The organism is Mesorhizobium sp. ArgA1, assembly GCF_053714375.1.
Window position 1 is genome coordinate 1 of record NZ_JBSKBQ010000007.1, and the last position, 56,401, is coordinate 56,401.

A 56,401-nucleotide genomic window follows, 5' to 3' on the forward strand; every position below is an offset into this window, starting at 1 on the left:
AATGCCGGCGCGCGCGGCTATGTGCTGAAAGGCGTCGGTTCGAAGGCGCTGGCCGAAATCCTCAGCAATGTCGCGGCTGGCGAAAGCTATGTCTCGCCGACACTGTCGGCCCGGCTTCTGTCGGACCTGTTGCAGCCGGCAACCCGCAAAACCGACCCCATCCAGCAGCTCACCAGCCGCGAGGACGATATACTGCGACTGGTGGCGGAAGGCTTGAGCAACAAGGAAGTCGCCGCACGGCTTTCACTGCAGGAGAAGACGGTCAAGCATCACATGACGCGGGTTCTGGCCAAGCTCAATGTCCGCAACCGCACCGAGGCGGCGCTGCTGATGCGCGAGGCGCGGGAGCGCACGGATTGACGCGCGGCGCATAGACGACACCCGTCCGGACCTGGCACTGAGACAAACGCATCCGCCCAAAAGCGGCCAGCCCTCACAAACTTTTTAGACGTGCCACATCGGCGGGGGTCGCCGCCCGTTCGACAATGGTGCGGTCGAGCGCATCCTTCATCGTGAACCGGCCATTGTGGATATCTTCCTTCATGCCGTTGGGATGGGTGACCGTGATGCCGGCGGCGTCGACCTCGACCTGGTCGCCGGTTGCTGAATTCACATGGTTGGCCTTGCCGGCCCCGGTATTGCCCTTGCCCTTGCCGTTGCCACCACTGTTGCCGTTACCGTTTCCACCGGCGTTGCCGTTGCCACCGCCGTTTCCGTTGCCACCGCCATTGCCACCCCCGTTACCGCCGCCGCCGCCATTGCCGCCGCCGCCATTGCCGCCACTGCCGCCATCCTTGGCGTAGGCGCTGCTGGCGGCAATCTTGGCGGCGCCGTCAAAGCCGAAGTGATAGGGCACAAGCACCAGGGCGAGCGTCGTGGACGCCCGCAAGGCAAGCCAGGAGAGTTGGCGCAAGCGCGTAATCTGTTCTACCCCTGATCGTCAGCGAGGACCGATTCGATCCGTCAAACGGATGGCGTTACCAGAACAGCATTCACAAATCGACGCTCTTGCGAAAGCGGCTTACGACCCCTGTCTCAGTCAATACAGACCTTTTTTGTAAAATTGTGAGACTTAAGTCCGATATCTTGCAACCACTGGCTGCGTCAGGTCTGTTTGAGCAGCCCGACCAGCCAAGCCGGGCCCACATCAACGCGCGCCCAAGAACAACGCTTTCTCGATGAAGGTGGATTTGCGGGTTAGCGCATCGACGGCAAGAAAAACCGGGACGGGGTGACGGTACCGCAAAGGTTGACAGTGTCGATCTGTCAGGCATTATCGCGTCATCCTGGAGGATGCACTATGAAGAAAACCTATTTGAAGCCGGTGCTGGTCAAAAAAGGTACACTCTCGAGGGTTACGGCTGTCACCAACGGCGCCGGTTCCGGGCCTACCACATAATAGTTGGATCGTCCGGATGCCACTTGGCCGAAGGGCAGGTTTTCAGGGCAGAAAATTGGAGATGGGAAATATGAAGAAGACCTATTCAAAGCCAGTGCTGGTCAAGAAGGGCAAGCTCTCGCAGGTTACGGCGAACGGTGCTTCCAACCCTATCCCGCAATAACCTTTTCATCCCGACTGATCGAGGCCATGCTGACAGAGCAGGGCCTGATCGTTTCTAGAGTGGTCTTTTCCTGAACGCAGGTCTCGGGACCATTCAGCGCGCCACCACCAGATCTTCAAGCACGAGCTGCCAGTAGTGGCGTGTGGAAAAACGCACGCGTGTCACCGCCGCCAGCATCGGCGCGTAGTGCACAGGTGCCAGCGCCGACAGGGTGACGGTGTCGCTGGCGACCAGCCGGTCGCCGAGCCAACTCTCGATCAGGGCGGTTTCGCCTTCGGACTTCAACCACGCCGCGGTCAACATCACGGAGTGGAAGCCGAACGGGCGGTCGCTCGAGAATTCGGCCGGATGTCCACTGCTCGTATAGCAGACATGGTCCCCCGAGATGTTGCCGTTGACATAGCCTTCGCTGCCGTCGATGTGATCGCGCGCCATCGCGTTCAAATTGAACCAGGTGAACCCGGCATAGCCGGACGGCACCTTGCGCAAGCCGCGCCCGGTGACATCGTCGAAACCGATAGTCTGCAAGGACGCGGCACCGTCGATGGCGGCATTTTCGGGCGACAGCAGGCCGACCTCCGTCGGGTAGGCCGACAAGGCCAGCCGGCGCGCCACACCATCGCCGGTGATTTCGACCGCGTCGACGTCATCGGGCAGATCGACGCGAAAGCCGGCGCCATTGCCAAGCGAATGCACGGCCACCACCTGTCCGTTCCGTGTCACCGAGACGCTCGCCGAGATATTGTCGGCAACGCGGCCGCTGAGCTGCCGCGCAGGAAACAGGCCAACCGGCTGCAGCATCGCCTCCGTAACCAGCCCTGTTGGCGAACCCGGCAGCGACTGGACGTGCTGCGACTGGACCTCGTTGGCGCTGCTCGAACGCCAGCCGGGCGGCACCGAAACCGTGAACCGGTAGTTTCCCGGCACATGGATGGGTGCGGCCCGGCGTTTCGTCGACGTCTTGAAATTGGCAAAGCCAGCGCGATTGCTCCGCGCCGCTGCCACGAGACGGCCCTCGCCGTCATGCAGCCTGACCATGATGCCGGCCATCGGCCGGTCGCCCAGCCCATAGCGGCCGTCGCGATCGGCGTCGAAATAGACAAAGGATGAATAGTTGAGTTGGCCGCGGCTGTCCGACCAGTCCCGCCGCACGGCATAGTCGTTTGCCGGATTCTCACGCAGGCGCGCCTTGCGACGAGAGCGCAACTGCCGCCAGGCGAGCATCGCAACGACAAGGGCAAGCCCCAGCAAGATTGCCGCTTTGACCAAAGAAGATTCAAGCACCGCCGTCAGCCTTCGCCACGCCCATGGGATCTCCGCGATGAGCCATATACCGATGCCGCGGCATTCAGAGCAACCGGACACCGGAGCCGGCGAACCCTGCGTGTGATCTCACATCCGCATTTCAGCCCAGAAGCTGCGCTGCTCCGGGGTCTGTTTGAGACTGCCGTGACATTGGTGGATGTCCAGCCCGGCGCTGGTGTTGGCCTCGACGATGACGATGCCGGTTGGCATCAGGGCGACATCCCATCCAACGAGGCCGGGATAGGGCAACAGACTCGCAAGATGAAGCATCACCGATTTGACGGCCTGCCAGTCGGGCACGACAGCACCGCGAATCTGGACACCGCTTTCGGGGTGCGTTTCCCGGAATTCACGCCTCTTGAGTTCAGCATTGTAGAACAGCCCGGCGGCCAGGACGCCAGTGTCGATATCCACCTTGGCGGCGATGCCGCCTTTGCCCGATTGCCAATTGTCGGTGGGATAGGTTGCAGGCCGGCCCATTTTCATCGTCGCTGCGAGAAAGGCCGGCCGGTGGTCTGAAAAATGCGTGCCGGTCAGTACGCGCAGCGTGTTCAACGTCGCGGGAAAGAAGGCTTCGCTCCAGGGGCCTTGCCGGATGATGTCGGAGACGATGTAGCCGGTGGACGAAGCGCTGGAAAAGCTATCCAGCAAATACCGCGCCTCGATGCGATTGCCATTTACGAGGATGCCGTCGGGCAATTGCCCCAGCCTCTTGGCGCCTTTGCCCTTGCCCTCGCCGGCGGGCTTCAGGAACAGTTCGCCTTTTTCGGCGAGCAGCGGAAGCAGCGCACCCAGTTCGCGGATCTTGCCATCGCCAGCCAGGCTTATGAGCTTTTGGCCTGCAACATAGTGGGTGGCCGGCGGCGCCACGGATGGCATGACGCAATCGAGCCAGAGTTTCTGATCCAGTTTGTTGTGCAGTGCTTGCTCAAGGCGGAGATTGTAGGTCGCCTTGCGCCGCCGTTCCAAGGTGAAGTTGAAATAATCATGCTCCCGATAGGCCCTGTCCCCCAGCATCACCAGGCCCTTTGAGGGATGCCCCTTGAGCAGGCTGCGAAGCCGCCAACCGAGGGTCGGAGCTGAACTGGAAAACTCCGTCTCGAGAAAGGATTTGTAGAACAACCAGCGCCGCGCAATCGACATGCCCTCTCCCCTGCCCGGGCACCAGGGTATAACATTTCGAAAGACAGTTCACGCCGACCGGCACCTATTCCGGCGACGGCACAGGCGGCTTCGTCGTCAGCGCGGCGCCGAAGGCGGCGACAACCACGGCGGCGATGCCCGTGCATTGCAGCGGGCTCAGGATCTCGTGCAGGAACAGGAAGCCGGCCAGCGCGCCCAGCGCCGGCTCCAGGCAGGTCAGCGTGCCGTAGAGCCTGGCCGGCATCCGGGTCAGCGCCACCATCTCCAGCCAGAACGGCAAGGCGCTGGAGAACAGCCCGACCATCAGCGCGCTGACCAGGATCGCCGGTGCGAGGAGGCCGGAACCCGCCTCGGCGATGCCGAACGGCAGGGCGACAGCAGCGGCGATGATCAGCCCGTAAGCGGTTGTCCGGCTGCCGAGCTCGGCGCCCGCTTTTTGCGCAAAGACGATGTAGAGCGCCCAGCAGCCGCCCGCGGCAAGCGCCAGCATCACGCCGATCGGGTCGAGCGCACGACCGGAATGGATGAAGGGCGACAACAGCACGATGCCGGCGACGGCCAGCGCCACCCAGACAAAGTCGCTGGCGCGCCGCGACGACAGCGTTGCCACCAAAAGCGGACCGGAGAATTCGAGCGCCACCGCGACGCCGAGCGGGATTCTGGCAAGGGCGGCATAAAACAGAAGGTTCAGCGCCGCGAGGTTCACGCCATAGGCGATGAGCCAGGGCAGTACGGCGCGCGACGGCCACACCCGCCAGGGTCTCAGCACCGCCGCCAGCATCAGCGCCCCGACGACCAGCCGGAGCGCCGTGGTGCCATTGGCGCCGATCAGCGGGAACAGGCCTTTTGCGAAGGTGGCGCCGATCTGGATCGACACCATGGCGCCAAGCAGCGCACCAATGGGCAAGGCTTTCGCTTCGGCTCGGGCAATTGGCGTCGACGTCAATTCTGTCTCCTCCCTCCGCACAGCCGCGACCAGCCGCCGCCGCAGCGCAGGCCCGGGATAAGGGCAACGGGCGGGTCTGTCGTGTGGCACGGCTGGGCTGTTGATGGGGCAAGGGAGAGCGACGCTATTTCCTCGCCCCCATGAAATGGGGGAGAGGTGGCGCGGCGAAGCCGCGACGGAGCGGGGAATGGCGCGGCCTTCAACGAGAGAGAGATCATTGACGTCGCAGCCCCCTCTCCGACCGCTTCGCGGCCACCTCTCCCCCACTTCCGTGGGGGCGAGGAACCAAGATCACCAAGGCCTACGCCAACCCATACACCAGGCTCACCCGCCCATCCGACAGCGGCTCGACCTTGCGCAGTTCCAGCCTGTGCCGGGTGTGCACTGTGCCGAACAGCGCCTTGCCGTCGCCGGCAAGCATTGGATAGACGATCAGCCGCATTTCATCGACCAGCCCGGCCTCGATCAGGCTGGCGGTGATACGGGCGCCGCCCATGAGGTAGATGTCCTTGCCGGGCTCGCGCTTCAACGCCGCGATCTCGTCGAGGCTGCGCAGGAAGCGCGTTGACGACCAGGCTGCCGAATTCATGCTGTTCGACAGAACATAATGCGGGGTCTTGGCGGCGAAGCGCGCCCATTCGAGTTCGGCCGGGTCGACCAGCTTGCCGGTCATCGGCAGCGGCTGGTCGGGCTCGTTTTGCTGGATCGCGCTCCAGTAGCGTTCGTAGCCGGCATACATGACACCGCCGAGCACGCAGGCATCGATCTCAGGCATCAGCCCATATTCCTCCGACCAGTTGTCGACCCAGTCGGCGAAGCCTTCGGGTCCTTCCATCTTGCCGTCGATGGAGATCTTCATTCCGGTGATCAATTTACGCATGACTTCCTCCTTCAGGCTTGCGGCATGCAAGCACGTTGCTTCGTTTCATTTCTGATGGCGCGCCGCGGTGACTGGCGAAGGCGCGTGTTTCGCCGGCCCTTGCGCCGGCATCCGGCGCAAGGGATCGATGGTGCCCCGCCCGGTTGGACCGGGCGATGCGTCAGGTCAGGGCGTGCGTTAGGTCAGGCCGGCAGGCGCTGGTCGTATTCCGTCATCAGACGGCTCCAGCCGTCCCAGAACGGTTCCGGCTTTTCGCCCGCCACGCGGGCGGCCAGGATGTCGAGATGTATGTGCCAGCCGGCGGCATGCATCATCAAGCTCGAGCGATCGGCCAGGCGGCGGTGGACCAAGGTAAGCAGGACGTCGTCGCCGCGCTGCGCCAATTCGAACGTGACATTGCCGCTGCCGTTCCAGGTGATGGTGAGCTTGCGCGGCGGATCGCATTCGACGATCTGGTTCTGCATCCGCTGCTCGCCACCACTGAAGGCGGCCGGCCTCTGACCGGGCGGGTCGGTCAGTTCGTCGTTGCGCCAGACAAGTTCAAAGGAAGAGCCTTCGTCCATATCCATGTCGCCGGCTGCCAGCCACTGGCGGCGCAGATCGCTCTGCGTCAGATATTCCCAGACGCGTTCCATGGTTCCGGGCAAAAGCCGTTCGATCCTCAAGGTGGCCGGCTGGATCAGCTGGGCGTAGCCGTCGAAGCTGTTCATCTGGTTCATTGGTCGTCTCCCTCGGATGATGTTGGCCTGGGTGATGTTGGCCTGGATGGTTCCGGCCTGGATGGTTCCGACTTCGATGGATTTGCCGGTTCCGGCGTTGACTGCGTTGTCGACGTTTTGCGCCCCGCCTCCTCGCGCAAAAGCTGTTCGAGAACATCGAGGCGGCTGTTCCAGAAACGCGAGTATTGGCCGAGCCACTGATAGGCGGTGGCCAGCGGGCGGGCCTCGAGCCGGCAGACATGGGTGCGGCCGCGCACTTCGCGACGGATCAGCCCGGCATGCTCCAGCGCCTTGATGTGCTTGGAGGCTGCAGCCAGCGACATGGCAAAGGGCTGGGCCAGTTCGCTCACCGTGCGCTCGCCGCCGGCGAGGTCGTTAAGCATGTGCCGGCGCGTGGTATCGCTAAGGGCGTGAAAAACCTGGTCCATCTGGGGCGCCTCTAATTCAACCATGTAGTTGAATATAGCGGCACGCTTTTGGATAGTCAACCGTTTGGTTTAATGTTTTTCGAGATAAGGCCGCCCCCTACCTCCCCCTTGTTGGGAGGTCGGACCGCAGGTCCGGGTGGGGATGCTTGGCGCCAGCTTCGCAAGATGTTCCTCGCCCCACGATAGTGGGGAGAGGTGGGGCGCGGCGAAGCCGCGACGGAGAGGGGAGTAGCTCAGCCTTGAAAATGATTCAGAGGGAACCCGCCAGCGTCGCAGGCCCCCTCTCCGACCGCTTCGCGGCCACCTCTCCCCCGCCTTGCGGGGGCGAGGAAACCCAAGTCCTGTTAACTCACCCCGCCATCGCCAGCGGCATGGGGCTCTTGTTGGGGATCTGGATGTCGATTTCCAGCGTCGACATGGTCTCGCCGCGGTCCATCGAGACCTGGAGATAGTCCTGGTCGATCTGCACGTGCTTGGCGATCACGGCCATGATCTCCTCGCGCAGGATGGAGACGAGGTCGGGCTGGCTGCGGTTGCGGCGCTCATAGGCGAGCAGCACTTGCAGCCGTTCGCGCGCCACCGGCGCGCTAGTGCGCCGCTTGAAGATGTCGAGCAGGTTCATGCCGCCCTCCTTCCCAGCAGACGGTCGAGGAAGCCCTTGCGCTCGAAGGGCACGATGACCGGCAGCTGTTCTCCCTCGAGCCGCTTTGCGGCATCGATGTAAGCCTTGGCGGCGGCATTGAGCGGCTCCGACAGCGTCACCGGCGAACCGAGGTTGGAGGCGCGCAGCACGTCCTGGCTCTCGGGGATGATGCCGAGCAGGGGCGTCGACAGAATTTCCAGCACGTCGTCGATCGACAGCATTTCGCCGCGCGCCGCGCGCGCCGCATCGTAGCGCGTGACCAGCACATGCTTGGCGATCTGCTCACCCTGTTCGGCGCGCAAGGTGCGGGCGTCCAGCAGGCCGATGATGCGATCGGAATCGCGCACCGACGACACTTCCGGATTGGTGACGATGACGGCCTCGTCGGCAAAGCGCATGGCGAGCTGGGCGCCGCGCTCGATGCCGGCCGGGCTGTCGCAGAAGACATAGTCGAAGACCGAGCGCAGCTTGCCGATGACCTCGGCCACGCCCTCCTCGGTCAGCGCATCCTTGTCGCGCGTCTGCGAGGCCGGCAGCAGGAACAGCGTCTCGACCCGCTTGTCGCGGATCAGCGCCTGCGACAGTTTTGCCGAGCCCTGGATGACGTTGACGAGGTCGAACACGACGCGGCGTTCGGCGCCCATGATCAAATCGAGGTTTCGCAGGCCGACATCGAAATCCACCAGCGCCACCTTCTTGCCGGTCTTGGCGACCGCCGCCCCCAGAGCCGCGGTCGAGGTCGTCTTGCCGACGCCCCCCTTGCCCGAGGTGACCACCACTACCTTGCCCATCAAAAAAGCCTCCATTGTTGTTCGTTATGTCGCTGACCGGGCGCGAGCCGCACCCGGCGCATTAGCTGAAAGGGGCGATGCGCAGCATGCCGTTGTCGAGAAATGCCTGCACAGGCTTGCCCCGGACTGACGGGTCCATCTCCTCGGCCGTGCAATACCAGCCGTCCACCGACAGAAGCTCGGCCTCGTTCCTGCGGCAAAAGACGCGGGCGGCCGTGTTGCCTTGAGCGCCCGCCGAAGCGCGGCCGCGCAGCGTGCCATAGACATGGATCGAGCCGGTGGCGACGATCTCGGAACCGGAAGCGACCGAGCCAAGCACGATGACATCGCCATGCGGATGGAAGATGAGCTGGCCCGAGCGGATCGGCGAGCGGATCATCAACGTGCCGGCGTCCGGGACCTTGGCGTCGGGCGGCAGCGGCCTGGCATCGCCCGCCGGCTTCAAATCGTTTGCCTTCACATCCGCCTTCAAATCACCTGCCGGCTTCATATCACTCGCCGCCGTAGCGTCCTCCGCCCTGCCCGCCTTGCGGCTCGGCTGCAGCAACCCATCTGACGTCGCCTCCTTGGCGCCGACAAGCACCGGCGGCAGGTGCGCGCCAAGTTCGGCGCCGCCATCGAGCTCAATGGCATAGACGCGGATGCCACGCTGGCCGAGCACGCCGATCAGCGCTTCAATGGCGACGACATCGGGCTTCAGCACGTTGAGATCCAGCACCACCGGACGGCCGGCGAAATAGCCCGGCGAATTGCCGATCCAGCGATCGAGGCTCTCCAGCCACACATCCAAAGGCGCCTCCGGCGTCAGCGTGAAAGCGACGAAGGAGCGGGCGCGAAAGCGAATGGATTTGGCCTCGAGGGGAGCGGCAAAGGTCACGGCGGGCGATTCCTTACTGAGAGGTAAACGCTAGGCCAGGCATGGTTAATGAAAGGTTAACGGGAGGGGGAGCCCGCGTGAAATTGGAAGGTTGGCTAGACGCCAGTTTCGGACGCCAACCGGCGACACATTGTACGTCTTGATATGGCCGAATGCGCACCGGCAGCTTCTGGAGCTTCAAGAGCGGACATGCAGGTCGGCACGGGCATCGTCGTGACCTGACCCGAAGCGGACCTGAAGAGGGCTAGGCTGCGAAGCGATACCCTTCTATCATGGTGCAACCCGGTCCGGAGCCCATATATGGAGCGCAGGCTTGCGGCGATTCTCGCCGCCGACGTCGTTGGCTACAGCCGCCTCATGGAGGCTGACGAGGCGGATACTCTGGCACGCCTCAAGAGCACCCGCGAGAATCTTATCGATCCGAAAATTACCGCTCATAGAGGGCGCATCGTAAAGCTCATGGGTGATGGTGCGCTGGTAGAGTTCCCGAGCGTTGTTGATGCAGTCACCTGCGCCGTCGAAATCCAGCGCACCATGTCAGAATACAATGCCGAACTGCCGAAAGAAAAACAGCTCGAATTCCGCATTGGCATCAACCTTGGCGACGTCATCATTGAAGGGGCGGACATCTACGGTGATGGGGTGAATGTGGCGGCGAGGCTCGAAGGGTTGGCGCCGCCGGGAGGCGTGCTGATTTCGGGAGCAGCATTTGATCAGGTCGAGAGGAAGTTGGACTATGGGTTCGAGTCTTTGGGCGAACAGCGTGTCAAGAACATCGAGAAGCCCGTTCGCCTCTACCGAGTAGGCCCGCGCACCCCGGTTGTCTCAGGAAGTCGCAAACCTGACGGCACGCGGCGCTGGATCGCATTCGCGGCCACAGTATTGATTCTGATCGGCGCGGGGCTGGCGCTTTGGCAACGCTTTGGTGACGATCTCGTTCGACCCAGTGACGTGGCCTCGCAATCGAAGATGGCGTTGCCGCTGCCCAATAAGCCGTCAGTCGCCGTGCTCCCGTTCACCAACATGTCCGACGAGGCGGGGCAAGAGACCTTTACTGACGGTATGACCGATGACTTGATCACCGACCTTTCCAAGGTTTCCGGCCTCTTCGTGATCGCGCGAAACTCGACATTCGTTTACCGCGGCAAGCCGGTAAAAATCGGCCAGGTCGCCGAAGAACTTGGTGTGCGTTACGTTCTCGAGGGGAGCGTACAGCGAGCTGGCGGGCAGGTGCGAGTCAATGCCCAGCTCATCGATGCCCTCACCGGCGGGCATGTGTGGGCGGACAGGTTCGATGGAAACGTCGCCGATGTTTTTGCGGTCCAGGACGTTTTTGTCGCAAAGATCGTCGAAGCGTTGAAGGTCAATCTCACCACCACCGAAAAAGCGGAAATAGCCCGCGCCAAGCCGGACAACATTGCAGCCAAGGAAGCTTTCGAAAAGGGTTGGAGCCTTTATCTCCGTTACAACGCAACGGACACAGCTGCCGCCATCACTTCCTTGAAAAAAGCAACCGAACTTGATCCCGAATATGGGCGCGCTTATGCCGCCCTGGCGCTGGCCTACTTCCGCGTCGTTGAGTCACTTTGGGGTAAAGAACTCGGAAGGGACGAACCATATTTCTGGTGGGGAGCTCACGATTACGTAGAGCTGGCCAAGAAATATCCAACGTCACTGTCTTATACGGTCGAGGCGTTGCGGGACGTTTATCAAGGTCTGGCCGAAGATGCACGGAGGAATGCCGGTCGAGCGATTGCATCGGATCCGAACGACCCCGAGGCACACATCGCAACGGCTTTGGCGCTGACGATCTCAGGCGAACCTGCCGAGGCGCTGAATTTCGTCGCGACCGCCATGCGGCTCAACCCGAACTATCCAACCCACTACGTTCTCGCTCGTGGATTGGCGCTTTTTGCAATGGACGATCTGAAACAAGCGGCTGAGGTGTTCGGAGAAGGCGTCAGGCGAAACCCAGACGCAACTGCGCTCTTTCTACCTTTCAGTTCGGTGCTGGCGCAGCTCGGTCGCCGGGAAGGAGCGAGGAAAATGCTACTGAAGTTCCGACCGGGTGTAGACCAGAAAGGGCTCGAAAACCTTCCCGACACCTTACACCTCTCGTTCAAATGGGATCATGAACATGCAAGCGTCCGGGAGCGCCTGAATGACGGTGTTCGTATCGCTGCGCTGCCGCTGGACGTCACCGTTCCGAGCCTGGAAGCAGAGCTTGGGACCGGCAATCCCTTTTCCCAGCAATATGCAGCAAAGCGACTGGGTTGGTTTGGACCAGCGGCAGCACAAGCCGTTCCGGCTCTGGTTGAAGCGCTTAAGGTTGAATATCTCCGCCGGGAGGCCATCGAGGCGCTGGGAAAGGTCGGGCCTTCGGCACGAGCTGCGATACCTGCGCTCGTGGCACTCCAGAATGAAGCTCTGGTTGGCGCCTACGCAAAGGACGCGCTGTCCAAAATCAGAGGCAATTGACGGGCCCTTAGACGCGCGCCAGGGATTTCCGGTTGTGGTCCAACTCGGACCCGTTGCGATATCCGCTCCGGAACCGCCGTTGGGGGACAAGGAGACATCAAACGCGTCCAGTTGGCCATCCCAATTTGTGTGTACACGGCCTAGGCGAACCACCAGCGTTCGGCGATCTTCTGCCCGTCCATCGGCCAGTTCGAAGCCACCTCGCCATGGGCGAGAGCCTTGGTGTGGGCATCGACATAGGAGTTGAAGACGAGATTAATGAGCCCGCCGTCGTCATGCACCAATTGTTGCATTTCGGCATACATGCCGGCACGCCTGGTATCGTCGGTCTCCGAGCGGGCGGCGACGAGCAGCTCATTAAAGCGCGGATTTTTCCAGAACGTTTCGTTCCACACCGCTTCCGCCGCATAGGCGGTGGCGAGCATCCAGTCGCACGTCGGCCGGCCAGCCCAGTAAGAGCCGTAGAACGGCTTCTTGAGCCAGACATTGTCCCAGTAGCCGTCATTGGGCTCCCTGATCACATTCAGGTTGAGCCCAGCCGCCCGGGCATGCTCCTGCCAGAGGAGAGCCGAGTCGGTCGCACCCGCGAACGCGGCATCCGCGACCGACAGTTCGAACTGGGTGTTCTCGGCCCCCGCCTTCTTGAGGAGGCTCTTGACCATGTCGGGATCGTAGACGTGCTTCGGCTTCGGATCGGTCGCGAACTTGACGGTCGGTGCGATCGGATTGTCGTTGCCGATGGCACCGTGGCCGAGAAACACCTTCTGCACGATCTCGTCGCGATTGAGCGAGTACTTGATCGCATTGCGCACATCGGGATTGTCGAAGGGCGCCTTCTGGACGTTCATGACAAAAACGTAGTGGCCGTAGCCTGTCGTCTCCGAGATCACGAGATCGGGGTTCTGCGTCAGAATGTCGAGCGTCTTCAGATCGCAGCGATCCATGTAGTGGACCTCGCCGGTATAGAGCGCGTTGGTGCGCGCCGTTACATCGTTGATCGCCAGGCATTCGACACGGTCGAACCAGCCCCTGTCGGATTTGAAGTAGTTCGGGTTCTTGTTGAAGGTGGCTATGACGCCGGGCTCGAATTTCTCGAGCATATAGGGGCCGGTGCGGACGCCCGACTCCCAGTCGATGCCGCCCTCTTTCGCCGGCACGACCGGGAGGTCCGACATGATGTAGGGGAAGTCGGCATTGCCGCCGTCGAGTTCGAACACCACCGTCTCGGCACCGTCGGCGACGACATTCTTGACCGAAGCCAAGAGCGATTTCGCCGCCGATTTCGTGCCCTCGATGGTGTGATGCCTGACCGAGGCCACGACATCGTCAGCGGTAACCGTCTTGCCATTGTGAAAGGTGGCGCCTTTCCTCAGTTTGAACACCCACTTCTTGGCGCCTTCTGACGGCTCAAAGCTTTCGGCGAGGTCGGGGACCACGTTGCCCTTGGAATCGATCTCTGTCAGGCTGTTCGACAAGGTTCCCACTAGTGCGGTGCCGGTGAACGAGTTGAGGGAGAGACCCGGGTCCAGTGTATCGGTGGCGGCACCCTCGCCCATGCCGATCTTCAAGGTGCCGCCTCTCTTCGGTTCCGCGCGCACCGCCTGGACGAACATCGCATTGGCGGCCGAAGCGGTAAGGCCGGCGGCGAGCGCCAGCTGAACAAAGTCACGACGCGAAACCCTGCCTTTCGCGGTAAGTTTGGCGGCCGACTGCAGCTTCAATTCGAATTCCGTCATTTCCTGGTTTCTCCTTCAGATCCAGATGGAGAACGGGCATGTCCGAGGGGAAACGAGGAGGCGCATCCCCTCACGAGATGGGCCGATAACCTCCGCTGTTTGTTCTTGTTCTTATTTAGTTACTCCGTCGCGGGCCAGACGGTTTCGACCCGCGGTAGATCATAGCGAGCCCGAGTGTGGCAGGCAAACCGTGCGGCGCTCGCGACGCGTGCTACATGCAGCCGGGCGTTCTGCTTTCACCTATTCGAGATTCTTCGGGCTTTGGATCGCCTTTTGCAATGGGCGCTCTGAAACAAGCGGCTGAGGTGTTCGGAGAAGGCGTCAGGCGAAACCTAGACGCAACTGCCAGCGTGGTCGCTGCTAACGTCCGCTTTCAGGCGGTGGCAAAGGCATCCTCAACGGCCGATATGCGGCGCATTGCTGCCATTCGTAATTACAGAGAATGAACGCCTCCAATGGAGTGGCCGCAGCAGTGTATCGCTATTGCGACCACCTCCTCAATGCCGCTTGAAATACTGCACCTTCCGCTCATGCTTCTCCGCCGCTTCGCGGTTATCAAACGCGCCGAGATTGCACCTCTTCCCAGTCTTTTTTGTCCGATGGCGGCGCGGTCGGTGCCCAGGCGGTCGACCAGAGCCCGCGCTTCGTCCCCCGACATGCCAGTGCGCACGGCCAGTTCCTCGACTGTTAGAACGTCGGTGCCGGTAATCCCCTTGTTTGCGGCAGGGCTTTGTCGGCCGTCAGCGGCAGGGCGGCTTCCCTGTCGATCTCGAACGCGGCCTGGTGCCTATGGGGCTCGTGGTCGCCATGGGCGCCGCCCTCACCTGTCCGGCGAACACGACCCGCCCCAACATGCTTAACGCCGGAGCAGCTTGTCGTGTTACGATTGCCAGTCGGCATCCCTCAAGCCAACGCGGCTGCAAGTGCCGGCTCGTGAACCAAACATGCGGGCAAGCTGACGGCAGAAGATTTTCCTGCCGCAGAGTTTCGCAAAGCGAGGAGACGTTGATGAGCGCAAGGGGCCGATTTTTCCGTAGCCTGGTGGCTGTCCTGTTTGCCGGTGTCTTCTGGGTGGATGCCGCGCAGGCGCAGGATGCAGGGTGTACGTTCGAGCCGGTGGCCGGTACGTCCCGACAGATTCTGAGATGTCGGGAAGGCCTTGTCGTCATTGTGGAAGGTGGCGCTCGATTTACGCTGGAGGATCGCGATCGAAACGGCAGTATCGACGCGGTCAGGTTGCGGCGCAAAGCGCTGCTGCTCGATGCTCCGGCCGGCGCGGTCCAGGGTGGCTTCGCGGTTATCACCCCGCAGGCGATCGCCGCGGTGCGGGGCACAAAATGGGCAGTCGACGTTGGCAATGGCAAGACGTCTGTTTTCGTCCTGAGAGGTCGCGTCGCCGTGCAAAGACCGGCATCCACCGCCGTCGTGGTCCTCGCACCGGGCGATGGCGTGGATGTCGAGGCCGGGACAGGCAAACTCATCGTCAAGCGCTGGCCCGCCAAGCGCGTTTCCGCATTGCTGGCCCGTTTCGGCCAGTGAGCTTGCCCAGTGAGCTTGCCCAATGAGCTTGCAATGAGCCGACGAGGGCTGCCGACGCTGATCGCGCTCATTCTGGCGGGTCTTTGGGGCGCCGGCCTGGGCTTTGCGCACTGGCACGGCAATTTGTGGTTTCTCGATCGCGTCGAGGCAACGATGACCGATCTTCGAACGCTTGTTCGAGGAACGGCAAAGCCGCCGGAGCTGATCACCATTGTCGCAATAGACGATGAAACGGTGCGGCGCGAGGGCAGCTATCCCCTCAGCCGCGCCACGCTTGCCCGAATCATCGATACGATAGAGCCGCTCGGGCCGAAAGCCATTGCGCTCGACCTGCTGCTGGTCGACCCCGGGGCAAAAGACACTGACGAGGCGCTCGCGCGTTCGCTGAGCACGAGTAGAAGCGTAATCGCAGCAGCGGCGATCTACCCCGGAAGCAAACAATGGACGCTGGCCGTGGGCGAAGGACCCCTCGCCAGCGTGCCGAATGCCGAGCGGTTCCTGTGGCCCCTGAAAGCGTTTTCGGACGCCGCCGCCGTCGGCGTCGTGAACGTGGGCACCGACAGGACGGGAACGCCCCGGTTCGTGCCGTTGCTGTTTCGGACCGGAGATCAGTTGCAAGCGTCCTTCTCATTGCGTGTTGCCGCCATGGCGGCGGGAGAGGACCCTGGAATAGCGTCCGATGACCTATCGCTGGACGGACGGTCGATCCGAACGGACATTGGTCACATCCTGCCTCTGACATTCTATGGCCCGCGCGGCACGATCCGCACGATCAGCGCCGCGACCGTGCTGGAGGGCCAAATCGATCCCGGCGCTATCCGGGGTCGAATTGTCTTGATAGGAGCGACCGCAACCGGCACCGGCGATGTCTTCCCGACACCGTTCGATCCCATACTGCCGGGCGTCGAGGTCATGTCGACGGCGATTGCCCATCTGATGACCGGCGACGGAATCGTGCGCGACCAGAACGTTCGCCTTGCAGACGCGGGCTTCGCAGTGGCGCTGCCCATGCTTCTTGTCGGCCTGTTAGCTTGGCGCCGTAACGCCATCGGTCTCACGGCGGTCGCCGGCGTGGTCCTGATCTGGTTGGTGGTCAACATGACCGCTTTCCTGCACCATATCTGGCTCAGCGCCGCGCTGCCGATGACCGCTGCGGTTCCGCCGGCAATCCTGTTTGGGGCCGCGCAGCTTTGGCTGGGCAGGAGCCGGGCCCAATATTTCGCCACGCAGAGCCAATTGCTTCAACGCGTTGAAGCCCCAGGACTGGGGGCATGGCTCGCCAAGCATGGCGACTTCCTCTCGGAACCCGTCCGGACAGAAGCCGCCATCCTGTTCATCGACCTGTCCGGCTTCACCGGACTGAGTGAAACATTTGGACTGAGCGCCACACGCGAACTCCTGAACAATTTTCACGCGTTGGTTGACGAAGAAGTGACAAGCTGTGGTGGCGTTGTCACGAGTTTCATGGGTGACGGCGCCATGATCCTGTTCGGCCTGCCGGAACCGGCGACAGACGACGCCTTCAATGCTGCCCGCTGTTGTGTCGGGCTCTCCAGCCGCACCAACGATTGGCTTGCCTCGTTGCCTGCGTCGACCGCATCCCGGATCGGCTTCAAGATTGGAGCGCATCATGGAACAATCGTGGCCTCTCGACTCGGCGGCGAAGGGCGTCAGCACATCGCGGCCATCGGCGACACCGTCAACGTTGCAAGTCGCTTGATGGAGATCGCCGCCGGCCAGAATGCCGAAGTGGCGGTGAGTAACGAAATGCTTGATGTCGCCGGTCGCGACTGCGCATTGTTCAAATCCGGTGCTTTAAGAGGACCTGTGGAGACACAGATCCGTGGGCGATCCGGCTCGCTCGCAATCTGGTTTTGGCAGAGTGCGCGGGCGCCGCAGTAGATCCTGCCCCGATCAATGGCGCCATAACCTCGCCAGCACAGATGCACCCGGCGCAGCGGCGGCTCAACGAGTGTACGCGGCACTAAAACGCAGCATGACTCCTAAAGCCCAATGAGTTCCGGCACGCCGTGTCTGCTAAACTGAAAAACTTACGCTCACACGGCGCTGACGGAAGTAAGCCTGTAGCAGCTTTCGGCCCGCAGGCAGGCCCACAATCAAGACGTACGCCGCCCTTTCCCCTTGAGGCTCCGCGCCGCCTGCTCAACCGCCGCCCGATCGTTGCCCAGCCTGTCAATCAACTCCTGCGCTTCGTCGCCGGATATGCCGGTGCGAACGGCCAGTTCCTCGACGGTCAGGACGTCGGTGCTGGCGATCTCGCTGGTTTGCGGCACGGCGTCGTCGGCGGTCAGCGGCAGAGCGGCTTCCCGGTCGATTTCGGCCTCGGCCCGGTGCCAGTGATGCTCGGGATCGCCACCGCCTTCGCGCTCCCAGATCTGGTAAGCTCGCTTCTGGATCTTCTCGTGCCGTTCGTCACTCATCGTCATTCCTCCTTGGTGTCAGGGAAGAACGCCGCGCCGGCGCGAACGATCCAAAGATTTTGCGTGATCGAAATGGCCAAGTATCGCACGCGGTTCAAGCAGCCCGCGCGCCCTACTCGCACTGGCGCCTCGGCCCGCCGGAATAGGGCTGGTAGCTGTTGTCCTCGGGACGGTAGGAGCGGTAGCGGCTGAAGCAGGATTCGACGTGATCGTCCGAAAGGCCGGCTGTTGCCACCACAGGGCCGGCGCCGTCCCCGATGTAGCTGACTTCGGCGGGTTGCTGCGCGGCCTGGTCGCCGGTGGCACTGGTTTCAAGATAGGGCGACGCGCAGGGCCGCTGCTGGCCGCTGTAGGACATGTAGCTGTTGTCGTCAGGATTGTAGGAGCGGTAGCGGTCCGCGCACCAGCTGACATGGGCAGCCGGCAGCGCAGCCTGCTGCTCGCTCGTGTCGGGCGCCACGGCGCTTGTAGTGATCGGGTCGGGTGACTGCATCCTGGCGGCGGCGTCGGGTGCCGGGGGCTGCGCCGCGGCCACGCGCTCCAGGTCCTGCGCTGCCTTGTCCACCAGCTGTGCGTCCCTGGTCCACAACTGCGAGACACTGTCGGCGGGCCTGGCCTGATGCACGGGCTTGGCGACAATCAGCCAGGCGGCGAAAGCCAGCCCGCTGGCAAAGACCGCAAGGGTCAGGACGAAGCCCGCGACCAGTGCCAAAACCGCTTTCATCACACACTCCTTGCGTCCCCAGCTAATAGAATGCGGGGCATCGGGACTGGTTCCAGCAGGCGAGCATTTGGGACGGGCCGGCATGGCGATGCGCAAGGGCAGCTCGCCCCCTCAAACCGGCAGCGACATATCGTTCTCCGCCGCCAGCAGTGCGGCCACCATGACCTTGTCGCGCCGGCGTTGCTGCAGATGGAGCGTGACCAGCCGGTCCAGCGAGAAGGTGCCGGCGCCTGACAGGGCGAGCACGAACATGCCGCCTGATATCGCAAGGTCTTTTTCGAAATGCAGCAGTTCGTTCTGGCTGGCAAGGTTGGTGTGGAACAGTAGCGCCGTCGCCAGGCAGAACAGGCCGAGGCCGAGGGCGCCGAGGCGGGTGAGCAAGCCGGTGGCGATTGCGAGCCCTGCCCCGAGCTGCAGCGCGATAGTGGCGATGAACAGCGGCAGGGGCACGCCCATCGCAGCCATTGCTTTGGCTCCTGCTTGGAAATGGCTGGCGAGCGTCAGGCCTTCGTGCAGGAAGATCACGGACAATAGCAGGCGGCCGGCGAGCAGGCCTGTGTCGCGGACGTGGTATTTGGTGGCGAGGCGGTGGAGCGTCGCGGCTTGGTCGGTCAGGGTCATGGTTTGGCTCCAGATTTTGGCAACGGGCAACCGCCGCGCGCCAAGTCGGGCGCGCGAGGATTGAGCGCTAGCGAGTTGTGAGGAGCCGGCATGAGGGATCAGGTGCCGGCTCCGGCTTTTGGGCCAAGCCTTACTGCGTCACCTTGGTGGCGATGGCCTTTTGCAGGTCTTCGAGTTCCTCGCAGCCGGCGGGGCAGAGTTTTTGCAGCGAGGCCAGCTGTTCGTTGGCCTTGGCCATGTCGCCGGTTTCGACATAGAGCTCACCCAGATATTCGCGGGCGGCCTTGTGGTCGGGTTTCAGCTCCAGCGCCTTGTTGTAGTAGGTCAGCGCGGTGGTGAAATCGCCGGTCTTGCGCAGCGTGAAACCGAGCAGGTTGTAGACGTCGGCCTGCTGGTTGTCCTGCGCGAGATCACGCAGATCGGCCAGCGCGCCCTTGTAGTCCTTGACCGCGATCTTGGCCTGGACGGCGGTGAGATCCGGCGCGTCCGTACCTTCGATATCGTCGACCGCATACGCCGGCATGATCGTTGCGACGGGGACCACGGTCAGCACGGCGATGGCGCCGAGCAGGCCGAACAGGGCATTTCGGCCCAGATTGATCTGTCTCATTGTCTTTCTCGCTTTGTGTTTGAGCTAGCCGTTCAAATTTGGACTGGCTTGAAACCGTAGGCATTGCCGTCCTTGACGAAGACGCCGGTGCCGGGGAACGGGAAGTGCGAACCGGAAATGCGGATGTTGTCCGCGATCACCCGGTCGATGATCTTGTGGCGCGTGGCGATCGCCGTCGGCCCGTCCTGGTCGTAGCTGCCCTGCCACTCCGGATGCGGCGCCAGGAGGGCCGGCACATACATGGTGTCGGCCGAGATCATCAGCTGTTCCTTGCCGGAGTTGGCGAGGAAGACCGAGTGGCCCGGCGTGTGGCCAGGCGCGGCGATGATCTGGATACCGGGCACAACCTCGGCGCCGTCCTCGACCAGCTTCCAGTTCTTCCATTTCGGAAAATTTTCGGCGATGCGCTTGCCCGCCGGCTTGCGGCCCTCGGGAAGCTTGTCCAGCCGGCTGGGATCGGTCCACCAATTGTATTCGGTGGCGTTGACGATCAGCTCGGCATTGGGGAACACCGGCGCGTTGGTGCCCTTTTCCATCAGGCCCCAGACATGGTCGGGGTGGAAGTGCGAGATCATGATGGTGTCGATCGCCTTGTAGTCGATGTCGGCGGCGGCCATGTTGGCCGGCAGGTGCGTGGCATTGGTCTGCCACTGGCCGACGCCCGAGCCGGCATCCATCATGATGAGCTTGCCGTTCATCTTGAGCACGACGACGGTGAGCGGGATGGGCATGAACTCGGTGGTCAGCCCCGCCTTGGCCAGTGCGGCCTTGGTGTCGTCGACCGAGACGTCCTTGATGAAGGCCGGGTCATGGGGCTTGCGCCAAATGCCGTCATAGATGGCGGTGACCTCGATATCGCCGACCTTGTATTTGTAGAAGCCTATCGACGGCTCGACCGGCGTTTCAGCGAAGGCAGCCTGGGTGAATTCCAGTCTGCCGGCAAGACCGAAGGCGGCAGCAGTGAGCGTGGTTCCAAGCAATGTGCGACGTGTCATTGTAAACATGGGTGATCTCCTGTGGCGTTGCGGGTGATGCTTGAGGGAGAGCTAAAGCCCATGGCTCTCCGCCCCGATGCGGTCGAGCGCGGCCCGTCGGGATGCGGTGCCAGCGCTCGTGAACTCAGTTGCCCCAGATGCCCTGGCCAGGTTCGTCCGCAGCAGATGTCGTCGTCACCTGCATGCCGTGGCGAACCTTGGCCTGTTTGGCGGTCGAGGCGGTGTAGGTGTTGTCGACGGTCGCGGTCGTCTGCCTGACGGTGGTCTGGCTGGAGGCTTGGGAGCCATAGTGGTCGCTGCCGGCAAAGGCGCTGGAGGTTGCGACCAGAAGGGCGGCAGCGGTGAGAGCGATGTTTTTCACGTCGATGGTCCTGATCGGTCAGCGTCGGGGTTGGTGAATGGTCAGGAGCGCTAGCGGCCCCAGATGCTGTCGCGGTTGTGCTGGGCAATGATGTCCTGCACCGAGCCCTGGCTCGGCCCGGTCGTCACCTTGGCGTCGACGCCGTCCTGGTGCGCTGTGTAGGGAATCGAGGCCGTCGCATTGGTGTCGACTGCAGGCTGGTTGGCCTTGTTGGTGAAGTGGTCACCGCCGGCAAAGGCAGCGTTCGAGGCAAGCAGCATCGCAGCCACGCTGAAAGCGAGCTTGGTCATGTCCAAAATTCCTTGTTTCGTTTCTTCGGGGTCGCGGGCCGGAATGGCCCGCTGATAACAAGACCCGGAAGGCCCGAGCTTTATTCCCGGGTGCGGTGAGATTTTTTGGAGAGGGAGAAACCAACAAGAGCGGCATGGCCGGACTTGCCCGGTGGCCTCGATCGACCGATGGCGCCAGTTCATCTGGCGCCGCCCTTGAACCTGTTGCCGTCCCGTTCGCTCGCGGTCAGGCTACTGGGCGGCAAAATGCGCTAAGCGCGCTTGCGTTCCTTGTCCTTCGCGAGGTGGTAGGGCCGCACAAGAACGTCCGCTGGAATGTGCCATTCCTTGTTGAGCTTGAAGACCATATCCATGGTAAGGGCACGCTTGCGGCTCAGCACTTCGGTCGCACGAGGCGAAGACCCGATTACATCGGCCAGAGCTTTGCGAGAAAGTTTGAACAGTTCCATGTGAGAACGAATGGCTTCGACTGGATCCGGCGCTTCAATTGGGTAGTGCTTGTCCTCATAAGCCTCGATCAAGGTTGCAAGGACGTCGAAGCGATCACCATCGGCAGAGCCCACCTCGGGTTCATTCTCAAAGTATTTGGTGATCTCCGCAATCGCCCAATCATAGTCGGCTTCGGTCTTAATGGGTCGAATGTTTTCCATCACACCTTCTCCGGGTCAATCTTGTCGTAGTCCTTGTGTGTCCCGACGAATTTGATCAGGACACGATGAAACTTGTAGGCGACATGAACGATCAAACGGTACTTGTTGCCGCCTATGTCGAAAATGACACGATTGTCGCCGACAAAATCAACCGCGGCACCAAACGCAACCTTGATGTCGGCAGGGGTCTTCCAGTCGGCCTTGTCGACAGTCACATACCATGCAGTCAAAGGCGCTTCGGCCTGATTGTGCTTGGCCCAGAAGTCCCTCAGTGCCTTCTTGGCAATGATCTGCATGACTCAATATAGGATATTCCCAAATTGGGAACAAGTGGAATTTTCCCAATTTGGGAAAATGGTCGACCGAAGAGCGGGGTGCCTACTCCGCCGCCTCGGCATAGTGCTGCGGCACATAATTGAGGATCGGGCCGAGCCATCGCTCGACTTCGGCCAGCGGCATGGCCTTGCGGCGCGCGTAGTCCTCGACCTGGTCGCGTTCGACCTTGGCGACGCCGAAATAATAGCTTTCGGGATGGGCGAGATAGATGCCGGACACCGAGGAGCCCGGCCACATCGCATAGCTTTCGGTCAGGCTGACGCCGGCATTGCGCTCGCCGTCGAGCAGCCTGAACAAAGTCGCCTTTTCGGTATGGTCGGGCTGCGCGGGATATCCGGGCGCCGGGCGGATGCCGCGATAAGGCTCGCCGATCAGTTCGTCCGGCGCCAGATTTTCGTCGGCGGCATAGCCCCAGAATTCCTTGCGCACCTTTTCGTGCATGCGCTCGGCAAAGGCTTCGGCGAAGCGGTCGGCCAGCGCCTTGACCATGATCGAGGAATAGTCGTCATTGGCGCGCTCGAAGCGCTCGGCGATCGCCACCTCCTCGATCCCGGCGGTGACGATGAAGCCGCCGATGTAATCGGCCTTGCCGCTGTCGGCCGGCGCGATGAAATCCGACAGCGCGACATTGGCCTTGCCGTCGCGCTTGGTCAGCTGCTGGCGCAGCATGAAGAAGGTCGCCAGCTCCTGTGAACGCCCCTCGTCCGTGAACAGCCTGATGTCGTCGCCGACGGCGTTGGCCGGCCAGAAGCCGATGACGCCACGCGGCGCGAACCATTTTTCCGCGATGATTTTCTCCAGCATCGCCTGCGCATCCTCGAACAGCTGGCGCGCGGCGGGTCCCTGCGCTTCGTCCTCGAGGATCTTGGGGTAGCGGCCCTTCAGCTCCCAGGTCTGGAAGAAAGGCGTCCAGTCGATGTAGCGCGAGAGCTCCGTCAGATCCCAGTTGGCGAACACTTTAACGCCGGTGAAGGACGGCTCCGGCGGCTGGTAGGCAGACCAGTCGATCTTGTGCGCATTGGCCCTCGCCTTGGCGAGCGGCAGCCGCTGCTTGTCTGCTTCCGAGCGGGCATGCGCGTCGGCGACCCTCTTGTACTCGGCCCGCACGGTGTCGACATAGTCGGCCTTGCCGTCGTTGGACAACAGCGCCGAGACCACGCCGACCGCCCGGCTGGCGTCGGTGACGTAGACAGTCTGCCCCTTGGCGTAGCGTGGATGGATCTTCACCGCCGTGTGCACGCGGCTGGTCGTCGCGCCGCCGATCAGGAGCGGGATGTCGAAGCCCTCGCGCTCCATCTCGGCGGCCATGTGCACCATCTCGTCGAGCGACGGCGTGATCAGGCCGGACAGGCCGATGATGTCGACTTGTTTGTCGCGCGCCGTCTGCAGGATTTTGGCCGCCGGCACCATGACGCCTAGATCGATGATCTCGTAATTGTTGCAGGCAAGCACGACGCCGACGATGTTCTTGCCGATGTCGTGGACATCGCCCTTCACCGTCGCCATCAGGATTTTGCCTGCCGTCTGGCGCTCGCCATTGTCGATGCCGTTGGCGGCGTTGGCCAGTTTCTCGGCCTCCATATGCGGCAGCAGCCCGGCCACCGCCTGTTTCATGACACGCGCAGACTTCACCACTTGCGGCAGGAACATTTTTCCCGCCCCGAACAGGTCGCCGACGACATTCATGCCGGCCATCAGCGGACCTTCGATGACATGCAGCGGCCGCTCGGCCGCCAGGCGCGCTTCCTCGGTGTCGGCGTCGATGAATTCGGTGATGCCGTTGACCAGCGCATGCGAAATCCGCTGTTCGACCGGCAGCTCGCGCCAGGCGAGATCGCGCTCCTTGCCTTCCTTGCCGGCCGTGCCCTTGAAGCGTTCGGCGATCTCCAGCATGCGCTCGGTGGCGGTGCCGCCGGCCTTGGGCGCGCGGTTGAGCACGACATCCTCGCAGGCTTCGCGCAGCTCCGGCTCGATCATGTCGTAGACGGCCAATTGGCCGGCATTGACGATGCCCATATCCATCCCGCGCTGGATGGCATGGTAGAGGAACACCGCGTGCATGGCCTCGCGCACCGGCTCGTTGCCGCGGAACGAGAAGGACAGGTTCGACACGCCGCCCGAAATATGGACATGCGGCAGTGTCGAGGTGATCTCGCCGGTGGCCTCGATGAAGTCGACGCCGTAATTGTCGTGCTCCTCGATGCCGGTGGCGACGGCGAAGACATTGGGGTCGAAGATGATGTCCTCGGCCGGAAAGCCTGCCTGTTCGGTGAGCAGCGTGTAGGCGCGGGTGCAGATCTCGACCTTGCGCGCCTTGGTGTCGGCCTGGCCGGCTTCATCAAAAGCCATCACGACCACGGCTGCGCCATAGGCCCGCACGAGCCTGGCATGGTGCAGGAAGGCTTCCTCGCCTTCCTTCATCGAGATGGAGTTGACCAGCGGCTTGCCCTGCACGCATTTCAGCCCGGCCTCGATGATCTCCCATTTCGAGGAGTCGACCATGACGGGCACCCGGGCGATATCCGGCTCGGCGGCGATCAGGTTGAGATACTCGACCATCGCCTTCTTCGAATCGATCAGGCCCTCGTCCATGTTGATGTCGATGATCTGGGCGCCATTGGCGACCTGATCGCGCGCCACGTCGAGCGCCGGGACATAGTCGCCCGCCGTGATCAGTTTTCGGAACTTGGCCGATCCCGTGACATTGGTGCGCTCGCCGACGTTGACGAAGGGAATCTCGTCGGTCAGCGTGAACGGCTCCAGCCCGGACAGGCGCATCTTGCGCTCGATCTCGGGAATGGCGCGCGGCGGATATTTTTTGACCGCTTCGGCAATCGCCCGGATGTGGTCCGGCGTCGAGCCGCAGCAGCCGCCGACGACATTGACCAGCCCTTCCCGCGCGAAATCCTCGATCTGCGCGGCCATGAAGTCCGGGCTCTCGTCATAGCGGCCGAATTCGTTGGGCAGGCCAGCATTCGGATAAGCGCAGACGAAGGTGTCTGCGGCACCCGATATTTCGGCCAGATGCGCGCGCATGGCGTTGGCGCCGAGTGCGCAGTTGAGGCCGATGGTGAACGGGCTGGCATGGCGCACCGAATGCCAGAAGGCGGTCGGCGTCTGGCCCGACAGCGTGCGGCCGGAGAGATCGGTGATGGTGCCCGAAATCATCACCGGCAGGCGAACCTCTTTCTCGATGAAAATCTCGTTGCAGGCGAAGATCGCCGCCTTGGCGTTCAGCGTGTCGAAAATGGTCTCGATCAGGATGATGTCGGCGCCGCCGTCGATCAGGCCGCGCAGCTGCTCGCCATAGGCCAGGCGCAAATCGTCGAAGGTCACGGCACGGTAGCCGGGATTGTTGACGTCGGGCGACATCGAGGCGGTGCGGTTGGTCGGCCCGAGCGCACCGGCTACGAAGCGGCGCTTGCCGTCCTCTTGCTCGGCGCGAATGGCGGCGCGGCGCACCAGCCGCGCACCGTCGCGGTTCAGCGCATAGACGGCATCCTCCATGGCGTAGTCGGCCTGCGCGATCGACGTCGAGGAAAAGGTGTTGGTCTCAAGAATGTCAGCGCCGGCAATGGCGTATTGGTAGTGGATCTCCTCGATCGCCGTCGGCTGCGTGAGGATCAAGAGGTCGTTGTTGCCTTGCTGGTGACAGGCGCAGCCGGCGAAGGCCTCGCCGCGGAAATGCTCCTCGTCAAAACCCAGGCCCTGGATCTGCGTGCCCATGGCGCCGTCGAGGATCAGAATGCGCTCGCGCGCTGCCGCAGTGAGCGCCGCAAGCACTTCCGAACCGTCGGGCTTGGCCGCGACGGGGCCGAACAATGCGTCCAGCGATGCAGAATTCTGCGACATTTCTTATCCTTGAGACGACAACCATCACATAAGGATATCTTTATGTCAATATACGAGATGCAGGCGAACGTGTCGTGTCAAAAGCTAGGTGCAGTCAATCATCACGATCCACACCATGGCAGGCAGCGATCATTGGCGGAACCGGTGCCGCGCCGTGCCTATCCCACTACGTCCCGATATAGTCTCACCTCGCCATCCTGGCCGCGAATGCGCCAGTTGTCCCCTTCCCGCGCCTCGATGGAGCACGGGCCAAGCGGCACCTTGCCGCCGCCTTCCGGCAGGTCCAGCACATAGACGGGATTGCAGATGCCCGACAGGCGGGCGCGCAGAGCGCCGGCCAGCGCCTGCCCCTCGGCAATGGTGGTGCGCCGATGCGCCATGCCGCGCGCGAGGTCACCGTGGTGCAGGTAATAGGGCTTGATGCCGAGCCGGTACATCAACTCTCGGCAGAGTTCCTCCAGCACTTCCACCGTGTCGTTGACGCCCTTGAGCAGGACGCTCTGGTTGAGCAGCACGAAGCCTGCCTGGCGCAGGATGCGACAGGCCATCTCGGTGGCCGGCGTGATCTCGCGCGCGTGGTTGAAATGGGTGACCACTGTGACCATCAATCGACCCTGCAAGGCGCCAACCAGCCCCGGCGTAATCCGCGCGGGCAGTACGACAGGTACGCGCGTGTGGATGCGCAGCAACCGCACATGGGCGATCGTCTCGATGCGGGCGCGGATTTCGGCCAGCGCCTTGTCCGGCAAGGACAGCGGATCGCCGCCGGTCAGGATCACTTCGCGGATTTCGGTGTGGGCTTCGATATAGGCAAAGGCCTCTTCCAGAGCCTCTCGCGTGTACCCGCGGCCGATCGACGTCAGGGATTCCTTGCGGAAACAGAAACGGCAATAGACCGCGCACTGATAGGTCGGGAACAACAGCACCCGGTCGGCATGGCGATGCGTCAATCGCGGCACCGGGCTGAAGGCATGGTCGGCGATCGGATCGTCGAGCTCGCCTTCCGTTTCCACCAGCTCATCCGGCGATGGAATGACCTGCGCGCGGATCGGATCGGCGGGATCGTTCCAGTCGATCAGGTCGAGATAGGTTTTTGGGGCACGCACCTTGTGCCGCGCGGCCGCCTCGTGCGCCGCCGCCCGCTCGGCGGGTGACAGCGGCAGCGAGGCGAGATCGCGGACATGGCGGACGCCGGCGCGGACATCGTCCTGCCAGGCGGTGTCGCCATTGGCGGCTTTGAGATTGGGGTCTGTGTTCATCGGGGTCTCGGGGCAGCAATTTGGGCGGAGCTATCGACCGGATGACGGAGTTGGTCAACCTGTTGCCGCCGACCTTTTGTCCGTAGAGTTCCCGCCCACCCCCCTCTGGCCTGCCGGCCATCTCCCCCGCAAGGGGGGAGATCGGATTTCGTCTAGGCTTTCGCCAATCACCATCGTCGCAAGAAAAGCGCCACGAGCAAAACTGCCAATCTCCCCCCTTGCGGGGGAGATGTCCGGCAGGACAGAGGGGGGTGCGACGGAACGCCAAGCCTGGCCTCTTCCCTCGACTTTCGCCGCAATCGACCAACGCAACGATTTCGGGCAATCTGGCACATAAGGCGTTCCAAGGGGAGATGGGCGCTGCTTAGGGAGGACTGCCATGAGCAAGATGCCGCGCTACGAGGATGCCGTTCAGCGCTTTCGCATCGAGGACGAGATCGCCCGGTTGCATGGCAACCCTACAACCGGCATCAATGCCTATGTCGAATGCTGCGGCCGCTACACCGGTGAAAACCGGGTGGCGCTGCGCGCGATCTCGGCCAGCGGCGAATTGCGCGAATTCAGCTTCGACGAGCTCGCCGACATGTCGGGTCGCGCCGCCAATGTGCTCAAGGCCGCCGGCGTCGGTGCCGGCGATGTCGTCGCCGGCATGCTGCCGCGCATCCCCGAATTGGTGGCGGTCATCCTCGGCACATGGCGCATGGGCGCGGTCTACCAGCCGTTGTTCACCGCCTTCGGCCCGAAGGCCATCGAGCACCGTCTTGGCTACAGCGGCGCCAAGATCGTGGTCACCAACCCGGCCAATCGCGGCAAGCTCGACGAGGTCGAGACACCTGCGCAAATCGCGACCATTCTTGGCCTCGGCGAGGCGCCGCCGGAAGGCCACATGGATTTTCGCGCCGCGCTTGCCGCCGCCTCGCCCGACTGCGAACCGGTGATGCGCAAGGGCGACGACCTGTTCATGATGATGTCGACCTCCGGCACCACAGGCCTGCCCAAGGGCGTGCCGGTGCCGCTCCGCGCCCTGCTGGCCTTCGGCGCCTATATGCGCGAGGCGATCGGCTTGCTGCCCGACGACATTTTCTGGAACATCGCCGATCCCGGCTGGGCCTATGGCCTCTACTACGCCATCACCGGGCCCTTGCAGCTCGGCATCGCCACCACCTTCTATGAAGGCGCTTTCAACGCCAAAAGCACCTACGACATCATCGAGCGACTCGGCGTCACCAGCCTTGCCGGCTCGCCCACCGCCTATCGCCTGCTGATGGCGGAAGGCGCGGAAGCCGCGGCCCGTGTCAAAGGCAGATTGCGCGTGGTGAGCAGCGCCGGCGAACCACTCAATCCGGAAGTGATCCGCTGGTTCGACGCCAATCTCGCCGCCCCGATCCACGATCATTACGGCCAGACCGAAAACGGCATGATGGTCAACAACCATCATGGGCTCGCCCATCCCGTGCGCGCGGGCTCGGCCGGCTTCGCCATGCCCGGCTACCGCATGGTGGTGCTGGACGAGGCCGGCAACGAGCTCGGTCCCAACCAGCCCGGCATCCTCGCCGTCGACATCGCGAAGTCGCCTCTGCGCTGGTTCGACGGCTATCACCAGGCGCAGACGCCGGCGATATCAGGCGGCTACTACCGCACCGGCGATACGGTGGAGTACGAGCCGGACGGCTCGGTCTCCTTCATTGGCAGGGCCGACGACGTCATCACCTCGGCCGGCTACCGCATCGGCCCATTCGACGTCGAAAGCGCTCTGATCGAGCATCCGGCGGTCAACGAAGCGGCCGTCGTCGGCGTGCCCGATCCGCAGCGCACCGAGATCGTCAAGGCCTTCGTGGTGCTGGCGCCGGCTTACCAGGGCGGCGATGCACTTGCGGAAGAGCTGGCGCAGCATGTGAAGAAGCGCCTCTCAGCGCACGCTTACCCGCGCGAGGTAGAGTTCGTGACGGAATTGCCGAAGACGCCGAGCGGCAAGATCCAGCGGTTTTTGCTAAGGAAGGCTGAGGTGGAGAAGCGGAAGGGGTGAAGGGGCGGTCGGCCTGACCGGTTGGGACCATGGATCGAAGAGAATACGTTGGCTCGCCGGCAGCGACCAGGAGCGGACGCCGCGCGCTAGGCAGCTCAGGGCAGCGGAACCGGCGAGTCGGCAAGCGTTCGCAGATAGGCGATCACGCTCAGCCGGTCAGCTTCATCGGGTGCGCCGCGAACGTCCATGTTCACGCCCGGCGTCGTGAGAGTAGGACCGGCGAGAAAAATGTTGAGATCCTCGTACGTCCACGAACCCTCCCAGGCCAAGAGGGTTTGGGAGTAGCCGTCGAACTTTGTCGATGCCTTGTCGCGTCCGACAACGTTCCACAAGTTCGGCCCCTTGGTGGGTACATCCTGTGCACGCACGACATGACAGAAAGAGCAGTTGGAAGCAAAGAACGCCGCGCCCTTTGCCGGGTCACCGTTTGCCAGCTTTGCGGAAATCGGCTCGGGCTTCAGAATGACGACCCCATGAGCCTGCAGGTAGGCGGCGATGTCGGCATGGCCGTCGTGCTTTGCAAGGTGGTAGGGCGTAATAATGCCCGGTAGACGGGCGGGGTCACCCTGGATCCAGATGGCGTTCACGTCTGCGCCGGCTTCAACGAGCACCTTGACGCAATCGAGACAGCCGTTCGCGACCGCGAAGTGCAACATGGGCTCGCCGCCTCTCGCTTTGGCATTGGGGTCAGCACCATGTGACAACAACAGTTGCATGAGGTCGGCGTAACCCTTCAGGACAGCAACGGTGATCGGCAGACCGAGCGCCGACTCCTTGCTCACACCGGCGCCGCGCTTGATCAGCAGTTCCGCCGCCTCGGGATGGTGGCTTCGAACTGCCAAGAAGAGAGGAGTAGCTCCCTTGTCCTGCTCCTCGATGGCCGCCCCTGCATCGAGGGCCGCTGCGATGGCGGCCAGGTCCCCGTTCTTGGCCGCCTCGTGAAGCGGACCGCCTTGGGCGGTCGTGAGAGCAGCCAAATAGATAAGCACGCTTCCAATCAGTTCACGCATCTGGCTCTCCCTGGGCCGACACGGTGATTGAGAAGCGTATACCCGATCAACTCCCTCGACCAGTCCGGAGCGTCGGCGCGTCGCGCTCGCCATGAACGCAGATCAGACAACCATGAGCGTGGACCCCACGCGTCCAGGATCGCGCTCCTGAAATGGGGCTTGAACCCATGAGCGGATCGCGGATCGCCGAACTGCCCCCAACCTGTGGCAATCCTGGTCCGGCGATGGGCCGTGTGAAGGCGGCGGTGGAGAGAACTAGAACCCGCACTGCGCCATGCGCCGATATTGATTGCCGATTCGTCTCGTTGCCGATGGGAGCTTCGCAGGGCGAATGCCCTCACGCAGTCAGTTTCTTCTCATTGAAAAGCGCGGAAACCTCGGCCTGCGGCACTGCGCGGCCGAAGAACCAGCCCTGGACATCGGTGCAGCCATTTTCCTTGACCAGCTGATACTGGGCTTCGGTCTCCACGCCTTCAGCCGTCGTGGTCATGCCGAGCGTGGCACCAAGTTCGGCGACCGCCTTCACGATCGCCCTGCTTTCGCTGCTCTCGCACATCAGGCTGACAAAACTGCGGTCGATCTTTATCCGGTCGAAGGGGAAGGAGCGCAGATAGCTCAGGGACGAATAGCCGGTTCCGAAATCATCCATGGCAATCGTGATACCGAGGTCGCGCAGGCTGTGCAGCGTCTGGATGGTATTTTCGTTGTGCGCCAGCAGAACCGATTCGGTAATCTCGAGTTCGAGGCGCGACGCCAAAAGGCCCGATACGTCGAGTGCCGAGGCAACCAGCAGCGGCAGTCCTTGCTGCTTGAACTGCGCAGGCGAGAGATTGACCGCGACCTTTATGTTGGCCGGCCACTTCGCGGCATCGCTGCAGGCCTGGCGCAGGATCCATTCTCCCAGACGGTCGATTACCCCCGTGTCCTCCGCCAGCTGGATGAAATCGGCCGGCGGCAACAGGCCGCGCACGGGATGGTTCCACCGGACCAGTGCCTCGAACCCGGTGAGCATGGACGTCCTGGCATCGTGGAGCGGTTGATAGTGAAGGACGAATTGCCCATTCGGTACGGCCTGTGCCAGTTCGGCTTCGAATTGGCGACGCTCCTGCAGCCTTGCGTCCATGCCGGGTTCAAACGACCTGCAGGTGCCGCGACCCTCCATCTTGGCCTTGTAGAGGGCAAGATCGGCGTTGCGGATCAGCACTTCCGAATTCCGTCCATCGTCTGGAAAGACAGCGATCCCGACGCTGCAGCCGATGTTGACGATGTGCCCCTGGATGGAGAATTCCTCGGACAAGGCATTGATTATGCGCCCCGCCAGGGCTCCCGCCTGGTCATCCCCGCCGGACAGAAGCTGGATGACGACGAACTCGTCCCCGCCGATGCGGGCAGCCATTGCGGCTTCGCCGGCCTGGTGCCTCAGCCGGTCGGCCACGGCCCGCAGCAGGTCGTCGCCCACCGGGTGTCCCAGCGTGTCGTTGACCGGCTTGAAGCGGTCCAGATCCACGCAGTGCACGGCAAGCTTCTCTCCTTCCAGGAGGTCGCCGAGCGCCTCATCCATCGTTTCGGCCAGCAGTCCACGGTTGGGAAGCCCGGTGAGGATATCATGCGAGGCAAGGTGCTGGATTTGGGCGGTGCGCTCCTCAACCCTGCGCTCCAAGGTCTCGGCGGCGTGGGCCTGCATGATCATGGTGCGGCCGATGGCATACCAGCAAAGCAGCGCCAGCGCGGTAACGACCCCGACGGCGGCATAGCCCGCCAACTCGAATTCCCGAACGGACTGGACATCCGCGTTGCTGGCGAACCTGGCGTTGGGAAAACCTGCCCAGAGGCGCCAGGCGCTTCTGGCGTCGTTGAGCGACAGCGGAATGACCTCGGAGTAAATGAGATTGGAATCCGGGACAGTGAAAGATTGCGAATCGGCCGCCAGCGCCTGCGACATTTTATGCTGGTCGGACTCGAAGCCGTATCCCGAATTGACGATCACATAGTCGTTTCCCGGCAGCAGTTTCCTGAGCGCCGAGGTCAGCATGATCGCGGATACGGACCCGCGAAGCTTTCCGTCCAGCCCGAAAACGGGAATCGACAGAATGAAGCCGGACCGGTCGGCATCGTTGCCGGTGTGGATGAAGCCGGTGTTGTCGCAAGTTATCAGTTCCTTCGTGCTGATCACCGGAACGTCAAGCCCATCGATGTTGGTCGAGTCGGGATAATTCGCCTTCAGCCAGGCCAGCTGTTTGGCCAATTCATGATATTCATAGGTCTCGACTTCCTCGGGCGGTCGCGTGAGCGCCGACTCATCCAGCTTGCCGCTTCCCTGGTTGGCAGCCGCCGCCGATCTCGCCTTGGCATTAACAATGAGCTGGTCGAACTGCAGGATTGGCTCTTCCAGCTTGCCAGTAACCGGGTCGAAACGATCCGGGTCGAAATCCAGCGGCAGGAAGTAAACCTCGGAAATCGAGACATTGTTGGCCAGGTTGTTATAGATTTGCTGGATCGTTGCACGCCCTTCGTCGCCAAGGTTGGTGCCATGCCGGTCGAGGTTCCTGACGCTCGGCAGGAACGTCAACGTACGGACATTCTCATAGATAGCGTGGAGCGCATCTTCGACTGTCTTAGCGGTAGCTCGCGAAGCGGCACGCGAATTTTCCAGATATCGCTTCTGGGCAAGCTCGAAGTTCCTTTGGCCGTTGACGTGCAGAGCCACCGCCGCCGCAGCGGCCATCAACAGGATCAGGCCGAATCCGAACGTTCGCTTGAAGCCATTCATCTGGTGGTTCCGCCGCCAATCGGCAAACATAATGCTGGCGCGGTTTAGGAACCACTAACAGACCGGCGGCGTATCCGGAGGCTATTTGCGCTCTAGCGCCGGAAGCCGACACGTCGGAGTTAATCGAGACCGATTTGGTCAGTGCGACGCGCCGCCGGACGCGTGCAGGAGCCTCCAGGTCAAGCCGACGCGACCGTCGAACTGGGATGCAAAATATTCGGCAACAACGTCCTCCAGGCCATCATCGACAAGCGCCTCGACGCTTCGTCGCATCAGAGCGAGCTGCATCTGCCTGGCGTGTTCCAGGTCTGCCTCCCGCATGATTGCCGTGACGTGGTAGGCGATAACGGGCAGGCCGAGGCAAGACATCAGCGTGCTCGCTTCTGACGTCACGGCCGTAACTGCTTCTTCGATCTTCATTCTGGCGCTCCTCATCAGCTGTGATGATGGCGCCTCCCCGCGAGACGACGGTGTTCCGCCGCTTATTTCGGCTGTGGCGCACGAGCGAAGATGCGCCGGTAGGACAATTGCGCTCTGGTTCCGTAAGGCAGCTCGCCGCTTCGTTGCCCCGAAATCAATATCCTCCAGAATTGAATTAAAGGCGACCGGATAGTTAAGCGATGGTTAATCGCGGCGCTCGCATCTTAAGCGTTTGCCTATGCGACAGTGGGTAGATCCGCCCCGCGCCAGAACAGGCATTCCTGACGACGCGCCGCGGCGGCGTAATCGACATTGACCGCGACCATGTCGGCTCTCGGTGCGCCCGCCGCCGCACAATCGCCACCAAGCCACGCGATGAGCTCTCGATAAGCGGAGGGTTCATCATGCGGTTGGTCTGGACGTTTCTGTTCGTGCTGGCGACCAGCGCTGCTTTCGCGGCGTCCCCGGAGGATGACTATATCGCTGCGCGCGACAAGGCGATTGCGGCCATTTCGGCGCTGAACGATGCGAATGCTGCAATCGAAACGATCGACGCCGAGAACGAGAAGGCGCTGGCCGACCTGCAACAGCGCCTTTCGGGCATCATCGGTCCGCTGGCGGTCAAGGGTTTTCCGGCAACCGGCACGATCAATATCGAAAGCCTCAGCGACTCCGATATCGGCTCTGGCATGCTCGACGGGCTGCGCTACACCAAAGGCGATGACGGCCCCAGCCTGGTGGCAACGACGCGAGGGCTGCTGGAGCGCTGGCTCCAGGCCAAAGCCGCCGAGACCGACGAGAGTTTCAAACTGCCCGCCGGCATCGATGCGGCGCTGAAGGTCGATGCTTTCTACACCCAGGCGATCAACAGCGACGCGGCTTTTGAGGGAATGCTCGACTTTCCGCTGAAGAAGCCTGAAGGCGCCGACATTGCCTTCGCAAGGCTCGGCGGCTGGACGCAGGACGTCGGACCGATCTACGAGCAGGAGGTCATCGTTACACTCGTCAAAGGCAAGAGCGTCATGATCACAGCAGCGCCGGCGGCGCCTGCCGTCCCGAAGATCGCCGCCTGCGACGCCGTCTGGGCTGCTGCGGATGCCGCCGCGCAGAAATTCCAGGAGGCCTACCAGGCTTCGGACCTCAAGGACGAAAAAGCCTTCGAGTCCTCCAACGCCGCCTGGGACAAAGGCGATAGCGACTATCGCGCCTGCATGGCCCAGCACCTGCCGGGAGACCCGACCTTCCCGGCGCTGCTCTCCCAGGCGCAGGCACTGGCCGATCAGATGGCCGCCAAATAAGTCGCTCGCGGGGGAAATCGGGCACAATCAACGACGCCAGTTCGCAGCCGCTCTCGTTCCGCATCATGGAGGAGCCGGCGCGTAATGCGCTTCCACTTTCCGAACAGATCCGCGCCTGAATGATCGTCCGCCGTCCCGCGTGCAACCCAGGTTACATGGCCACCTCGCAATCTGAATTAACCTTATAAAATCGATGTTTTTGAGCAAAATCGCTCATCAGACTGCGAAAAAAGCATTTGTCTTTTGATTTTTATCGTCTGAAAACCGCTTACTCCCGCTCTTGTGAAGATTTCGGCAACCAAGAAGGGCAATGTTTGGTTTTTCGATTCGCCTCGAAGCTCATATTTAAGCCTTAGCTACTATGGTCGACCAAGGGACAATTGTTCCTGAAAGGTATTCATACCAAATTGGCAGCTGCGATGCTCAATGCCGGCAAGGTGAAACGGGCCATTTTTTCTTCCGCCAACTTGCCGGCGGCGATTGCGTTTGTTGTGCTTCTCGTCTGTGCCTTGGTTGCAGATCAGAGGAATAGGGACGTTTCCGACCAGCTGGCGCGCGCCGATGTCCTAGCCAAGGTCAACATCATACGCGCCAAGCTCGAAGGCAACATAAACGGCAATCTTCAGCTGGTGCAGGGTCTCGTTTCAGCGGTCGTTACCGAGCCCTATATGGGCCAGCAGAGATTTGCGGCGCTCGCGCGCAATTTGTTCGAGCAGAAATCGCAACTGCGCGATATTGCCGGCGCGCCCGACCTCGTCATCACGCTGATATACCCGTTGGAAGGCAATGAGAAAGCCGTCGGGCTGGACTATCGCAAGACCGAGGCGCAACGCATGGCTGCGCTTCGAGCCCGGGACCAGCGCGCGCTGGTGCTCGCCGGGCCGGTCAAACTGGCACAAGGCGGTCGTGGTTTCATCGGCCGTATCCCCGTCTTCGTGCCGACGGAGGGAGGTGGCGACCGGTTTTGGGGGATTGTCTCGGCCGTGATCGATATCGATCGGCTCTACAGCGCGAGCGGACTGACCGACTCTGAGCTCGATATCGATGTGGCGCTCATCGGCAAGGATGCACTGGGGGGCGGTGGCGAACTGTTCTTCGGCGGCGACAATGTAGTGGCCGGCAATCCGGTGACGGCGGAGGTGCAACTGCCTTCAGGCTCGTGGCAAATTTCGGCCATACCGAAGGGCGGCTGGCCGACCGCTCCGAAAAATGAGTGGCTGCTGCGGACGATCATGGCGCTCGCCGGCGCACTGGTGGTGCTGCCGATCCTGGTGGCCGGACGGCTTTTTGGTGAAAGACAGAAAAATTACGCCGAGTTGAGGCGCCTGTCCGGGCGACTGGAGCTGGCATTGGAGGCCTCGGGCATAGGCGTGTGGGAGCACGACCTCGTCAGCAACGAGCTCGTATGGGACGACCGCATCAACGAAATCTATGGCAAGCCCGCCGACGGAAAGACCCGCGGCTATGACGACTGGGCGCTGTCGATCCACCCTGAAGACTTCGAACGAGCCAAACAGGACTTCGATTCAGCTGCCGCGACACGGGGCTTGTACTCCTCGCAGTATCGGCTACTGCGGCCAGATGGCACCATTCGCCATGTGCGCACACGCGCCAGCTTCTTCCAGGACAATAACGGCGCGTCGAAAATGATCGGCGCCGAATGGGACGTAACCGGCGACGTGTTGCTGAACGAGAACCTCCTGCGCGAACGACGCCTTTCAGAATCGAAGAATATCGAACTGAATTTGGCCAAGGCCCGCATCGAGCATGTCGCGCTGCACGATTCGCTGACCGGCCTGCCCAACCGTCGGTATCTGGACGAGATGCTTGCCGAAAACCGTGAGGCCGAGGGCCGCGCAGCATTGCTGCATCTCGACCTTGACCGCTTCAAGCAGATCAACGACACGCTCGGCCACGCGGCGGGCGATGCATTGCTGGTGCATGCTTCCAAAGTCATCAAGGCCAGCGTCGGTCCGGCCGATTTCGTTGCGCGCATCGGCGGCGACGAGTTTTTCGTGCTGAGCCATGGACGCGACGACAAGGAGCTTGCCGCGCTCGCCGACCACATCATCGATGCGATGCGCCAGCCGGTCGACTATCTGGGTCACCAGTGCCGGTTCGGCGTAAGCATCGGCATTGCAGCCAACAGCGGCGTCGATGCCAAGCAGCTACTCGTCAATGCCGATCTCGCGCTGTACCGGGCGAAAGGCCGTGGCCGCAACCGCTACGAATTTTTCAACGAAGAGCTGCAGAGCGAGATCGTGCGGACCAAACAGACCGCCGACGAGATCCTCGGCGGGCTCGAACGGAACGAATTCGTCGTCTACTACCAACCGCAGTTCGACGCCAGCACGCTGGAGATCGTCGGTGTCGAGGCGCTGTCGCGTTGGGATCATCCGCAACGCGGCATTCTGACCCCGGACGCCTACTTCAAGGTGGCTGAAGAACTCAATGTCGTGGCGCTTATCGACCGCACTGTCCTGAAGCAGGCGCTTGATAGTCTCGAGCGCTGGTCGCGCAGCAACCTCAACATCCCGCGCGTGTCGGTCAACGTCTCAGCCAGGCGGCTGGAGGACCGGGACCTGATCAAAGGTTTGCGCAAGCTAGCCATCAAGAAAGGGACCGTATCGTTCGAGCTGGTGGAGTCGATTTTCCTCGATGAAAACGACGAATTGGTCAGCTGGAATATCGAACACATCAAGGAGCTCGGCATCGACATCGAGATCGACGATTTCGGCACCGGGCATGCCTCGATCGTCTCGCTCTTGAAGTTGCGGCCGCGTCGCCTCAAGATCGATCGCCAGTTGGTCACCCCGATCACCAGCTCAACCGCGCAGCGGCAGCTGGTGTCGTCCATCATCGACATCGGCAAGTCGCTCGGTATCGAAGTGATCGCCGAGGGCGTCGAGACGATGGAGCACGCGCAGATCCTGAAAGAGCTTGGCTGCGATATCCTGCAAGGGTTCTTTTTCGGCTACCCGATGGACGCAAAAGCCTTCAAGGCATTCGCCCAATCACGCAAATGGCTGGCGGCGAGCTGACAAACCCTGCTTGACGCAATTGCGGACGGAAGAACCATTTTCTGAATTGGTATAGCTGCGCAGCCCCCGGCGCTTCCAACCCCGTCCGCTTGACATATCGATTGACGGAAGGATTCAGCAGAATTTCAGAAATCTGCCGGTACGCGCCCGTTCCCTGGCTTCATTGTTCTCAACGACGAACCGGAGGAGGTCGACCATGTCACCGAATGAGAACACGCGCCAAGCCGCCCGGCAGGAACTCCTGGAATTTGCATCCAGCGTCATGGCTGGGTCCCCTTGTGCACCCATGCCTGGAACAATGTTCGAAATGCTGGAGATCATGGCCGTGGAGAGGCGCATGACTTCCGGCCAAAGTGAAGGTGGACCAAATTCTCCTGATCCCTTGACGTCCGCCCCGATTGAGACCCCAATCAGGCAGCGTTTGGTCGAGCTGGTCAGATCGGCATTGAATGTCGCGAGAAAACCCAGGGCACGTACCACTGGCACTTGGCAGTTGCGAGCTTGATCTTGCCCGCGGGCTGCTGCTGCGCGACGGGAAACCCGTTGCTCTCCGCTCCAAGGCTTTTGATTTGTTGACCTACCTCAGCAGGAATGCCGGGCGTGTCGCGACCAAGTCGGAACTGATGTCGGCGGTGTGGCCTGATGTCTTCGTGACCGAGGACTCACTGACGCAGGCTGTCAGGGAGTTGCGAAAGGCGCTGAACGACGAAAGCCAAACCATTATCCGCACGGTCGCCAAGCGCGGCTACGTCTTCTCTCCTCCCGACGCGCCAAAGCAGGAGCACTCCGGGCAGCCGCGCGTTGCGGTGCTGCGTTTCAGCAATGAAGGTGCGCCGGAAGACACCCCCTTGGTCGACGGTTTCGCGGAGGACATTGTCAATGCGTTGGCTCGCTTCGGAACGGTCGTCGTGCTGGCGCGCAATTCCGGTTTTGCCTTTGTCTCGGATTCCGCTTCCGATTGGCGTGCCGTTGGCGACAGCCTTGGCGCAACCTATCTGGTCCGCGGCAGGGCGACGACCCGGGCAGACGGCATGCGGGTCACCGTCAGTCTCATGACTGCTTCGACGGGTGGGGTCCTGTGGAGCGATACATTTTCCGCGTCCGGCGGCCAGATCTTCGACATGCAGGAGGAAATCGCCAGCCGTGTGGTGAACCGGCTGGTCGCCCGGCTTGACGACGCGGGTGTCAAGCAGGCAACCCCGAAGCCTCCAGGCAGCCTTGCCGCGTACGAGCTTCTCCTGCGTGGACTGGTCCGGCTGCGCGGCTATGGCGATGATGACAACAAGGCTGCGCGCGATCTCTTCCAGGCTGCGGTCGAAAAGGACCCGGCCTATGCCTTGGCGCATTCCTACATCGCGCTCGCCGACCTCATTATCGCTGGCTATGCCGAGGCACCGCCCGAATTGCTTGATTCACTGGTCGATCGCGCCGAGTGTGCCGTGACGTTGGCGCCGGAAGAGCCGCGCTGCCATCGCGTGCTCGCCCAGGCGTTGATCTGTGCCCGTCATTTCGACGCGGCAGAACATCACCTTCAGCGCGCCCTCGACCTCAATCCCTGTGACGCCGATACGATCACGCAAATGGGGTACCTGCTCTCGATGAGGGGCAGGCCTCTTGAAGCACTCGCGGCAATTGACAGTGCGATACGGATCAACCCGATCCATCCAGATTGGTACCACTATGATCGCGGGATCGCCCTGTACTCAGTTGGAGACTACAAGGCCGCGCTTGTCAGCATGTCCAAGATCCCCTCGAAGACCCCCTGGCGATTGACCAGGCTCGCGGGGTGCCACGCGCAACTCGGCGAACTGCAGGAAGCACAACGCATCATGGCGGAGATCAAGCGGATAGCGCCTGACTTTTCGCCGCTGCAGTTTGCGCAAACCGGGATTGCGTACGAACATGCAAGTGATGTTGAACATCTCATTGCCGGCGTCGCCAAAGCACTTGCCGCGTGTGAGGAGCAACTCTAGGCGGCGCCAGCGGGGCGCCGTTTCGTCCTTGGAAATGCAGCTTCCCGCTGGGCGCGCTGCCCCCCGATCGACAATGAGCGAGGGGAACCAGCGGGGGCGCGACGTCTCGGTGCCGGGCGCGGGGTTACCCCCGCAGCCCCGGAGCTTCCTGCCCGGTGCGCTCGACATATTCGGTATAGCCGCCGCCATAGGTGTGGATGCCATCGGGAGTCAGTTCCAACACGCGGTTGGAGAGTGCGGCCAGGAAATGACGGTCGTGCGAGACGAACAGCATGGTGCCCTCATATTGCGACAGCGCCGTGATCAGCATCTCCTTGGTGGCGATGTCGAGGTGGTTGGTCGGCTCGTCCAGCACCAGAAGATTGGGTGGATCGAACAGCATCAGCGCCATCACCAGCCGAGCCTTCTCGCCGCCTGACAGCACGCGGCATTTCTTCTCGATCTCGTCTCCGGAGAAACCGAAGCAGCCGGCGAGTGCCCTGAGCGGCGCCTGGCCGGCCTGGGGAAACGCGTCTTCCAGCGTCTGGAACACGGTGCGCTCGCCCTCCAGCACCTCCATGGCGTGCTGGGCGAAATAGCCCATTTTCACGCTCGGTCCCCGCGCGACCGTGCCGGCATCGGGGTCGGAGGCGCCAGCGACCAGCTTGAGCAGCGTCGACTTACCGGCGCCGTTGACGCCCATGATGCACCAGCGCTCGCGGCGGCGGACCTGGAAGTCGAGCCCCTCATAGATGCTGCGGCTGCCATACCCCTTATGGACGTTCTTCAGCGTCACGACATCCTCGCCGCAACGCGGCGCCGGCTGGAAATCGAAATTCACGACCTGGCGGCGCTTGGGCGGCTCCACGCGGTCGATCTTGTCGAGCTTCTTCACCCGGCTCTGCACCTGTGCGGCATGCGAAGCGCGCGCCTTGAAGCGTTCGATGAAGGCGATCTCCTTGGCCAGCATCGCCTGCTGGCGCTCGAACTGCGCCTGCTGCTGCTTGTCGGCGATCGCCCGCTGCTGCTGGTAGAATTCGTAATTGCCGGAATAGGCGGTGAGCGAACCGGCGTCGATCTCGACCACCTTGTTGACGATGCGATTCATGAACTCGCGGTCGTGCGAGGTCATCAGCAATGCACCGTCATAACCCTTCAAAAACTGCTCCAGCCAGATCAGGCTTTCCAGATCGAGATGGTTGGACGGCTCGTCGAGCAGCATGACGTCTGGCCGCATCAACAGGATGCGCGCCAACGCAACGCGCATCTTCCAGCCGCCGGAGAGCTTGCCGACATCGCCGTCCATCATGTCCTGCGAGAAGCCAAGGCCGGCGAGCACTTCGCGGGCGCGGCCGTCCAGCGCATAGCCGTCGAGCTCCTCGAAGCGATGCTGCGCCTCGCCGTATTTCTCGATGATCTCGTCCATCCGGTCGGCCTGGTCGGGATCGGCCATGGCCGCCTCGAGTTCCGCCATTTCGGCTGCCACGTCGCTGACCGGCCCGGCGCCGTTCATCACTTCGGCGACCGCGCTATGGCCCGCCATGTCGCCGACATCCTGGCTGAAATAGCCGATGGTGACGCCACGATCGACCTGCACCTGGCCCTCGTCGGGCTGCTCCTGCCCGGTGATCATGCGAAACAGCGTCGTCTTGCCGGCGCCGTTCGGCCCGACAAGGCCGACCTTCTCACCCTTCTGCAAGGCGGCCGAGGCCTCGATGAAGACAAGCTGACGGCCGTTCTGCTTGCCGATATTTTCAAGACGGATCATGGGGCGGTCCGGGAGGCTGATGCGAAATTGAGGGATTTGCCCGGGGCCATACGCGAATGAGGGTCGCGGGGGAAGAGGCACAAGCGCCGCAGATGGTGGCGCGGACCCCGTCACCCGTCACGAAAACAATAATCCAGGGATCGTCGAAATCTGCCCTCGCGAAACGACATTGGCGCGGTGGCCTGCATAGGCCCCCAACCGGCAACACCAACAGACAGGAATACGAAGATGGCCAAGATGCTCGTGATCTACAACACCCCGGCCGATCCTGAGGCTTTCGACCGGCACTATTTAGAGATTCATGTGCCGCTGGCCAAGAAGCTTCCCGGCCTGCGGCGCTACGACATCAGCAGGCGGCCTATCATCAAGCGCTCAGCGGGCGAGATGCCGTATCTGGTGGGGACCCTGTATTTCGACAGCCTCGCCGATATGCAGAGCGCATTTGCTACCGAAATCGGCATCGCCTGCGCCGCTGACCGGCGGATACTCGCCCCAGGGGACGACGACCTGACGATGCTGCTGTTCGACGTCGACGAAGTGTGAGCCTTCACCGGTCTCGGAGTGGAGCCGCGCCGAAGCGGACGACGTTACTTCGCGTCGTGGAAGATGATCCCCACCGTATGCCGGCGGCCCGAACGCAGGCGGCTGACGCCGTGCCTGAGATTGACGCGGTAATTGCCCTTGGTTCCCTGCACTGGGCGGTTGTGCACGGCAAAGATCACCGCGTCGCCTTGGGTCAGCGGCACCACTTCGGCACGGCTTTGCATGCGCGGGCGCTGTTCGGTCAGCACGAATTCGCCGCCGGTGAAATCCTCACCCGGCCGCGACAGCAGGATCGCCACCTGCAAGGGAAAGGCGAGATCGCCATAGAGATCCTGGTGCAGGCAGTTGAAGTCGCCGGGGCCGTACTGGAGCAATAGCGGCGTCGGCCGTGTCTGGCCCTGGTCGCGGCAGCGCTCGACAAACGCCGCGTGGTGTTCGGGATAGCGCAGTGCTGCCCCCATGCGCTCGTTCCAGTCATTGGCGACTGAAGCAAGACGCGGGTAGAGCGCGGTGCGCAAGGCGCCGATCAGGTCGGGCAAAGGGTAGCGGAAATAGCGGTACTCGCCCTTGCCGAAGCCGTGACGGGCCATCACCACATGGCTGCGGAAATGTTGCTCATGCGGATAGAGCGCGGCGATTTCGGCGCATTCCTCGGGTGAGAGCAGCGCCGGCATGACGGCGCAGCCACGGCTGTTCAGCTCGCCGACCAGCGCGCACCAGTCCTGCGCGTCGACGCGCGCTTCGGCCGAACGGGTTGCGCGTTTGGTGTTCAGGGAATGGATGGTCATGGATGCCTCCTTTGCTTGCGGTCAAAGTGGGGCGAACGAGAGGCGCGAACCACCCGATTCCTGCGGAGGCGGTGAAGTGTCACCTTCCCTTCTCCCCCTGTGGGAGAAGGTGGATCGGCGCGCAGCGCCGAGACGGATGAGGGGTGCGCGACGAAACTGGGGCGGTGGCGATTTCAAACGTGCCGCCAAGCTGGAACACCCCTCATCCGACCTCGCTTCGCGAGGCCACCTTCTCCCAAGGGGGAGAAGGACAGGTTGCGCCTCACCGCTTCCGATAAGCCTCCAACTCCGGGTCCAGATCGACCCGCACCGCGTTGGTGAACACGCAGGTCGCCACCATGATGCCGGCGAAGGCGACGAGGTTGACCAGCAGCGTGTCATCGTAACGGGCCTTCAGTGCCGCCCAGATATCGTCGGGAATTGCATCGCTGCCGGCCGCAAGCGCCTTGCCGAATTCGATCAGCAACGCCTCGTCGGCTCCGGGTCCGATCGCTTCCGGATCAAGGCCGCCATCGATCAGCGCGCGGCGGAAGAAGGTGACGGGAATCTCGGCCCGGCAGCCTTGCGAGATCGCCAGCGACAGGAGCCAGATGGCGCGGTCGTCGAGCGTCGGCTTCAGGAGATCGCGCAGCGTGAACCATTCGGCATAGATGCGGTGCGCCGCCGGTGAATGCAGCAATATGCGTTTCATGTTGGTCATACGCCCGCGCAGGCCAAGCTCCCTGTCGTGCTCGACGCGGATGTCTTGCGATGCCGTCGCGTAGTCAATTGGCGGGATCATGGCCATGGGATGCTCCTTGGTTGGCGGTGCTCTGCGACATCCCTCATCCAAGCGTCGTATGCAGATCCGGCGCGCCGCGCAGCGTGTTGGAGACCGTGCAGATCGCCTCGGCGTCCTCGACGATGCGCTGCTTGGTCGCCGCGTCGAGATCGCCCGCAATGTCGAGCCTGATGTTGATCTTTTCGACACGCGAGGGCTCGTCCTTGGCTTTCTCGCCGCTGACCTCGGCGCGTACTTCGCCAAGCTCGGCGGCGACCCCGAGCCGGCTGGCGGCGATGCGGGCGCTCAGCACCATGCACGCGGCAAGCGAGCCATAGAGCAGGTCGAGGGGATTGAAGCCCGCCGCACTGACGCCGGTGACGACATAGACCGCACCGCCGGTCGGTGTGGTGATGGTGGGCAAACCGCCTGGCTGCAGCGTCGCCGTCGCGCCGGTGACGCGTGTCCTGACCTTGAGTTCACTCATATCGGATCCTTTCACTGGCCGCCCGCAATCGGGGCTGCCGCCGTGGCGCGTGCCCTGCCCGCTATATGGTACGCCCGGGGCCAACGCCGCAACATCGACTGAAGTCTCCGATTTCGCTAGACTGTGATGCCTTCCGAATAAGCCCTGATGCTGCACTGTATCGAGGTTCCGCAATGAAGCGTGGTTTGGCTTTCGCTTTGATTGCAGTTGCCGGCGCCGGTCTGCTCGGCGGCGGCGCACTGTTGCTTGTTGGTCAGACCGCGGTTTCGCCGGACGCAATCCAGTCGTCGGTTATCCGCACCCCCGCGCTGATCGACAGCGCCTGGAAGCTGCCGGTGGCCGCCACTTTCAACGCCAGCCTTGACTGGCAAACGAACAGTTCACGGTGCGGTCCGGCCAGTGTCGCAAACACGTTCCGCTCCATCGGCGAGGAGGAGACAAGCGAGGCCGAAGTCCTTGAGGGCACCGGAAAATGCTGGACCGGCTTTTGCATCATCGGGCTGACGCTGGACGAGGTCGCCGAAGTCGCCCGAACGAAGACCGGTCGGAAAGTCTCGGTGTTGCGGAACCTGAGCGCCGACGAATTCCGCGAGCACATGAAGCGCGCCAACGATCCAAACCGCCGCTACATCATCAATTTCACCCGCGAGAAAATCTTTGGCGCCGGCAGTGGCCATTTTTCCCCGATCGGCGGCTATCTTGAGGCCGAGGACATGGTTTTCGTCCTCGACGTAAACGAGCGCTACAAGCCTTGGCTGATCGAGCGCGAACGGCTGTTCTCGGCCATGGACACGATCGACAGCGATGGCGACAGGAAGCGCGGTCTGCTGCTCATCGAGTAGCGCGGTCGGTTTCGGAGCAGGCGCGGTCCCGGCGCTACCGGCCGCGCAAAATGTGTTTCTGGATCTTGCCGGATGCGGTACGCGGCAGCGCGTCGGTGAGCAGGAATTCCTTCGGCACCTTGTAGCGGGCGATGCGGGCTGCACAGTGGGCGGTGAGCGCGGTTGCGTCGAGGACACAGCCCGCCTTCAGCACGATAAAGGCGCGGCCGATCTCGCCCCAGCGCTCGTCGGCGATGCCGATGACGGCCGCTTCGGCAATGTCGGGATGATCGAGCAGCGCCATTTCGATCTCGGCCGGATAGACGTTCTCGCCGCCCGAGATGAACATGTCCTTGCGGCGGTCGACCAGGGTGACGAAACCTTCTTCGTCCCGGCGGGCGATGTCGCCGGTGCGGAACCAGCCGTCTGATGTGAAGGCCTGCGCGGTCTCATTCGGCCGGTTCCAGTAGCCCGGTGTGATGTTGGGACCGCTGAGCCAGATCTCGCCTGCCGCGCCGGCCCCGACGTCCTGGCCATCTTCGTCGACCATGCGCAAGCCAAGCGATGGCGCCGGCAGGCCGGCGGAGCCGGCCTTGCGGGCGATCTGGCCGGCCTCGAGCGGCATGCCGAGCACGGTGCCGGCCTCGGTCATGCCGAAGCCGTCGACCATGCGTACCCCCTGCTCCAGCCACAAGAGGATGTCGGCAGCGGGATTGGGGGCGCCGCCGGTGAAGATGGCGGTGAGCGTTGTCCAGTTTGCCGGCGCGAACGCGGTATCTTCGCGCAGCATTTTGGCCATTTGCGGGACGCAGAAATAGTGGGTGACGCCGAGTTCCGGATCGGCCAGCCGGCGGTTGGTGAGGCCAGCCTCGAAGCCGGACGAGATCAGCACGGTGCCTCCTTGCAGCAAGGGCGGACGCAGGCTGGTGAGGAGGCCGATGACATGGAACATCGGCGCATCGCAGAGGAAGATGCTGGAATTGCCGACCCGACCCAGCACGCCGAAATTGATCGCGGTGGCGAAAGCGTTGGCCTCGGTAACGATCACCCCCTTCGGCCGGCCCGATGTGCCTGAGGTGTAGAGGATGATCGACGGCTGATCGGCCGGCGGCAAAGGCCGGCGCGGCGCCGGCGCCTGCGCTGCCACCGCCGCCGCAAAGTCAGTGACTTCGACCGTCATGCAGCTCGTGGGCGGCGCCGTATCGAACGCGGCATCGTGCAGCAGCAGCGCGGGATCGCAATCGGCGAGGATTGTTTGTTGCTCGGCTCCGGCTAGGCGCCAGTTGACCGGCACGAAGATGGCGCCGAGCCGCATGGCGGCCTGCTGCAGGACCAGGAGATCGGCGCTGTTGCGGGCGACCGTGGCGATGCGTTGCCCCGGCTCGATACCGTAGCCGCTCTCAAGGACGGCGACAGCACGCTGGATGGCTTCATCGAAACTGCCGTAGGTCCAGCGCCGCCCGGAGGCGAGGTCGACGCAAGCGATGCGCTCCGGCTGCGTCGCGGCATGCAAGGCCACGGGATCGGGCGTCGTCCAAGCCGGCATCTCGCATCTCCTCCCCGATCGAATGTCAGTCGGTCACCTTGCCTTGTCGTAGGCGCCGAGGCCGGGCTTGTAGCTCTTCTCGTCGATGAACTGGCGGATGCCTTCCTTGCGGCCGTCATTGTCGTAGGAATTGGCCGCCTCCTGCGCGCGCACCAGATAGTCTTCGGCATTGTCGTAGGTCATCTCGGCAACGCGGCGGACGGCATCCTTGGTCGCCTTCAGCGCGACCGGATTTTTCTTCAGCAAGATGTTCGCCACTTCGGTGACACGTGCCTTGAGGCCTTCGAGCGGCAGGCTCTCATTGACCAGCTTCCAGGCCGCCGCTTTCCTTCCGTCTATCAGCTCGCCGGTCAGCGCATGATACATGGCGTCGCGCATCGACAGCAGGTCGACCACCACCTTGGTGGCGCCGCCGCCGGGCAGGATGCCCCAGTTGATCTCCGACAAAGCAAACCGCGCCTCGTCGGCGGCGAAAGCGAGGTCGCAGGCAAACAGCGGGCCGTAGCCGCCGCCAAAGCACCAGCCATTGACCATGGCAATGGTCGGCTTGCGGTACCAGCGCAGCCGCCGCCACCAGCCATAGGCTTCGGCTTGAGCCTTGCGGACAGCGCCGAGACCCTTGGCTTCGGTCTCGCGAAAATACTCCTTGAGGTCCATGCCGGCCGACCAGGCATTGCCCTCGCCCGACAGCACCAGCACGCCGACATCGTCGCGATATTCCAGCTCGTCGAGCACTTCCATCATGCGCCGGTTGAGCGCCGGGTTCATGCAATTGCGTTTCTCAGGCCGGTTGAAGCGCACCCAGGCGATGCCGTCCTCGATGTCGAAGGCAACGGTCTCTTCGGTCATGGCAATTCTCCTCCGGGCCGCGGTCTCGCATGGCAAGCGACGAGCCGTGCCCCTCGCATTAATCGCTATGCTACATAGCTTTATGATCGCTATGTTGCATAGTCTTTTTTACTTGACAAGGGTTTTGATCGCGGCGATCGATTGCAGCATGAACGAGACGGCAGATCGCACCGCTTCCGGCAAGACGACAGGGGTCGCGCCCGAAGACAGGCTCGATGCGCAGATTGGCTACAATCTGCGCCGCGCTTCGACCCTGGCGCTCAATGATTTCACGGTCGAGCTGGCTGATGCGGCGCTGCGTCCCGTCACCTACGGCATGCTGGCGTTGATCGACGAGCGGCCCGGCATCAGCGCCGCCGAACTCTGCCGTCTGCTCGGCATGAAGAGCGCCAACATGGCGCCGCTGCTTGCCGAACTCGAGGAGCACGGGCTGGTCGAGCGCGACGACCATGCGCAGGACAAGCGCGTGCAAGTGCTCGCTTTGACAGCGGCTGCCAAAGCGGCCATGCCGGCATGGCGCCGGCAGGTGCGCCGGCACGAGAACCGGTTCCTGGAGCGGCTGACGAAAAAAGAGCGCGCTACGCTGCTGCGGCTGCTGCGGCTGATCTGGACTGAGGAAGACTGACTCCGGCAAGCGTCGTCACTGGCCATTGCCGTCTCGCCACCGATCTCGCGGAAGGCTTTTTCGAACAAGGCGATAGCGGCGCATCCTACCAATCTGATTCAGGCCGCATGGCATCCACCTGTCAGGAGCCTTCGGCGGACTGGTACCGATTTTGGCAGCCCTGCGTTAGGCTCCCGCCACCCGCAACAGGATCGCGAGAACCATGATCGTCCAGACCTGCATCAACGGCGCGCGTCCCGCCGATTTTCATCCGACGCTGCCGCTCAACGCCAAGGCCATGGCGCGCGATGGCGCGGCTTCGATTGCCGCGGGTGCGGCGGAGTTGCATGTCCATGCCCGCGGAGCGGACAAGCGCGAGAGCCTTGCGCCGGCAGCGATGGACCCGACAATTGCAGCGCTGCGCCTCGCCTGCCCCGGCACGCTGATCGGCGTCTCCACCGGTGCCTGGATCGAGAATGATGACAACCACACACTGGTCGCCATCGCCGGCTGGCACGAACTGCCGGACTATGCCTCGGTCAATCTCAGCGAGACGGCAGCACCCATCGTCATGGAGAGCCTGCGCCAACGCGGCATCGGCATCGAGGCGGGCCTGGCATCGGTCGCCGACGCCGAACGACTGGTCAGCCTCGACCATGGCGGACGGGTTCTGCGCGTGCTGATCGAGATTTCCGAGCAGACGCTGGACGAGGCCTTTGCCGTTTCGGACGGCATCGAAAAGGTGCTGGAGCGCGCTGGCATCCGGCGGGCGATCCTGCTGCATGGAGCCGACGCCACGGTCTGGCCGTTCGTGCGCCGTGCGGCGGAACGCAACTGGTCGACGCGCGTCGGGCTGGAGGACGGCAAGGAACTGCCGGATGGCACGGTGGCCTCCGGCAATGCGGCGCTGACGGCCGCGGCGGTGGCGATCTTCCGGGCCAGCCGATCGGCGTAGCCGCCGACGAATGCGTCGATGACAGGAGATCTCGGGGCCTCCGCCTCGATGCCACCGGCCGGACGATCTGCCCCTACCCCGCAAGCATCGCGCTCACCATCCGGGCGGTGCGCGGCGCCAGCGTTAGCCCTATATGGCCATGGCCGAAGGCGAGGATCACGTCCCGCCCGCCTCGCGATGGCCTGATAACGGGCACGGAATCGGGCATCGAAGGCCGGAAGCCGAGCCATGTGCGGCTCGGCTCACCCAGTTCCGGAAAAACCCGACGCGCATTCGCCGCCAGCACTGCCACACGAAGCGGATTGGCGGGAGCGCCCAGGCCGCCGAGTTCGACCAGGCCTGCAACGCGCAAGCGGCCGCGCATCGGGCAGAGATAGAAGCCGAGCGCTGTCGGGCACACTGGCCGTTCGATCGGCGGGTGGGCCATGTCGAATTCGACGTGATAACCGCGTTCGGTATCCAGCCTGACCGGATCGCCGATCTGGGCGGCGAACCTTTGCGAGTGGGCGCCGGCGGCGATGACAGCGGTCCGGGCGCTTATGTCGAAGGGCGCGGCGTCGATGCGGATTCCATTGGCTTGCCGTGCGATCGTTCGAGCGGAGGCCTGGACGAATTCCACGCCCGCCCGCCGCACCGCGGCGGTCAACCGCGCCATCGTCTCGCCCGGGTCGTTGAGATTGATCGCGCCCGGAAAAAACACGCCGCCACCTTCGAAAGGCGGCAACTGGGGTTCCAGCCGATGCACTTCGTCGGCCCACAGCAGCTCCTGACCAATGCCATAGGAGTGGCGCAGGTCGATATCGGTGGCCGCCGCCCTGAAGGCCTTCTGCGTTTCATAGAGATAGAGGCAGCCCTTGGCGGAGAGCAGGTCCGTTGCCCCAATTTCGGCCGCGAACTCTGTCCATGCCGCCGATGCGTCGGAAACGAGTTCGGCGATCCGGCTTGTGTTTTCCCGGAACCGATGCGGCAGGGATTCATAGGCAAACCGGGCCAGCCAGGGGAACAGGGACGGCAAGGCCAAAGTGCGGATCGACAAGGGGCTGCGCGCGTCGAGCAGAATCGAGGGCAGGTTCCGCAGCACGGCCGGCGTGCCTACGGGTATGACCGCATAATTGGCGATGGTTCCCGCATTGCCGTAAGACGCGCCGCTGCCAGGCTCGTTCGGTTCGATGATGGCGACATCGCGCCCGTCGGCGCGAAGCCGAAGCGCGATCGCCAAGCCTATGACGCCACCGCCGATCACGGCGATGTCGGTCGAAATCCTGGTCATCTGGTCCACATGCGTTGGGGCAAAGATGGGGGCCCAAGGGCCGGCGCATCACGGATCGCACCATGCCCGATGGGCTCTGTTGGGACTGACTGCCGGCCGCGTTCAGGCCGGCGCGGCGTAGCGCGCGACATAGGCAGCCGTTCGTGCTTCACGCGGGCTGTCGAGCACGTCCGCCGCCGTCCCCTGCTCGATGATCCGGCCGCCGTCGATGAAGACGACCCAGTCCGAGACTTCGCGGGCGAAAGGCAGTTCGTGGGTGACGAGGATCATCGTCATGCCGTCCTTTGCCAGTTCGCGCATGACGCGCAGCACCTCGCCGGTCGACTCCGGATCGAGCGCGGAGGTCGGCTCGTCGAACAGAAGCACGGTCGGGCCAAGCGCCAGGGCGCGCGCAATCGCGACGCGCTGCTGCTCGCCGCCAGACATGCGTTCGGGATAGGCTGTCGCCCGATGCGCCAGACCGACGCGGGTGAGCAGGCGCACCGCGCGCTCGACCGCTTCGCGCTCGCCAATCGCGGCGGCATGCATCTGGGCCAGAACGACATTTTCCACCGCCGTCAGATGCGGGAACAGGTTGAAGCGCTGAAACACCATGCCGACGCGCTGGCGCAGCCTGGCGAGGTTCTTGCACGTCACCGCACCCTTGTCGCAGATCGTCTCGCCATTGACCTCGATGACGCCGCCGTCGGGCTGCTCGAGCAGGTTGACGCAGCGCATCAGCGTCGTCTTGCCGCCGCCGCTCTGGCCGATGATGCTGACGATGCGACCGGCCGGCACGTCGAGGTCGATGCCGCCGAGCACCTGTCTGCCGTCGAAGGATTTGCGCAAGCCACGGATGGTGACTGCCGGGCCGGCGGTTGCGGTCGCGCTGGGCGCCTTGGGAAGTGTCTTTTGTGCCATCGGTCTAGGCTCCGCCTGCGAGCAGCGACCTGGCCAGCTTCAGCCGCCGCCGGCGCCCCGGCGTCAGCGGCACGCCAGCCTGAATGGTCCGCTCCAGCCAGAGCAGGCATTGCGAGAGGGGATAGCAGACGGCGAAATAGATGCAGGCAATCACCAGGTAGACTTCAAGCGCCCGAAACGTTTCGGAGGCGATCAGCTGCGCCTGGGTCATCAGTTCGACGGCCGAGATCGTCACCAGAAGCGATGTCGATTTCAGCAGGTCGACGAACATGGTGTTGGTGCCGGGCAATGCCAGCCGCAGCGCCTGGGGCAAAATGACGTGGCCAAAGGTGGTGCCGCGGCCAAGGCCCAGCGCCTGCGCGGCCTCGTTCTGGCCGGGGTGGATGCCCGCAATGGCCGCGCGAAAAATCTCCGACAGATAGGCGGCGTAGAACAACATGAGGCTCAACACGCCCGCGACGAAGACGCTGAGCTTGATGCCGACCGACGGCAGGCCGAAATAGGTGACGAAGATGATGGCGAGCAACGGGACGTTCTTGAATATCTCGGTGTAGATGGCGGCCGGCAGGCGCACCAGACGCAAGCGGTTGAGGCGCATCAGCGCCAGGACGAGACCGAGGACAGCCGCACCGACAAAGCTGACGATGGTGTAGGCAAGGGTCCTGAGCAGACCCCAGCCGAGATTGCTTGCATAGTCGCTCCAGGGAACCTGGAAGAACCCGCCGAGCGTGTGGAAAAGGGACATGGGCCTGCCCCCACCCTCAAGGCGCGATCGAGGGCGGCGCCCAATCCGCCGGGCGGTCCGCGCCCCGGCGCTGCGCCGCCATCTCCGGCGAAGGCACCAGGAACTGCTTCGGATCGCCGCCCCATTTGGTGACGAGCCCGGCAAGCGAACCATCCTTGTACATGGCATCAATCTGGTCCGAGACGGCCTTGGCCAGCTGCGGCGCCTCTTTCGGCAGGTAGAAGCCGGTCATGTAGGGCTGAAAATACTGGTAATCGGGATGGGCCTTGATCTCGTCGGCGGTCGGCGGCGCCAGGTAGGCGACGCGGAACTTCATGTCCGGCCGTTCCTTCTGCTGGTAGATGATCAGCAGAGGGTCGAGAAAGCCGACATCCAGCCTGCCCGATGACAGGTCCTGGAAGACGCTGTCGGCCGTCGGATAGGTGTGCGGGGTGGCATTCGGCACCTGCGCGATCGATTTCGCCCAGACATAGCCGGTGACGGTGCCGAGATCCTTGCCTTCCAGGCTCTTGACGTCGGGATAGTCGGCAGTGCCCTGTACCGCCATTGCCGGAGGCGAATAGTAAGGCGGGTCGGTGAAGAGACCGACCTTCTGGCGGGCGTCCGACCAGGCGATGCCGCCGATCGTGATATCGGCACGCCGCGATTGGACCGATGCGAGCATGCCGGGAAAATCGGTGACGCTGACTTCCATCTTGAGGCCAAGCTTGTCGGCGACCGCGGCAAGGATATCGCTGTCCAGCCCGACGAGCTTCTCGTCCTTCATCGCCGTGTAGGGCATGTAAGGCTCAATCGTGACCTGCAGCACGCCCGGCTTCAGCGTCTCAAGCCCGTCCGCATGCGCCTGCGTGGCCAGCACTCCAAATCCAATGCCCAGCAAGGCGGCAATGCCGACCTTGACTCGCGATTGAGATACAACGCCCTTTTCCGTCCCTTTTTCCATGCCCGATACCTCTCTGTAGCCGGATCGATATATCTGTAATATATTGATCAGTATATTATATGAATCCGTTGTCAAGTGATTCCTTGGCGATCGGATTTGATCCCTGTGAGGTGAGTGAGATGGACGCGCGGATGCGGGAAGACGATGCCGACCGTGTCGAGGCTGGCTCGACCTTGGCCGAGCGCACCTATTTGCAGCTGCGGGAGGACATCATCACGGTCAAGCTGGCGCCCGGCACCCTGCTCCGTGAAACCGACCTCATGCGGCGGCTGGACGTCGGTCGCACGCCGGTGCGCGAGGCGTTGTTGCGGCTGCAGCGCGATGGCTTCGTCGATGTCAATGGCCGCCGCGGAACCTCCGTCAGCACGATCGATATCAGCGATCTATCGGCGATCTACGAGGCTCGGGCGAGAATTGAATCCTGGGCGACGCGGCTCGCCGCCGAACGTCTGCGAGAGCCCGAGCGTCGGGAAGCACAGGCCCTGATCGGCGAACTGGCCGCCTTTCCAAGCCCTCCGGAGCTCGAGCCCCTGCTTGCGCTGGACCAGCGCATCCACCGCTTCATCTATCGAGCCGCCAAGAACCCGTATCTGTTCGACACGCTCGACCACTACCACAATTTGTCGCTCAGGATCCTGCATGTGGCGACGCGGCGGTTTCCGGAGCTGATGTCTGGCCTCGACAAGGTGCTGCAGGAGCAGACCCTTATGCTCGAGGCGGTTTGCCGGGGAGATGGCGAAACGGCCGAGCGCATCGCGCTGCATCACGTCCTCAGCTTTGAACAGGATGTTCGCAAGATCATTTGAGCCGTGTTGCCGTAACAACGACCCCTCGCTTCACCGCCTGGCTATGTCAGCTTTCAGAAAGCGCGAAAGGCTGTGGCCGACACGCGGCAGAAGCAGTTATGCGCGCACCTTCACCTTTGAAAGGTCGCGTCATGCCCGCTTCCCTCACAGCGTCGCCAGCCGCGAATTGGTCATGGCCTTGCCATAGGCTTGCCGCAGCGTCCTCTTCTCTTCCAGGGCAGCGATGACGCTTGCGGCAAAGTCCGTCGCGTACATGTCGGCGAGCCGGGTGAGCCCGCCCGGCGTGAAGACGTTGATCTCCAGAAGTTTGTCGCCGACGATGTCGAGCCCGACCAGGAACATGCCGTCGCCGATCAATTTGGGGCGCACCATTTCGGCTATGCCCAGCATGGTGGCCGTTACCTTGACCTTGCGGGCGGTTCCGGCGGCATGGATGTTGGAGCGGACGTCGCCCTTGGCCGGAACGCGGCGAAAAGCTGCGTACTTGCCGTCGCGCACCAGCGGCAGTCCGTTCATCAAGAACAGACGCACGTCACCGGCCTTGGCTTCCGGAAGATAGACCTGCGCGATGAGATAGCCGTCACCGCTGGCCGCCTCGAAAATCTGGTTGAGGTTGGAATCGGTGGGCTTGGCAACATGGAAGACATTCTTGCCGCCGGACCCTTGCAGCGGTTTGACGATGCAGCCCTTTGGCTGTTTGTCGATGAAGGCGCGGATCTCGGCGATGCTGCGCGATATCAGGCTCGCCGGCCTGACCGCTTCGGGAAAGGACTGCAGATAGAGCTTGCTCTGTGCCTGCGCCAGGCCGTCCGGATCGTTGACGACGATCGTGCCGCGTTCGGCTGCGAGCCGACCGAACATGATGCCCGCATTGGCCGCCCATGGCCGGCCGGTGCCATCCAGCGACGGGTCGTTGCGCAGAAACAGAATGTCGATGTCGCTCATAGCGACAGTCTTCTTCTGCTTCGCGGCATCCCGAAGGGCAGCATGAAGCTTGGCTGATGTCTTGTAGGCAGCATCGGGCAGAACCGCGACGCTGACAGCCAGATTGTCATCGGGACGCAGGATGAAATCGCCCGGCTCGACATAGACGACAGAATGGCCGCGCTGGACGGCAGCCAGCGCCAACGCCGTCGTCGTAAAGCCCGGCGTCTCGCTTTCAACGGAATTGACGAAGAACGCAATGCGCATTGTAGAGCCCCCTCAGGTTGCAACCATATCGATCGGATCTATACCCGCCATCGCTTTCCTGAGGCGCGGACGCGCCGCGTCGGAAGAGAGGAACGCAGGTTCGAGGCGCGGCGCCCGCAGCAGGCCGCGCGCGTTGAGTTCCTGGATCGCGCCGAAATGCGCGGCGGAAATCTTGCCCATCCAGAACGGCGTGAGGCTGCCGCCATTCCTCAAGTGATCGAGAATCTGCAACAGGCCGCGCAGATAGATGGCGTCTTTTGCAAGGCCGCCGCCGCGATAGACGCGCAGAACGACGTTGAAGGCCTCGCGATCATCGAGATCCCCCCGCAGAAGGCGGAAGGCTTCCTCGAACGTTGCGCCATCAAGCATCGCCTGACAGGCGATCACTCTCGCCGCGATCAGCCGCAAACGCGGCGCGGTCATGCCACCGACCAGATACTCCGCCAGCACGGCCAGTCCCTCCTGCATGCCTTCATAGCCGGCGAGCCCGCTGCAGAAGATGGCGAGCCCCTGCGCGGCACCATTGAAATAGGTCAGCAGATGAACACCGATCTCGTGGCTGAGCAGCGCCGCCAGACGCTCCGGTGGAAGGTTGGTATCGCGCGACACCAACAACCGGTTTCGCGAGACCAGAAGGCCGGCCGGCAAGTCGCCGCGGATCTCGACGGAAGCATCGAAATCGGAATAGGCGGCGCGGTATCCGGCGATCATGTCTCGCGCGGCGGTGGCAATGGTGGCGGCGTCCAGTCCCGTCTGACGGGCGACCGAGGCAAACCGCGGCAGCCTTTCGAGAATGGCGCGCGCCCTCGCCGCCAGGCTCGGCTCGACGCTGCCATAGAGGGCTCGTCCGAGTTCGATGAAGCGGGGCGTCTCGCGTGCCGCCAGCATCGACAGCTGGAGATCGAGCTCCTGCTGCTTTTCGGAGAGCAGCCGGGTCAGGAGTGTATCTTCGAGATGGTCGAGAGAGATCGAATAGAGCTTCCGCTTCTGGTTGGCGACCTCAAGCTCGAGCGGCCGGTAAAGCAGTGTTGGCACACGCTCGAATGCGCCAGCCTGAAATTCCCGCCAGGCGAGTTCGGCATTGATCGGTGTGACCGCAAGGAGAAAATCGAACGTCGACGCGACATTGTCTAGCGCACGGTCAGCCCGCACGACAGCATCGATGTAGGCGCGGCGGCCCAGGGAACGGTGGGTCGCCGGTTGTTCCAGGCTTGATGCCTTCAGAAAGGCACTGACGGCCTGCAGCGCGGAATCGACCATGTTGGCGACCACGAGGTCGTGGAGTTCGGGGTAGACGCGCTTGGTGCCGGGCACCCTGTAGATCGGTGCGAAGCGCACCGTCAGGCACGCCACATCACCGGGATCATCCCAGAGCCGTGCTTCGGCGCGTGTGGTGGGACTGAGCTCGTCGACGCGGGGCGTGCGATATTTGGCTTCGCGCGCGGATGCAGCATCAGCGAAGCGCTTGCGTGCCGCATTCTCCGCCGCGGTGTTGCCGCACGCCAGCGCAATCTCGAAGGGCGGCAGGAACGGAACATCGTCGGTCAGGAACCGGTCTTCGGCCAACTCGCCGATGTCCAGCAAGAGGAATGCGCCGCAGTGATCGCGTATCCTTCGCGCCACCAGCCGCGCGACCTCGCCGGCGAGCCCGATGTCGGCGGCGACCAGATAGGAGGCGTTGGCGGAGACGGTATGGAATGCCGCATCCTGATGCGGCCCGAC

General features: G+C 62.8%; 51 protein-coding genes (1 of these 51 cut by a window edge). 14 read left to right on the plus strand and 37 right to left on the minus strand.

Going from position 1 to position 56,401, the window contains the following annotated elements:
• Positions 1 to 360: LuxR C-terminal-related transcriptional regulator (locus tag ACWGTI_RS17015; protein ID WP_454588181.1), on the plus strand; the 360-nt coding region annotated here is incomplete at its 5' end.
• A gap of 73 nt (positions 361 to 433) precedes the next feature.
• Here the strand turns inward: ACWGTI_RS17015 and ACWGTI_RS17020 are convergent.
• Positions 434 to 913, minus strand: coding sequence for a hypothetical protein (locus ACWGTI_RS17020; RefSeq protein WP_454588182.1), 480 nt, complete (start codon positions 911 to 913; stop codon positions 434 to 436).
• 556 nt (positions 914 to 1,469) lie between these two features.
• On the opposite strand from ACWGTI_RS17020, the gene ACWGTI_RS17025 reads away from it, so the two are divergent.
• Complete coding sequence (locus ACWGTI_RS17025; RefSeq protein ID WP_454588183.1) at positions 1,470 to 1,562, plus strand: putative RiPP precursor; 93 nt, start codon at positions 1,470 to 1,472, stop codon at positions 1,560 to 1,562.
• A gap of 93 nt (positions 1,563 to 1,655) precedes the next feature.
• Here ACWGTI_RS17025 and ACWGTI_RS17030 read toward each other — a convergent pair whose 3' ends face one another.
• The 9 genes from ACWGTI_RS17030 to minC all read right to left on the minus strand — a co-directional run bounded on the left by ACWGTI_RS17030 (position 1,656) and on the right by minC (position 9,294).
• Entirely contained in the window at positions 1,656 to 2,846 is a 1,191-nt protein-coding gene (locus tag ACWGTI_RS17030; protein ID WP_454588184.1) for a hypothetical protein, read from the minus strand.
• A gap of 108 nt (positions 2,847 to 2,954) precedes the next feature.
• A complete protein-coding gene (locus ACWGTI_RS17035; RefSeq protein ID WP_454588185.1) occupies positions 2,955 to 4,010 on the minus strand; it encodes a sugar-transfer associated ATP-grasp domain-containing protein in 1,056 nt (351 codons plus the stop codon).
• 64 nt (positions 4,011 to 4,074) lie between these two features.
• Complete coding sequence (locus ACWGTI_RS17040; protein ID WP_454588186.1) at positions 4,075 to 4,956, minus strand: EamA family transporter; 882 nt, start codon at positions 4,954 to 4,956, stop codon at positions 4,075 to 4,077.
• Positions 4,957 to 5,257: 301 nt separating this feature from the next.
• Complete coding sequence (locus tag ACWGTI_RS17045) at positions 5,258 to 5,836, minus strand: dihydrofolate reductase family protein (protein ID WP_454588187.1); 579 nt, start codon at positions 5,834 to 5,836, stop codon at positions 5,258 to 5,260.
• 182 nt (positions 5,837 to 6,018) lie between these two features.
• On the minus strand, positions 6,019 to 6,555 hold the full coding sequence (locus tag ACWGTI_RS17050; protein WP_454588188.1) for an SRPBCC family protein: 537 nt from the start codon (positions 6,553 to 6,555) through the stop codon (positions 6,019 to 6,021).
• Positions 6,552 to 7,007 carry a metalloregulator ArsR/SmtB family transcription factor gene (locus ACWGTI_RS17055; protein WP_454588189.1) on the minus strand — a complete coding sequence of 152 codons (456 nt, stop codon included), beginning with the start codon at positions 7,005 to 7,007 and terminating at the stop codon, positions 6,552 to 6,554. The genes ACWGTI_RS17050 and ACWGTI_RS17055 overlap by 4 nt, the downstream gene beginning before the upstream one ends.
• Positions 7,008 to 7,332: 325 nt before the next feature.
• Complete coding sequence (minE, locus tag ACWGTI_RS17060; protein WP_181061161.1) at positions 7,333 to 7,605, minus strand: cell division topological specificity factor MinE; 273 nt, start codon at positions 7,603 to 7,605, stop codon at positions 7,333 to 7,335.
• Positions 7,602 to 8,417 carry a septum site-determining protein MinD gene (gene minD, locus ACWGTI_RS17065; protein WP_029869303.1) on the minus strand — a complete coding sequence of 272 codons (816 nt, stop codon included), beginning with the start codon at positions 8,415 to 8,417 and terminating at the stop codon, positions 7,602 to 7,604. Before minD ends, minE begins: the two co-directional genes overlap by 4 nt.
• A gap of 61 nt (positions 8,418 to 8,478) precedes the next feature.
• On the minus strand, positions 8,479 to 9,294 hold the full coding sequence (minC, locus tag ACWGTI_RS17070; protein WP_454588190.1) for a septum site-determining protein MinC: 816 nt from the start codon (positions 9,292 to 9,294) through the stop codon (positions 8,479 to 8,481).
• Positions 9,295 to 9,594: 300 nt separating this feature from the next.
• Here minC and ACWGTI_RS17075 point away from each other — a divergent pair, with 300 nt between their 5' ends.
• Positions 9,595 to 11,772, plus strand: coding sequence for an adenylate/guanylate cyclase domain-containing protein (locus ACWGTI_RS17075; RefSeq protein ID WP_454588191.1), 2,178 nt, complete (start codon positions 9,595 to 9,597; stop codon positions 11,770 to 11,772).
• 140 nt (positions 11,773 to 11,912) lie between these two features.
• On the opposite strand, the gene ACWGTI_RS17080 is transcribed toward ACWGTI_RS17075, so the two are convergent.
• Complete coding sequence (locus ACWGTI_RS17080; RefSeq protein WP_454588192.1) at positions 11,913 to 13,508, minus strand: ABC transporter substrate-binding protein; 1,596 nt, start codon at positions 13,506 to 13,508, stop codon at positions 11,913 to 11,915.
• A 1,008-nt stretch (positions 13,509 to 14,516) separates the two neighbouring features.
• On the opposite strand from ACWGTI_RS17080, the gene ACWGTI_RS17085 reads away from it, so the two are divergent.
• Positions 14,517 to 15,047 (plus strand): FecR domain-containing protein, encoded by a 531-nt coding sequence (locus ACWGTI_RS17085; RefSeq protein ID WP_454588193.1) that lies wholly within the window; start codon positions 14,517 to 14,519, stop codon positions 15,045 to 15,047.
• Between the two features lie 33 nt (positions 15,048 to 15,080).
• Positions 15,081 to 16,949, plus strand: coding sequence for a CHASE2 domain-containing protein (locus ACWGTI_RS17090; protein WP_454588194.1), 1,869 nt, complete (start codon positions 15,081 to 15,083; stop codon positions 16,947 to 16,949).
• Positions 16,950 to 17,164: 215 nt separating this feature from the next.
• On the opposite strand, the gene ACWGTI_RS17095 is transcribed toward ACWGTI_RS17090, so the two are convergent.
• The 11 genes from ACWGTI_RS17095 to ACWGTI_RS17145 all read right to left on the minus strand — a co-directional run bounded on the left by ACWGTI_RS17095 (position 17,165) and on the right by ACWGTI_RS17145 (position 27,186).
• Positions 17,165 to 17,488: a DUF2934 domain-containing protein gene (locus ACWGTI_RS17095; protein ID WP_454588195.1), complete on the minus strand. Its 324-nt coding sequence runs from the start codon at positions 17,486 to 17,488 to the stop codon at positions 17,165 to 17,167.
• 112 nt (positions 17,489 to 17,600) lie between these two features.
• Entirely contained in the window at positions 17,601 to 18,215 is a 615-nt protein-coding gene (locus tag ACWGTI_RS17100) for a BA14K family protein (protein WP_454588196.1), read from the minus strand.
• Positions 18,216 to 18,323: 108 nt separating this feature from the next.
• A complete protein-coding gene (locus ACWGTI_RS17105; RefSeq protein ID WP_454588197.1) occupies positions 18,324 to 18,833 on the minus strand; it encodes a DoxX family protein in 510 nt (169 codons plus the stop codon).
• 130 nt (positions 18,834 to 18,963) lie between these two features.
• Positions 18,964 to 19,443 (minus strand): tetratricopeptide repeat protein, encoded by a 480-nt coding sequence (locus ACWGTI_RS17110; protein ID WP_454588198.1) that lies wholly within the window; start codon positions 19,441 to 19,443, stop codon positions 18,964 to 18,966.
• Positions 19,444 to 19,475: 32 nt separating this feature from the next.
• Positions 19,476 to 20,447, minus strand: a complete 972-nt coding sequence (locus ACWGTI_RS17115) for an MBL fold metallo-hydrolase (RefSeq protein WP_454588199.1) — start codon at positions 20,445 to 20,447, stop codon at positions 19,476 to 19,478.
• A gap of 115 nt (positions 20,448 to 20,562) precedes the next feature.
• The gene (locus tag ACWGTI_RS17120) at positions 20,563 to 20,799 is read right to left on the minus strand and encodes a DUF680 domain-containing protein (protein ID WP_454588200.1); all 237 of its coding nucleotides are present in this window, start codon (positions 20,797 to 20,799) and stop codon (positions 20,563 to 20,565) included.
• A 50-nt stretch (positions 20,800 to 20,849) separates the two neighbouring features.
• The gene (locus ACWGTI_RS17125; protein WP_454588201.1) at positions 20,850 to 21,089 is read right to left on the minus strand and encodes a DUF680 domain-containing protein; all 240 of its coding nucleotides are present in this window, start codon (positions 21,087 to 21,089) and stop codon (positions 20,850 to 20,852) included.
• A gap of 251 nt (positions 21,090 to 21,340) precedes the next feature.
• Positions 21,341 to 21,739 carry a helix-turn-helix domain-containing protein gene (locus ACWGTI_RS17130; RefSeq protein ID WP_454588202.1) on the minus strand — a complete coding sequence of 133 codons (399 nt, stop codon included), beginning with the start codon at positions 21,737 to 21,739 and terminating at the stop codon, positions 21,341 to 21,343.
• Positions 21,739 to 22,035, minus strand: coding sequence for a type II toxin-antitoxin system HigB family toxin (locus ACWGTI_RS17135; protein ID WP_454588203.1), 297 nt, complete (start codon positions 22,033 to 22,035; stop codon positions 21,739 to 21,741). The genes ACWGTI_RS17130 and ACWGTI_RS17135 overlap by 1 nt, the downstream gene beginning before the upstream one ends.
• An 82-nt stretch (positions 22,036 to 22,117) precedes the next feature.
• A complete protein-coding gene (metH, locus tag ACWGTI_RS17140) occupies positions 22,118 to 25,927 on the minus strand; it encodes a methionine synthase (protein WP_454588204.1) in 3,810 nt (1,269 codons plus the stop codon).
• A 158-nt stretch (positions 25,928 to 26,085) separates the two neighbouring features.
• Entirely contained in the window at positions 26,086 to 27,186 is a 1,101-nt protein-coding gene (locus tag ACWGTI_RS17145; protein WP_454588205.1) for a KamA family radical SAM protein, read from the minus strand.
• Positions 27,187 to 27,565: 379 nt separating this feature from the next.
• Between ACWGTI_RS17145 and ACWGTI_RS17150 the strand changes: the two genes are divergently transcribed.
• The gene (locus tag ACWGTI_RS17150) at positions 27,566 to 29,212 is read left to right on the plus strand and encodes an acyl-CoA synthetase (RefSeq protein WP_454588206.1); all 1,647 of its coding nucleotides are present in this window, start codon (positions 27,566 to 27,568) and stop codon (positions 29,210 to 29,212) included.
• A gap of 95 nt (positions 29,213 to 29,307) precedes the next feature.
• Here the strand turns inward: ACWGTI_RS17150 and ACWGTI_RS17155 are convergent, their stop codons facing one another.
• The 3 genes from ACWGTI_RS17155 to ACWGTI_RS17165 form a co-directional block, all read right to left on the minus strand.
• The gene (locus tag ACWGTI_RS17155; RefSeq protein WP_454588207.1) at positions 29,308 to 30,222 is read right to left on the minus strand and encodes an ankyrin repeat domain-containing protein; all 915 of its coding nucleotides are present in this window, start codon (positions 30,220 to 30,222) and stop codon (positions 29,308 to 29,310) included.
• A 337-nt stretch (positions 30,223 to 30,559) separates the two neighbouring features.
• A complete protein-coding gene (locus ACWGTI_RS17160; protein ID WP_454588208.1) occupies positions 30,560 to 32,992 on the minus strand; it encodes a putative bifunctional diguanylate cyclase/phosphodiesterase in 2,433 nt (810 codons plus the stop codon).
• 138 nt (positions 32,993 to 33,130) lie between these two features.
• Positions 33,131 to 33,412 (minus strand): hypothetical protein, encoded by a 282-nt coding sequence (locus ACWGTI_RS17165; protein WP_454588209.1) that lies wholly within the window; start codon positions 33,410 to 33,412, stop codon positions 33,131 to 33,133.
• A 404-nt stretch (positions 33,413 to 33,816) separates the two neighbouring features.
• Here ACWGTI_RS17165 and ACWGTI_RS17170 point away from each other — a divergent pair, with 404 nt between their 5' ends.
• The 3 genes from ACWGTI_RS17170 to ACWGTI_RS17180 all read left to right on the plus strand — a co-directional run bounded on the left by ACWGTI_RS17170 (position 33,817) and on the right by ACWGTI_RS17180 (position 39,724).
• Entirely contained in the window at positions 33,817 to 34,710 is an 894-nt protein-coding gene (locus tag ACWGTI_RS17170; RefSeq protein ID WP_454588210.1) for a hypothetical protein, read from the plus strand.
• 419 nt (positions 34,711 to 35,129) lie between these two features.
• Positions 35,130 to 37,751, plus strand: coding sequence for a bifunctional diguanylate cyclase/phosphodiesterase (locus ACWGTI_RS17175; protein ID WP_454588404.1), 2,622 nt, complete (start codon positions 35,130 to 35,132; stop codon positions 37,749 to 37,751).
• A 449-nt stretch (positions 37,752 to 38,200) separates the two neighbouring features.
• Positions 38,201 to 39,724 (plus strand): winged helix-turn-helix domain-containing tetratricopeptide repeat protein, encoded by a 1,524-nt coding sequence (locus ACWGTI_RS17180; protein WP_454588211.1) that lies wholly within the window; start codon positions 38,201 to 38,203, stop codon positions 39,722 to 39,724.
• Between the two features lie 124 nt (positions 39,725 to 39,848).
• Here ACWGTI_RS17180 and ACWGTI_RS17185 read toward each other — a convergent pair whose 3' ends face one another.
• Positions 39,849 to 41,471 carry an ABC-F family ATP-binding cassette domain-containing protein gene (locus tag ACWGTI_RS17185; RefSeq protein WP_454588212.1) on the minus strand — a complete coding sequence of 541 codons (1,623 nt, stop codon included), beginning with the start codon at positions 41,469 to 41,471 and terminating at the stop codon, positions 39,849 to 39,851.
• Between the two features lie 228 nt (positions 41,472 to 41,699).
• Here ACWGTI_RS17185 and ACWGTI_RS17190 point away from each other — a divergent pair, with 228 nt between their 5' ends.
• On the plus strand, positions 41,700 to 42,014 hold the full coding sequence (locus tag ACWGTI_RS17190) for an EthD family reductase (RefSeq protein ID WP_454588213.1): 315 nt from the start codon (positions 41,700 to 41,702) through the stop codon (positions 42,012 to 42,014).
• A gap of 44 nt (positions 42,015 to 42,058) precedes the next feature.
• Here ACWGTI_RS17190 and ACWGTI_RS17195 read toward each other — a convergent pair whose 3' ends face one another.
• The 3 genes from ACWGTI_RS17195 to ACWGTI_RS17205 form a co-directional block, all read right to left on the minus strand.
• Positions 42,059 to 42,802, minus strand: a complete 744-nt coding sequence (locus ACWGTI_RS17195; protein ID WP_454588214.1) for a 2OG-Fe(II) oxygenase — start codon at positions 42,800 to 42,802, stop codon at positions 42,059 to 42,061.
• Between the two features lie 262 nt (positions 42,803 to 43,064).
• Complete coding sequence (locus tag ACWGTI_RS17200; protein WP_454588215.1) at positions 43,065 to 43,589, minus strand: hypothetical protein; 525 nt, start codon at positions 43,587 to 43,589, stop codon at positions 43,065 to 43,067.
• A 37-nt stretch (positions 43,590 to 43,626) separates the two neighbouring features.
• Positions 43,627 to 44,049 carry an OsmC family protein gene (locus tag ACWGTI_RS17205; RefSeq protein WP_454588216.1) on the minus strand — a complete coding sequence of 141 codons (423 nt, stop codon included), beginning with the start codon at positions 44,047 to 44,049 and terminating at the stop codon, positions 43,627 to 43,629.
• A 173-nt stretch (positions 44,050 to 44,222) separates the two neighbouring features.
• Between ACWGTI_RS17205 and ACWGTI_RS17210 the strand changes: the two genes are divergently transcribed.
• Complete coding sequence (locus ACWGTI_RS17210; protein WP_454588405.1) at positions 44,223 to 44,891, plus strand: phytochelatin synthase family protein; 669 nt, start codon at positions 44,223 to 44,225, stop codon at positions 44,889 to 44,891.
• A gap of 34 nt (positions 44,892 to 44,925) precedes the next feature.
• Here the strand turns inward: ACWGTI_RS17210 and ACWGTI_RS17215 are convergent, their stop codons facing one another.
• Both ACWGTI_RS17215 and ACWGTI_RS17220 read right to left on the minus strand, forming a co-directional pair.
• Positions 44,926 to 46,416: an AMP-binding protein gene (locus tag ACWGTI_RS17215; protein ID WP_454588217.1), complete on the minus strand. Its 1,491-nt coding sequence runs from the start codon at positions 46,414 to 46,416 to the stop codon at positions 44,926 to 44,928.
• A 33-nt stretch (positions 46,417 to 46,449) separates the two neighbouring features.
• The gene (locus ACWGTI_RS17220; protein WP_454588218.1) at positions 46,450 to 47,265 is read right to left on the minus strand and encodes a p-hydroxycinnamoyl CoA hydratase/lyase; all 816 of its coding nucleotides are present in this window, start codon (positions 47,263 to 47,265) and stop codon (positions 46,450 to 46,452) included.
• A gap of 148 nt (positions 47,266 to 47,413) precedes the next feature.
• On the opposite strand from ACWGTI_RS17220, the gene ACWGTI_RS17225 reads away from it, so the two are divergent.
• Positions 47,414 to 47,890 carry a MarR family winged helix-turn-helix transcriptional regulator gene (locus ACWGTI_RS17225; protein WP_454588219.1) on the plus strand — a complete coding sequence of 159 codons (477 nt, stop codon included), beginning with the start codon at positions 47,414 to 47,416 and terminating at the stop codon, positions 47,888 to 47,890.
• Positions 47,891 to 48,092: 202 nt separating this feature from the next.
• Positions 48,093 to 48,824: a 3-keto-5-aminohexanoate cleavage protein gene (locus ACWGTI_RS17230; RefSeq protein WP_454588220.1), complete on the plus strand. Its 732-nt coding sequence runs from the start codon at positions 48,093 to 48,095 to the stop codon at positions 48,822 to 48,824.
• Between the two features lie 73 nt (positions 48,825 to 48,897).
• Here the strand turns inward: ACWGTI_RS17230 and ACWGTI_RS17235 are convergent, their stop codons facing one another.
• The 4 genes from ACWGTI_RS17235 to ACWGTI_RS17250 form a co-directional block, all read right to left on the minus strand.
• A complete protein-coding gene (locus ACWGTI_RS17235) occupies positions 48,898 to 50,094 on the minus strand; it encodes an NAD(P)/FAD-dependent oxidoreductase (protein ID WP_454588221.1) in 1,197 nt (398 codons plus the stop codon).
• A 102-nt stretch (positions 50,095 to 50,196) separates the two neighbouring features.
• Complete coding sequence (locus ACWGTI_RS17240) at positions 50,197 to 50,994, minus strand: amino acid ABC transporter ATP-binding protein (protein ID WP_454588222.1); 798 nt, start codon at positions 50,992 to 50,994, stop codon at positions 50,197 to 50,199.
• A gap of 4 nt (positions 50,995 to 50,998) precedes the next feature.
• A complete protein-coding gene (locus ACWGTI_RS17245; RefSeq protein WP_454588223.1) occupies positions 50,999 to 51,739 on the minus strand; it encodes an amino acid ABC transporter permease in 741 nt (246 codons plus the stop codon).
• A gap of 16 nt (positions 51,740 to 51,755) precedes the next feature.
• Positions 51,756 to 52,682: a substrate-binding periplasmic protein gene (locus ACWGTI_RS17250; RefSeq protein WP_454588224.1), complete on the minus strand. Its 927-nt coding sequence runs from the start codon at positions 52,680 to 52,682 to the stop codon at positions 51,756 to 51,758.
• A 131-nt stretch (positions 52,683 to 52,813) separates the two neighbouring features.
• Here ACWGTI_RS17250 and ACWGTI_RS17255 point away from each other — a divergent pair, with 131 nt between their 5' ends.
• Complete coding sequence (locus ACWGTI_RS17255; RefSeq protein ID WP_454577819.1) at positions 52,814 to 53,488, plus strand: GntR family transcriptional regulator; 675 nt, start codon at positions 52,814 to 52,816, stop codon at positions 53,486 to 53,488.
• A 144-nt stretch (positions 53,489 to 53,632) separates the two neighbouring features.
• On the opposite strand, the gene ACWGTI_RS17260 is transcribed toward ACWGTI_RS17255, so the two are convergent.
• On the minus strand, positions 53,633 to 54,679 hold the full coding sequence (locus tag ACWGTI_RS17260) for a glutathione synthetase (RefSeq protein ID WP_454588225.1): 1,047 nt from the start codon (positions 54,677 to 54,679) through the stop codon (positions 53,633 to 53,635).
• A gap of 12 nt (positions 54,680 to 54,691) precedes the next feature.
• Positions 54,692 to 56,401, minus strand: the 3' portion of a protein-coding gene (locus ACWGTI_RS17265) for a flavohemoglobin expression-modulating QEGLA motif protein (protein WP_454588226.1). Its footprint extends 153 nt past the window's final position; the window shows 1,710 of its 1,863 coding nt (coding positions 154–1,863); the start codon falls outside the window, past its right edge; it ends in the stop codon at positions 54,692 to 54,694.

Excerpts from the sequence above, each read along its gene's own strand:
- ACWGTI_RS17105 (WP_454588197.1), bottom strand. The coding sequence starts at position 18,833 with ATGACCCTGACCGACCAAGCCGCGACGCTCCACCGCCTCGCCACCAAA.
- ACWGTI_RS17255 (WP_454577819.1), top strand. The coding sequence starts at position 52,814 with ATGCGGGAAGACGATGCCGACCGTGTCGAGGCTGGCTCGACCTTGGCC.
- ACWGTI_RS17150 (WP_454588206.1), top strand. The coding sequence starts at position 27,566 with ATGAGCAAGATGCCGCGCTACGAGGATGCCGTTCAGCGCTTTCGCATC.
- ACWGTI_RS17145 (WP_454588205.1), bottom strand. The coding sequence starts at position 27,186 with ATGAACACAGACCCCAATCTCAAAGCCGCCAATGGCGACACCGCCTGG.
- ACWGTI_RS17035 (WP_454588185.1), bottom strand. The coding sequence starts at position 4,010 with ATGTCGATTGCGCGGCGCTGGTTGTTCTACAAATCCTTTCTCGAGACG.
- ACWGTI_RS17260 (WP_454588225.1), bottom strand. The coding sequence starts at position 54,679 with ATGCGCATTGCGTTCTTCGTCAATTCCGTTGAAAGCGAGACGCCGGGC.
- ACWGTI_RS17210 (WP_454588405.1), top strand. The coding sequence starts at position 44,223 with ATGAAGCGTGGTTTGGCTTTCGCTTTGATTGCAGTTGCCGGCGCCGGT.
- ACWGTI_RS17130 (WP_454588202.1), bottom strand. The coding sequence starts at position 21,739 with ATGGAAAACATTCGACCCATTAAGACCGAAGCCGACTATGATTGGGCG.
- ACWGTI_RS17085 (WP_454588193.1), top strand. The coding sequence starts at position 14,517 with ATGAGCGCAAGGGGCCGATTTTTCCGTAGCCTGGTGGCTGTCCTGTTT.
- ACWGTI_RS17175 (WP_454588404.1), top strand. The coding sequence starts at position 35,130 with ATGCTCAATGCCGGCAAGGTGAAACGGGCCATTTTTTCTTCCGCCAAC.
- ACWGTI_RS17170 (WP_454588210.1), top strand. The coding sequence starts at position 33,817 with ATGCGGTTGGTCTGGACGTTTCTGTTCGTGCTGGCGACCAGCGCTGCT.
- minE (WP_181061161.1), bottom strand. The coding sequence starts at position 7,605 with ATGAACCTGCTCGACATCTTCAAGCGGCGCACTAGCGCGCCGGTGGCG.
- ACWGTI_RS17155 (WP_454588207.1), bottom strand. The coding sequence starts at position 30,222 with ATGCGTGAACTGATTGGAAGCGTGCTTATCTATTTGGCTGCTCTCACG.
- ACWGTI_RS17165 (WP_454588209.1), bottom strand. The coding sequence starts at position 33,412 with ATGAAGATCGAAGAAGCAGTTACGGCCGTGACGTCAGAAGCGAGCACG.
- ACWGTI_RS17110 (WP_454588198.1), bottom strand. The coding sequence starts at position 19,443 with ATGAGACAGATCAATCTGGGCCGAAATGCCCTGTTCGGCCTGCTCGGC.
- ACWGTI_RS17115 (WP_454588199.1), bottom strand. The coding sequence starts at position 20,447 with ATGTTTACAATGACACGTCGCACATTGCTTGGAACCACGCTCACTGCT.
- ACWGTI_RS17180 (WP_454588211.1), top strand. The coding sequence starts at position 38,201 with ATGTCGCGAGAAAACCCAGGGCACGTACCACTGGCACTTGGCAGTTGC.
- ACWGTI_RS17190 (WP_454588213.1), top strand. The coding sequence starts at position 41,700 with ATGGCCAAGATGCTCGTGATCTACAACACCCCGGCCGATCCTGAGGCT.
- ACWGTI_RS17025 (WP_454588183.1), top strand. The coding sequence starts at position 1,470 with ATGAAGAAGACCTATTCAAAGCCAGTGCTGGTCAAGAAGGGCAAGCTC.
- ACWGTI_RS17250 (WP_454588224.1), bottom strand. The coding sequence starts at position 52,682 with ATGGAAAAAGGGACGGAAAAGGGCGTTGTATCTCAATCGCGAGTCAAG.
- ACWGTI_RS17240 (WP_454588222.1), bottom strand. The coding sequence starts at position 50,994 with ATGGCACAAAAGACACTTCCCAAGGCGCCCAGCGCGACCGCAACCGCC.
- ACWGTI_RS17185 (WP_454588212.1), bottom strand. The coding sequence starts at position 41,471 with ATGATCCGTCTTGAAAATATCGGCAAGCAGAACGGCCGTCAGCTTGTC.
- ACWGTI_RS17160 (WP_454588208.1), bottom strand. The coding sequence starts at position 32,992 with ATGAATGGCTTCAAGCGAACGTTCGGATTCGGCCTGATCCTGTTGATG.
- ACWGTI_RS17055 (WP_454588189.1), bottom strand. The coding sequence starts at position 7,007 with ATGGTTGAATTAGAGGCGCCCCAGATGGACCAGGTTTTTCACGCCCTT.
- ACWGTI_RS17235 (WP_454588221.1), bottom strand. The coding sequence starts at position 50,094 with ATGACCAGGATTTCGACCGACATCGCCGTGATCGGCGGTGGCGTCATA.
- ACWGTI_RS17135 (WP_454588203.1), bottom strand. The coding sequence starts at position 22,035 with ATGCAGATCATTGCCAAGAAGGCACTGAGGGACTTCTGGGCCAAGCAC.
- metH (WP_454588204.1), bottom strand. The coding sequence starts at position 25,927 with ATGTCGCAGAATTCTGCATCGCTGGACGCATTGTTCGGCCCCGTCGCG.
- ACWGTI_RS17230 (WP_454588220.1), top strand. The coding sequence starts at position 48,093 with ATGATCGTCCAGACCTGCATCAACGGCGCGCGTCCCGCCGATTTTCAT.
- ACWGTI_RS17220 (WP_454588218.1), bottom strand. The coding sequence starts at position 47,265 with ATGACCGAAGAGACCGTTGCCTTCGACATCGAGGACGGCATCGCCTGG.
- ACWGTI_RS17075 (WP_454588191.1), top strand. The coding sequence starts at position 9,595 with ATGGAGCGCAGGCTTGCGGCGATTCTCGCCGCCGACGTCGTTGGCTAC.
- ACWGTI_RS17045 (WP_454588187.1), bottom strand. The coding sequence starts at position 5,836 with ATGCGTAAATTGATCACCGGAATGAAGATCTCCATCGACGGCAAGATG.
- ACWGTI_RS17090 (WP_454588194.1), top strand. The coding sequence starts at position 15,081 with ATGAGCCGACGAGGGCTGCCGACGCTGATCGCGCTCATTCTGGCGGGT.
- ACWGTI_RS17225 (WP_454588219.1), top strand. The coding sequence starts at position 47,414 with ATGAACGAGACGGCAGATCGCACCGCTTCCGGCAAGACGACAGGGGTC.
- ACWGTI_RS17195 (WP_454588214.1), bottom strand. The coding sequence starts at position 42,802 with ATGACCATCCATTCCCTGAACACCAAACGCGCAACCCGTTCGGCCGAA.
- ACWGTI_RS17200 (WP_454588215.1), bottom strand. The coding sequence starts at position 43,589 with ATGGCCATGATCCCGCCAATTGACTACGCGACGGCATCGCAAGACATC.
- ACWGTI_RS17095 (WP_454588195.1), bottom strand. The coding sequence starts at position 17,488 with ATGAGTGACGAACGGCACGAGAAGATCCAGAAGCGAGCTTACCAGATC.
- minD (WP_029869303.1), bottom strand. The coding sequence starts at position 8,417 with ATGGGCAAGGTAGTGGTGGTCACCTCGGGCAAGGGGGGCGTCGGCAAG.
- ACWGTI_RS17080 (WP_454588192.1), bottom strand. The coding sequence starts at position 13,508 with ATGACGGAATTCGAATTGAAGCTGCAGTCGGCCGCCAAACTTACCGCG.
- ACWGTI_RS17245 (WP_454588223.1), bottom strand. The coding sequence starts at position 51,739 with ATGTCCCTTTTCCACACGCTCGGCGGGTTCTTCCAGGTTCCCTGGAGC.
- ACWGTI_RS17205 (WP_454588216.1), bottom strand. The coding sequence starts at position 44,049 with ATGAGTGAACTCAAGGTCAGGACACGCGTCACCGGCGCGACGGCGACG.
- ACWGTI_RS17050 (WP_454588188.1), bottom strand. The coding sequence starts at position 6,555 with ATGAACCAGATGAACAGCTTCGACGGCTACGCCCAGCTGATCCAGCCG.
- ACWGTI_RS17215 (WP_454588217.1), bottom strand. The coding sequence starts at position 46,416 with ATGCCGGCTTGGACGACGCCCGATCCCGTGGCCTTGCATGCCGCGACG.
- ACWGTI_RS17125 (WP_454588201.1), bottom strand. The coding sequence starts at position 21,089 with ATGACCAAGCTCGCTTTCAGCGTGGCTGCGATGCTGCTTGCCTCGAAC.